This is a genomic window from Comamonas sp. MYb396 (assembly GCF_037479555.1).
Classification (GTDB): Bacteria; Pseudomonadota; Gammaproteobacteria; order Burkholderiales; family Burkholderiaceae_C; genus Comamonas.
In genome coordinates this window covers 115,344-172,889 of sequence record NZ_JBBGYU010000012.1, presented here as the reverse complement: position 1 = coordinate 172,889, position 57,546 = coordinate 115,344, and the positions used below count along the sequence as shown (strand labels likewise).

General features: G+C 65.8%; 48 protein-coding genes and 1 other RNA gene (2 of these 49 running past the window's edge). 30 read left to right on the top strand and 19 right to left on the bottom strand.

The window, feature by feature from the left end; translation table 11 throughout:
* The 6 genes from WH265_RS23090 to WH265_RS23065 form a co-directional block, all read left to right on the top strand.
* Positions 1-630, top strand: partial view of a GMC family oxidoreductase gene (locus WH265_RS23090; RefSeq protein WP_339559780.1) — the final stretch only. The gene continues 1,005 nt to the left of window position 1, outside the view; 630 of the gene's 1,635 nt are visible here — the last part of the coding sequence; its start codon lies off the left edge, out of view; it ends in the stop codon at positions 628-630.
* 141 nt (positions 631-771) lie between these two features.
* Positions 772-1,965 carry an ABC transporter substrate-binding protein gene (locus tag WH265_RS23085; protein WP_312988732.1) on the top strand — a complete coding sequence of 398 codons (1,194 nt, stop codon included), beginning with the start codon at positions 772-774 and terminating at the stop codon, positions 1,963-1,965.
* Between the two features lie 81 nt (positions 1,966-2,046).
* Complete coding sequence (locus WH265_RS23080) at positions 2,047-2,967, top strand: branched-chain amino acid ABC transporter permease (protein ID WP_312988734.1); 921 nt, start codon at positions 2,047-2,049, stop codon at positions 2,965-2,967.
* Positions 2,967-4,787 carry a branched-chain amino acid ABC transporter ATP-binding protein/permease gene (locus tag WH265_RS23075; protein WP_339559779.1) on the top strand — a complete coding sequence of 607 codons (1,821 nt, stop codon included), beginning with the start codon at positions 2,967-2,969 and terminating at the stop codon, positions 4,785-4,787. Before WH265_RS23080 ends, WH265_RS23075 begins: the two co-directional genes overlap by 1 nt.
* The gene (locus tag WH265_RS23070; protein WP_043338144.1) at positions 4,780-5,511 is read left to right on the top strand and encodes an ABC transporter ATP-binding protein; all 732 of its coding nucleotides are present in this window, start codon (positions 4,780-4,782) and stop codon (positions 5,509-5,511) included. The genes WH265_RS23075 and WH265_RS23070 overlap by 8 nt, the downstream gene beginning before the upstream one ends.
* A complete protein-coding gene (locus tag WH265_RS23065; RefSeq protein WP_339559778.1) occupies positions 5,508-7,124 on the top strand; it encodes a GMC family oxidoreductase in 1,617 nt (538 codons plus the stop codon). Before WH265_RS23070 ends, WH265_RS23065 begins: the two co-directional genes overlap by 4 nt.
* Positions 7,125-7,166: 42 nt before the next feature.
* Here the strand turns inward: WH265_RS23065 and WH265_RS23060 are convergent, their stop codons facing one another.
* From WH265_RS23060 to WH265_RS23050, 3 genes are all read right to left on the bottom strand, one after another.
* The gene (locus WH265_RS23060; RefSeq protein WP_339559777.1) at positions 7,167-8,795 is read right to left on the bottom strand and encodes an AMP-binding protein; all 1,629 of its coding nucleotides are present in this window, start codon (positions 8,793-8,795) and stop codon (positions 7,167-7,169) included.
* A gap of 22 nt (positions 8,796-8,817) precedes the next feature.
* Entirely contained in the window at positions 8,818-9,498 is a 681-nt protein-coding gene (locus WH265_RS23055) for a glutathione S-transferase family protein (protein WP_339559776.1), read from the bottom strand.
* A gap of 118 nt (positions 9,499-9,616) precedes the next feature.
* Complete coding sequence (locus tag WH265_RS23050; RefSeq protein ID WP_230770387.1) at positions 9,617-10,660, bottom strand: AraC family transcriptional regulator; 1,044 nt, start codon at positions 10,658-10,660, stop codon at positions 9,617-9,619.
* A 152-nt stretch (positions 10,661-10,812) separates the two neighbouring features.
* Here WH265_RS23050 and WH265_RS23045 point away from each other — a divergent pair, with 152 nt between their 5' ends.
* A complete protein-coding gene (locus WH265_RS23045; RefSeq protein ID WP_339559775.1) occupies positions 10,813-12,525 on the top strand; it encodes an AMP-binding protein in 1,713 nt (570 codons plus the stop codon).
* Between the two features lie 39 nt (positions 12,526-12,564).
* Here the strand turns inward: WH265_RS23045 and WH265_RS23040 are convergent, their stop codons facing one another.
* On the bottom strand, positions 12,565-14,292 hold the full coding sequence (locus tag WH265_RS23040; RefSeq protein WP_021024800.1) for a Na+/H+ antiporter: 1,728 nt from the start codon (positions 14,290-14,292) through the stop codon (positions 12,565-12,567).
* A gap of 82 nt (positions 14,293-14,374) precedes the next feature.
* On the opposite strand from WH265_RS23040, the gene WH265_RS23035 reads away from it, so the two are divergent.
* From WH265_RS23035 to WH265_RS22960, 16 genes are all read left to right on the top strand, one after another.
* Complete coding sequence (locus tag WH265_RS23035) at positions 14,375-15,982, top strand: carboxyl transferase domain-containing protein (RefSeq protein ID WP_230770391.1); 1,608 nt, start codon at positions 14,375-14,377, stop codon at positions 15,980-15,982.
* 23 nt (positions 15,983-16,005) lie between these two features.
* Positions 16,006-16,794, top strand: a complete 789-nt coding sequence (locus tag WH265_RS23030) for an enoyl-CoA hydratase/isomerase family protein (protein ID WP_021024798.1) — start codon at positions 16,006-16,008, stop codon at positions 16,792-16,794.
* 92 nt (positions 16,795-16,886) lie between these two features.
* The gene (locus tag WH265_RS23025; RefSeq protein ID WP_339559774.1) at positions 16,887-17,666 is read left to right on the top strand and encodes a DUF4126 domain-containing protein; all 780 of its coding nucleotides are present in this window, start codon (positions 16,887-16,889) and stop codon (positions 17,664-17,666) included.
* Between the two features lie 56 nt (positions 17,667-17,722).
* Positions 17,723-19,732, top strand: coding sequence for an acetyl/propionyl/methylcrotonyl-CoA carboxylase subunit alpha (locus tag WH265_RS23020; protein ID WP_339559773.1), 2,010 nt, complete (start codon positions 17,723-17,725; stop codon positions 19,730-19,732).
* Between the two features lie 59 nt (positions 19,733-19,791).
* On the top strand, positions 19,792-20,715 hold the full coding sequence (locus tag WH265_RS23015; RefSeq protein ID WP_339559772.1) for a 2-hydroxyacid dehydrogenase: 924 nt from the start codon (positions 19,792-19,794) through the stop codon (positions 20,713-20,715).
* A gap of 40 nt (positions 20,716-20,755) precedes the next feature.
* A complete protein-coding gene (locus tag WH265_RS23010; protein WP_339519658.1) occupies positions 20,756-21,667 on the top strand; it encodes a hydroxymethylglutaryl-CoA lyase in 912 nt (303 codons plus the stop codon).
* 86 nt (positions 21,668-21,753) lie between these two features.
* Positions 21,754-22,254, top strand: coding sequence for a YbaK/EbsC family protein (locus WH265_RS23005; RefSeq protein WP_339559771.1), 501 nt, complete (start codon positions 21,754-21,756; stop codon positions 22,252-22,254).
* Positions 22,251-22,559 (top strand): DUF1289 domain-containing protein, encoded by a 309-nt coding sequence (locus WH265_RS23000; protein WP_339559770.1) that lies wholly within the window; start codon positions 22,251-22,253, stop codon positions 22,557-22,559. The genes WH265_RS23005 and WH265_RS23000 overlap by 4 nt, the downstream gene beginning before the upstream one ends.
* A 12-nt stretch (positions 22,560-22,571) precedes the next feature.
* Positions 22,572-23,219 carry a DsbA family protein gene (locus WH265_RS22995; protein WP_339559769.1) on the top strand — a complete coding sequence of 216 codons (648 nt, stop codon included), beginning with the start codon at positions 22,572-22,574 and terminating at the stop codon, positions 23,217-23,219.
* A gap of 266 nt (positions 23,220-23,485) precedes the next feature.
* Positions 23,486-25,144, top strand: a complete 1,659-nt coding sequence (locus WH265_RS22990) for an MFS transporter (protein WP_339519665.1) — start codon at positions 23,486-23,488, stop codon at positions 25,142-25,144.
* 302 nt (positions 25,145-25,446) lie between these two features.
* Positions 25,447-26,424, top strand: a complete 978-nt coding sequence (locus WH265_RS22985; protein ID WP_027010383.1) for a porin — start codon at positions 25,447-25,449, stop codon at positions 26,422-26,424.
* Between the two features lie 318 nt (positions 26,425-26,742).
* Positions 26,743-32,706: an excinuclease ABC subunit UvrA gene (gene uvrA, locus WH265_RS22980; protein WP_339559768.1), complete on the top strand. Its 5,964-nt coding sequence runs from the start codon at positions 26,743-26,745 to the stop codon at positions 32,704-32,706.
* Between the two features lie 273 nt (positions 32,707-32,979).
* Positions 32,980-33,678: a response regulator gene (locus WH265_RS22975; RefSeq protein WP_021027624.1), complete on the top strand. Its 699-nt coding sequence runs from the start codon at positions 32,980-32,982 to the stop codon at positions 33,676-33,678.
* A gap of 5 nt (positions 33,679-33,683) precedes the next feature.
* A complete protein-coding gene (locus tag WH265_RS22970; protein WP_339559767.1) occupies positions 33,684-35,219 on the top strand; it encodes a sensor histidine kinase in 1,536 nt (511 codons plus the stop codon).
* Positions 35,220-35,417: 198 nt separating this feature from the next.
* On the top strand, positions 35,418-35,900 hold the full coding sequence (locus WH265_RS22965; protein ID WP_312988754.1) for a tripartite tricarboxylate transporter TctB family protein: 483 nt from the start codon (positions 35,418-35,420) through the stop codon (positions 35,898-35,900).
* 3 nt (positions 35,901-35,903) lie between these two features.
* Positions 35,904-37,457 carry a tripartite tricarboxylate transporter permease gene (locus WH265_RS22960; RefSeq protein WP_312988755.1) on the top strand — a complete coding sequence of 518 codons (1,554 nt, stop codon included), beginning with the start codon at positions 35,904-35,906 and terminating at the stop codon, positions 37,455-37,457.
* Between the two features lie 97 nt (positions 37,458-37,554).
* Here WH265_RS22960 and cysK read toward each other — a convergent pair whose 3' ends face one another.
* Positions 37,555-38,472, bottom strand: coding sequence for a cysteine synthase A (cysK, locus tag WH265_RS22955; RefSeq protein ID WP_021027531.1), 918 nt, complete (start codon positions 38,470-38,472; stop codon positions 37,555-37,557).
* A 221-nt stretch (positions 38,473-38,693) separates the two neighbouring features.
* Here cysK and WH265_RS22950 point away from each other — a divergent pair, with 221 nt between their 5' ends.
* Positions 38,694-38,864: a hypothetical protein gene (locus WH265_RS22950; RefSeq protein ID WP_239644993.1), complete on the top strand. Its 171-nt coding sequence runs from the start codon at positions 38,694-38,696 to the stop codon at positions 38,862-38,864.
* A 4-nt stretch (positions 38,865-38,868) separates the two neighbouring features.
* Here the strand turns inward: WH265_RS22950 and WH265_RS22945 are convergent, their stop codons facing one another.
* Positions 38,869-39,771 carry a DMT family transporter gene (locus tag WH265_RS22945; protein WP_339559766.1) on the bottom strand — a complete coding sequence of 301 codons (903 nt, stop codon included), beginning with the start codon at positions 39,769-39,771 and terminating at the stop codon, positions 38,869-38,871.
* Between the two features lie 128 nt (positions 39,772-39,899).
* On the opposite strand from WH265_RS22945, the gene WH265_RS22940 reads away from it, so the two are divergent.
* Both WH265_RS22940 and rnpB read left to right on the top strand, forming a co-directional pair.
* On the top strand, positions 39,900-40,697 hold the full coding sequence (locus tag WH265_RS22940; RefSeq protein WP_339559765.1) for an AraC family transcriptional regulator: 798 nt from the start codon (positions 39,900-39,902) through the stop codon (positions 40,695-40,697).
* 91 nt (positions 40,698-40,788) lie between these two features.
* Positions 40,789-41,128: RNase P RNA component class A (gene rnpB / locus WH265_RS22935), an RNA gene on the top strand.
* Between the two features lie 68 nt (positions 41,129-41,196).
* Here rnpB and WH265_RS22930 read toward each other — a convergent pair.
* The 3 genes from WH265_RS22930 to dapF form a co-directional block, all read right to left on the bottom strand.
* Positions 41,197-42,126 (bottom strand): tyrosine recombinase XerC, encoded by a 930-nt coding sequence (locus tag WH265_RS22930; protein WP_339559764.1) that lies wholly within the window; start codon positions 42,124-42,126, stop codon positions 41,197-41,199.
* A gap of 5 nt (positions 42,127-42,131) precedes the next feature.
* Complete coding sequence (locus WH265_RS22925; RefSeq protein ID WP_339559763.1) at positions 42,132-42,824, bottom strand: DUF484 family protein; 693 nt, start codon at positions 42,822-42,824, stop codon at positions 42,132-42,134.
* Between the two features lie 65 nt (positions 42,825-42,889).
* Positions 42,890-43,762, bottom strand: coding sequence for a diaminopimelate epimerase (gene dapF / locus WH265_RS22920; protein WP_312990132.1), 873 nt, complete (start codon positions 43,760-43,762; stop codon positions 42,890-42,892).
* 174 nt (positions 43,763-43,936) lie between these two features.
* Between dapF and WH265_RS22915 the strand changes: the two genes are divergently transcribed.
* On the top strand, positions 43,937-45,634 hold the full coding sequence (locus WH265_RS22915; protein WP_339559762.1) for an MBL fold metallo-hydrolase: 1,698 nt from the start codon (positions 43,937-43,939) through the stop codon (positions 45,632-45,634).
* 30 nt (positions 45,635-45,664) lie between these two features.
* Here WH265_RS22915 and pssA read toward each other — a convergent pair whose 3' ends face one another.
* Positions 45,665-46,288 carry a CDP-diacylglycerol--serine O-phosphatidyltransferase gene (pssA, locus tag WH265_RS22910; protein WP_027011044.1) on the bottom strand — a complete coding sequence of 208 codons (624 nt, stop codon included), beginning with the start codon at positions 46,286-46,288 and terminating at the stop codon, positions 45,665-45,667.
* 211 nt (positions 46,289-46,499) lie between these two features.
* Here pssA and WH265_RS22905 point away from each other — a divergent pair, with 211 nt between their 5' ends.
* Genes WH265_RS22905 through WH265_RS22895 form a run of 3 tightly spaced genes read left to right on the top strand, consistent with a single transcriptional unit; the run spans position 46,500 to position 49,869 of the window.
* Entirely contained in the window at positions 46,500-47,882 is a 1,383-nt protein-coding gene (locus WH265_RS22905) for an aspartate aminotransferase family protein (protein ID WP_339559761.1), read from the top strand.
* Positions 47,879-48,946, top strand: a complete 1,068-nt coding sequence (locus tag WH265_RS22900) for a GNAT family N-acetyltransferase (RefSeq protein ID WP_339559760.1) — start codon at positions 47,879-47,881, stop codon at positions 48,944-48,946. The genes WH265_RS22905 and WH265_RS22900 overlap by 4 nt, the downstream gene beginning before the upstream one ends.
* Positions 48,943-49,869 (top strand): hypothetical protein, encoded by a 927-nt coding sequence (locus WH265_RS22895; protein ID WP_339559759.1) that lies wholly within the window; start codon positions 48,943-48,945, stop codon positions 49,867-49,869. The genes WH265_RS22900 and WH265_RS22895 overlap by 4 nt, the downstream gene beginning before the upstream one ends.
* Here WH265_RS22895 and WH265_RS22890 read toward each other — a convergent pair.
* The 9 genes in view from WH265_RS22890 to WH265_RS22850 are tightly spaced (at most 28 nt apart) and all read right to left on the bottom strand, a layout consistent with a single transcriptional unit that may run on beyond the window.
* Positions 49,787-51,037 (bottom strand): DegT/DnrJ/EryC1/StrS family aminotransferase, encoded by a 1,251-nt coding sequence (locus WH265_RS22890; protein WP_339559758.1) that lies wholly within the window; start codon positions 51,035-51,037, stop codon positions 49,787-49,789. The two genes, WH265_RS22895 and WH265_RS22890, sit on opposite strands and share 83 nt — an antisense overlap.
* Before the next feature lie 28 nt (positions 51,038-51,065).
* Positions 51,066-51,515, bottom strand: a complete 450-nt coding sequence (locus WH265_RS22885; protein ID WP_339519689.1) for an EamA family transporter — start codon at positions 51,513-51,515, stop codon at positions 51,066-51,068.
* 4 nt (positions 51,516-51,519) lie between these two features.
* On the bottom strand, positions 51,520-51,894 hold the full coding sequence (locus WH265_RS22880) for an EamA family transporter (protein ID WP_339519690.1): 375 nt from the start codon (positions 51,892-51,894) through the stop codon (positions 51,520-51,522).
* Positions 51,884-52,819: an alpha/beta hydrolase gene (locus tag WH265_RS22875; protein ID WP_339534067.1), complete on the bottom strand. Its 936-nt coding sequence runs from the start codon at positions 52,817-52,819 to the stop codon at positions 51,884-51,886. Before WH265_RS22875 ends, WH265_RS22880 begins: the two co-directional genes overlap by 11 nt.
* A complete protein-coding gene (locus tag WH265_RS22870) occupies positions 52,816-53,526 on the bottom strand; it encodes an MtnX-like HAD-IB family phosphatase (RefSeq protein ID WP_339559757.1) in 711 nt (236 codons plus the stop codon). The genes WH265_RS22875 and WH265_RS22870 overlap by 4 nt, the downstream gene beginning before the upstream one ends.
* Positions 53,519-54,448, bottom strand: a complete 930-nt coding sequence (locus tag WH265_RS22865) for an HlyD family secretion protein (RefSeq protein WP_339559756.1) — start codon at positions 54,446-54,448, stop codon at positions 53,519-53,521. Before WH265_RS22865 ends, WH265_RS22870 begins: the two co-directional genes overlap by 8 nt.
* Positions 54,445-55,173, bottom strand: a complete 729-nt coding sequence (locus WH265_RS22860) for an ABC transporter ATP-binding protein (RefSeq protein WP_021025291.1) — start codon at positions 55,171-55,173, stop codon at positions 54,445-54,447. Before WH265_RS22860 ends, WH265_RS22865 begins: the two co-directional genes overlap by 4 nt.
* A gap of 11 nt (positions 55,174-55,184) precedes the next feature.
* Positions 55,185-56,330: an ABC transporter permease gene (locus WH265_RS22855; protein WP_339559755.1), complete on the bottom strand. Its 1,146-nt coding sequence runs from the start codon at positions 56,328-56,330 to the stop codon at positions 55,185-55,187.
* A protein-coding gene (locus WH265_RS22850; RefSeq protein WP_339559754.1) for a TolC family protein crosses the window boundary here: on the bottom strand, positions 56,327-57,546 show its 3' portion. It continues 142 nt past the right edge of the window; the window shows 1,220 of its 1,362 coding nt (coding positions 143-1,362); its start codon lies off the right edge, out of view; its stop codon occupies positions 56,327-56,329. The genes WH265_RS22855 and WH265_RS22850 overlap by 4 nt, the downstream gene beginning before the upstream one ends.

Below are 57,546 nucleotides of genomic sequence, written 5' to 3'. Positions count from 1 at the left end.
GCTGGCAAACCCAGCATTCTGGCCATCAGCCCTTCGGTGGCCTATGCGTTTTCATCGGCACAAACGGCTGGTGGCCGGGCCGATTTTCAGTTCCATTTCTCACCAGGCAGCTATGCCTCCGGCATTGCCGGCCAGCTCGATGATTTTCCCGGCATGACCCTGGGCTTTTACCAGCTGCGGCCGCAGAGCCGGGGCCATGTGCGCCTGGCATCGGCCCATGCCTGGGACAGCCCGGTGATCCAGCCGCACTACCTGCACCATGAGGCCGACCAGCGCCTGGTCGTCGAAGGCCTGCGCCAGGCCCGTCGCCTGCTGCACAGTGCGGCCTTGGCGCCCTATGTGGCCAGCGACGAGGCGCCGTCCGCCCAGCTGCAATCGGACGAGGAACTGCTGCAGTTTGCCCGTGAGCGGGGCAGCACGGCCTGGCACTTCATGGGTACCTGCCGCATGGGCGCAGCCGGCGATGGCCAGTCCGTGGTCGACCCCCAACTGCGCGTGCATGGCATCACCGGTTTGCGGGTGGCCGATGCCTCGGTGATGCCGGCCATGCCCTCGGGCAATACCGGCGCGCCGACGATGATGGTTGCCGAAAAGGCCGCTGATCTGCTGCTGGCCGAGCACCGCCACTAAGGGGTTGTAGTTACGAACTCTTACTTAGGAGAAACCCAGAAGAGCGTTTGCGGCATCCGCCGCTATATTGAAGAAGACAAGGGCCTCGTGCGTGCGGTGGAGGCTGACCAAGAGATTTGACAACAAAGCAAGGAGACAAACATGAACAAGCTCGTCTATCGTTTGACGAAGGCTGCGGCGCTGGTTGCCAGCACTTTGGCATTTTCGGCCCAGGCCCAGGACATCAAGATCGGCTACACCGCCGACCAATCGGCCAGCGGCGTGGCCGAGCTCGGCATCTCCGGCCGCTGGGGCTTTGAAGCCGCTATCGAGGACATCAACAAGGCCGGTGGCATCATGGGCCGCAAGCTGGTGGGCGTGGTGCGCGATGACCAGGGCACCCCTCCCAAGGCCATCCAGACGGTGCAGGAGCTGATCGACAGCGAAAAGGTCAGCGGTATCGTGGGCCCGGCCAACTCTGGCAATGCGCTGGCCTGGCTGCATATTCCGCAGCAAAAGAAGGTGCCGGTGATCGTGCCGATTGGTACCGCCACCGAGATCACCACGCGCTACGCCAAGGAGCCGCAGAACTACCTCTACCGCATCTCGATGGTGGACCGCGAGCAGGTCGCGCTGCTGGGCGCCTATGCCGTCAAGGCCTCGAAGGACAAGAAGATCGCCATCCTGGCGGACTCCACCGGCTACGGCCAGGGCGGCATCAAGGATGCGACCGAGATTCTGGCCTTGCACGGCATCAAGCCGGTGGCCGTTGAAAAGTACGGCCCCAAAGACACCGACATGACCTCGCAGCTCAACAAGATCAAGGCAGCGGGTGCGGACACCGTGATCATCTACGGCATTGCTGACGGCGCCGCCCAGGTGCTGCGCAGCATGGAGAAGATCAACTACATGCCCACGACCCTGGGCACCTGGGGCAACCTCAGCTCGCTGCTGCCCAAGATGGCGGGCACCAAGCTGGCCGAGCACCTGATCATGGCGGCTTCGACGACCGAAGACACCTCCGCCAAGACCAAGGCCCTGGGCCAGCGCGTGCGCGTGAACTTCCCGACCCTGACTACCTTCCCCTGTGCCGCCCAGGCCTATGACTCGGTGATGCTGCTGGCCGCTGCGATGAAGCAGGCCAACAGCACCGATGGCGAGAAGGTCGCTGCTGCGCTGGAAAACCTGAACAGCACCGAAGGCGTGATCAAGACCTATGACAAGCCCTTTAGCAAGACCAACCACGAAGGCCTGAGCGTGGGCGACTTCTACCTCGCCCGCTGGAAGGGCAGCGACGTGGTGCGCTTTGAAGACAGTGTCTACAAGTCGCTGACGCCAGCGGATCTGAAGAAGTAAGGCATCGACTCGTCAGGCCTGCGCCCGCCCCATGCGGTCCGCAGGCCTGGTTTTTTTAGCGGCAATGTGTCTGGGGTGCGTATGCTGGATTCGATACTGCAGGCGGTCTTTAGCGGGCTGGCCTTGGGAAGTATTTATGCCTTGGTGGCGGTGGGTTTCAACATCACCTTCAACACCACCAAGACCTTGAATTTTGGCCAGGGCGAGTTCTTGGTCGCGGGCGCGTTTGTCGCGGTCTCGGTGCTGCTGCTGCTCGCCGGCAAGAACATCACCGATAGCCTGCTGCCCGCCGATGTCAGCCTGTGGCGCTATGTGCTCAGTCTGGTGGGCACGATGGCCGTCCTGGCGCTGCTGGGCCTGCTGCTGTACTACGCCGCCGTGCGGCCCTTTGTGGGGCGCGGCGGCATGGCCTGGGTGATGAGCACCATCGGCTTTGGCATCATCATCCAGAACACGGCGCTGGCCATCTGGGGCCCGGCGCCGCTGGTCATGCCCTCGCCGCTGGGCAGCGAGGTGCTGCGCATCGGCAATGCCGGTGTGCTGCCCCAAGAGGTGCTGGTACTGGTCTGCAGCGTGGCCGTGTTGCTCGCGCTCGATTATGTGATGCGCCATACCCGCATCGGCAAGGCCGTGCGCGCCGTCGCGCAAAGCGGCAGTGCAGCCACCCTGATGGGCATCAATGTGACGGCCATCGTCGTACTGGCCTTTGTCATCAGTTCCAGCCTGGCGGGCCTGGCCGGTTTGCTGATTGCGCCCATCACCACCGCCTCGGTGTTCATGGGCATGACCTTGGCGCTCAAGGCCTTCTCCTCGGCCATTCTGGGTGGGCTGACCAGCCCACGCGGCTGCATGCTGGGCGGCTTTGTGCTGGGTTTGATTGAGGCCCTGGTGGGCCTGTGGCAGGCGGAGATGCGCGAGATCAGCATCTTCTTGCTGATCATCGTGGTGCTGGTGGTGCGGCCCCAGGGCCTCTTGGGCCAGAAGATCGTGGAGAAAGTCTGATGAACAGCGAGATCAAGCACTACGGCTGGCTGGCCCTGGTGGCGGCGCTGGTGGCCGCCATCCCGCTGATGACCAGCAACGACTTCTACCTGCGCATCGTCTTTCTGATCGGGGTCAACTACATCGCCGCCTCGGGGCTGAATGTGCTGGTGAACTACACCGGCCAGAAATCACTGGGCCATGCCGGCCTGTTTGCCGTGGGTGCCTATGCGGTGGCCCTGCTCACCACCCGTTGGGGCTGGAACCCCTGGGCCGCGTTTGCAATGGCCGGTGTGCTGGCCGGCCTGTTTGGCGTGGTGATCGCGCTGCCAGCGCTGCGCGTCAAGGGCCCGGCGCTGGCGATGGTCACCATCGGCTTTGGCATCGTGGTTGAGAAGGTGGTCTCGGAATGGCAGGATGTGTTTGCCGGCCAGCAGGGCATCTATGGCGTGGTGCCCTTGAAGCTCGGCGATCAGATGTTTGCCTCCTCGCACTGGGTCTGGTTTGTGCTGGCTCTGTGCCTGGTGCTGCATGTGATGTTCCGCCACCTGCTGGCGGGGCGCTTTGGCCGTGCCTTCATGGCCGTCAACACTGCCGAGGTGGCGGCCGAGAGCGTGGGCGTCAGCGTATACAAGTTCAAGGTGCTGGCCTTTGTCATCAGCGCCTTTACCTGCGGCATTGCCGGCGCGCTGATCACACAGCAGAACCAGTACATCAACTCCGACTTCATCACCTTCAACCTGTCGGTGTTCTTCCTGCTGGTGGTGCTGTTTGGTGGCAATTCCGTCTATGGGCCGCTGCTGGGCGCCGTGGTGCTGACCCTGCTCGATTCGCTGCTGTCGCGCTGGCCGGGTGTCCAGCATTTCACCTATGGTGCGCTGCTGCTGTTTGCGCTGTACGCCATGCCCAATGGCCTGGCCGGCACCTTGCGCAGCCTGGCGCGCAAATACGCACCGGGCCTGCTGCCCACGCCGCAGCTGCCGCAGGATCTGCCGGCCTGGCAGCTCAAGTCCGCCGCGCCGCTGGCCAGTACCGGCGCAGAAGGCTTGCTGGACGGCCGTGGCATCTACAAGGCCTATGGCGGCGTGGTGCCGACCAATGAGGTGGATCTGTGCATCAAGCCCGGCCATGTGCATTCGTTGATCGGGCCCAATGGCGCGGGCAAGACCACCTTGCTCAACATCCTGTCGGGCATTGTGGTGCCCGAGCGCGGCTCCATCCAGTTTGCGGGGCAGAGCATCGTTGGCGTGTCCCCCAACCGGATCGCCCGCATGGGCCTGGGCCGTACCTTCCAGAACCTGCGCCTGTTCAGCGACATGACGGTGCTCGACAACGTCAAGGTCGGCTTGCATGCGCATATCCAGGCGGGCTTCTTTGCCAGCCTGATAGGGGTGGGCAAGGCCCGGCGCGCCGAGCTCGCTGCGCGGGATGAGGCCTTGCAGATCCTCGACCGCCTGCAGCTGCGCGACAAGGCGCTGCACACCGCAGGCAGCCTGCCCTATGGCCTGCAGCGCCGGCTGGAGCTGGCGCGCGCGCTGGCCACCCACCCGCGCCTGCTGCTGCTCGATGAGCCGGCCGCCGGCCTCAACCCGCAGGAGACGCAGGAACTGATCCAGGTGATTGCACGCATCCGCGATCTGGGCATCACCGTGCTGCTGATCGAGCACCACATGGACCTGGTGATGGCCGTGTCCGACCATGTCATCGTGCTCGACTACGGCCAGAAGATTGCCGAGGGCACGCCCCAGCAGGTGCAAAGCAACCCGCGCGTGATTGCCGCCTACCTGGGCAGCGACGATGAAACCGAGGACAACGCGATGAACGGAGGCACCCATGCCTGAGCAAACACCATTGCTGCGTGTCGAGGCGCTGGAGCTGCACTACGGTGCCGTGCAGGCGCTCAAAGGGGTGTCGCTGCAGGTGCATGCCGGTGAGGTGGTCACCATCATCGGTGGCAATGGCGCGGGCAAGAGCACCCTGATGAAGGCGATCTCCGGCCTGGAGCCCACAGCGGCAGGCCGCATCGAGTTCCTGGGCCAGGACATCACCCGCATGCCCGGCCACCTGCGCGTGCCCTTTGGCATTGCCCAGTCGCCCGAAGGCCGCCAGGTGTTTGCCGACCAGAGCGTGCATGACAACCTGCTGCTGGGCGCCTACCACCGCAAGGATGGCGCCGCCGCGATTGCCGCCGATGTGGAACAGCAGTTCAACACCTTCCCCCGGCTGCGCGAGCGCCGCGCGCAGATGGCCGGCACCATGTCGGGCGGCGAGCAGCAGATGCTGGCGATTGCGCGTGCGCTGATGTCGCGGCCCAAGCTGCTGCTGCTCGATGAGCCCTCGCTGGGCCTGGCGCCGCTGATCGTCAAGGAGATCTTTGCGATCGTGCGCCAGCTCAAGGCGCAGGGCGTGACCATCTTGCTGGTCGAGCAGATGGCCAACCAGGCGCTGGCCGTGGCCGACCGCGCCTATGTGCTGGAGACCGGCCACTTCACCCTGCAGGGCGCCGCTGCCGATCTGCGGCGCGACCCCAAGGTACGTGCCGCGTACCTGGGAGCCCATGCATGAGCGGGCCGGCAGCCGACCATTTTGACTATGTGGTGGTCGGCAGCGGTGCGGCCGGCGCGATCGTGGCCGCCCGCTTGGGCGAGGACCCGGCGCTGCGCATCTGCGTGCTCGAAGCCGGCCCGCCCGACCACCGGCCCTACCTCAAGCTGCCGGCCGGCTTTATCAAGGTGATCTTCAACCCGGCGGTGGCCTGGCAGTTCAGCTCCGAACCGACCGAGCGCACCGGCGGCCGGCGCATTCCACTGCCCCAGGGCAAGACCTTGGGCGGATCCACCTCCATCAATGGCCTGGTCTACAACCGGGGCCAGCGCGAAGATTTTGACGGCTGGGCGGCGCAGGGCAATGCTGGGTGGTCCTATGACGAGGTGCTGCCGTATTTCCAGCGCAGCGAGCATTTTGTCGATGGTGGCGACCCTGCTCTGCGGGGGCACAACGGGCCGCTCAAGGTAAGCCTGCCGCACTGGCCGCATCCGATTTGCGAGGCCTTCCTGGACGGCGCTGCCGAGCAGGGCCTGGCGCGCAACCCGGACTACAACGGCGCCTACCAGCAAGGCGTGGGCTATTTCCAGCGCAGCATCCACAACGGCTGGCGCATGAGCACGGCGGGCTGCTTTCTGCGCCCGGCTGTGCGGCGCGGCAACCTGGATGTGCGGACCCACGCGCAGGCGCTGCGCATTCTGATCGAGGGCGGCCGCGCCTGCGGGGTGGAGTACCTGCAGGGCGGTGTGCGGCGCCAGGTGATGGCGCGGCGCGAGGTGGTCGTCAGCGCCGGCGCCATCAACACGCCTAAGCTGCTGCAGCTGTCGGGCATTGGTGACGGCGAGCGGCTGCGCGCGCTGGGCATTGCCACCCAGGTGCATTTGCCGGGCGTGGGCCAGCACCTCAAGGACCATTTCTCGGTGCGGCTGGTCGCCTCTGTGAAGAACGCCACCACGATCAATGAGCTGGCGCGTGTGCCGCGCCTCTGGGGCCAGGCCTGGCAATGGCTGCGTGGCAAGCCCAATATTCTGCAGCTCAGCCCGTCCGTCGTGCACTGGTTCGCGGCCTCGCAGCCGGGGCTCGCGCGACCCGATCTGCAAGGCGTGTTCTCCCCGGCCAGCTACCGCGAAGGCTATGTCGGCCAGCTCGATGTGTTTCCGGGCATGACCTGTGGCGTCTGGCAGCACCGGCCGCAGAGCATGGGCACGGTGCAGTTGGCATCAGCCGACCCACTGGCCGACCCGGTGGTGCAGCCGCGCTATCTGGCGGAAGAGGGCGACCGCCAGACCCTTATTCGTGGTGTGCGCCAGGCCCGGGCCTTGCTGCAGAGCCAGGCGCTCGCGCCCTACCGGGTGGACGAGGTCATGCCGGGCCCACAGGTGCAGTCCGATGACGAGATCCTGGACTTTATCTACCGCTACGGTGTCTCGTCCTACCACCTCAACGGCACGGCGCGCATGGGGCCCCGGCCCGAGGCAGGTGCCGTCGTTGATGCCCAATTGCGCGTGCATGGGCTGCAGGGCCTGCGCGTGATCGATGCCTCGGTGATGCCCGAAATCACCTCGGCCAACACCTGTGCGGCCACAATGATGATTGGCGAGAAGGGCGCGGATCTGCTGCGCCGCGCGGGCTAGGTACCTGGCCCGGCTTGCAGTGCAGCAGGCGGGCCAGCGCCGTCAGCGCTTTTTGTGCGCCCGCATGTCCAGCACCTGGGGCAGGCTGCGCACATCCTGGCCCGCCGCCAAGATCCGGTGCTTCTGGATCTTCTGCGTGCCGGTGGTGGGGATCTCGTTGGTGAACCACCACCAGCCTGGCACCTTGTAGTAGGCCATCTCCTGCTGGCAGAACGCAAACAGCTCCTGGCAGATGGCGGTGCCGGGCGCCACACCTTCGGTCAGCACAATGCTGGCCAGCACCTCTTCTTCGCGGATGTCATCGGGCGCGGCCAGCACGGCCACCTGGTGCACCTTGGGGTGGGACAGCAGCACGGCCTCGACCTCGGCGGCGGCAATGTTCTCGCCGGAGCGGCGGATGATGTTCTTGCGCCGGTCCATGAAGTGCAGCAGGCCATCGGGGTCCTGCACCACCACATCCCCGGTGTGGAACCAGCCGCCTTCCCAGGCCTTGGCGGTGGCCTCGGGGTTGTCCAGGTATTCGCTGAAAAAATGCTTGCGCGGGGTCTCGGCCGAGTAGCGCACCAGCATCTCGCCAGGCGTGCCAGGCGGCACCGGCTGGCCGCTCTCATCGGCCACCAGTACCTCGAGCCCCGGCGCACCCCGGCCGAAGGAGCGTGTGCCCACCTGGCGGTCGTCGCCATGGTCGGAGAGGGTGCGCACCACCTCGGTCATGCCCCAGAGCTCGATCAGCGGAAAGCCAAAACGCTGCTCGAAAGCGGCATGCAGCTGCGGCTCCACCCCCGCGCCATAGCCAAAGCGCACACAGTGCTGCTTTTCCCAATCGGATGGCGGCTGCTTGAGCAGCAGCGGAATGATCACGCCCAGGTAGTGGACGATGGTGGCGCGGCTGCGGGCCACCTCTTCCCACCAGCGGCTGGGCTGAAAGCGGTCGGTCTGGATCTGGCAGCCGCCAGTGAGCAGCATGCAGTAGAACGACAGGATGGACGCGTTGACATGGAACAGCGGCAGCGGGTTGAACAGGCGCTCGCGGCCCTCCTGGATCGACACGTGGCCGGGGTGAGACGCATACCACTTGCCAGCGGCCAGCTCATAGGCATGCGAGAGCACACAGCCCTTGGGCTGGCCGGTGGTGCCCGAGGTGTAGAGGATGCTCGCTGGCGTGTCGGCGCTCAGGCTGCCCGAGGGCTGCGAGCGTGCCGGCGGTAGCGTGATGGCGCTGCCATCTTGCGGATCGGTGCAGACCAGCGCTGGCTGGTTGCGCGTGTCCTGCAGGGACTGCTGCAGCGCCTCGAGCCGCTCGGGCAGGCAGATCACCAGGTCCAGCTGCGCATGGTCGATCAGGTAGTTCAGCTCGCGGCGCTTGTAGTCGGGGTTGATGGGCACACAGCAGATGCCCAGGCTGTTCATCGCCAGCTTGTGCCAAAGATGCTCGGGCCGGCTTTCCAGAAACAGCCCCACACGGTGGCCCACGCCATAGCCCGCTGCCTGGTAGTAGGCCTGCAGCCGCGCAATATGGGCGCCGGCCTGCGTGTAGCTGAACTCGCAGCCCTCGGGCAGGTAGCTGCGCTTGGGGTTGGCCGGCACCGCCAGCAGGCTGTGAGCGGGGTAGCGCGCAATGGCGGCCTGCAAGGCCTGGCCGATGGTGGTGTGGTCGGTGATGGCAATCATGTCGGTGGGCTTCCAGGCAGGGTCAGGGCCGGATCAAGGGCGATGGAATGGGGTCGATCTGCTGGTCCAGCGCGGCCTGCTTTTCGACCTCCAGGCTGCGCAAAAAGGCGGCGCGCTGCTGCAGGTGCATCCAGTAGTGCTGGGTGGCCGGCCCCCATTGCGAGGACATACCCAAGTAGTCCGACAGCATCAGCGCATAGCCCACGGCCACATCGGCAGCAGTGAAGCGGCCTGCGCAGAGGTAGGGTAGGTCGGCCGGCATCGCCTGGGCAGCGGTCTCCAGTGCGCGCAGCCGGCCCAGAAACCAGCGCTCGTAGTCTTGGGCGACCTGGGGCTGGCGCCGCACGGCGGGCTCGAAGAACTGGTAGCGCAGCACCAGGGTCTGCGGAAAGGTCAAGGTCGCATCGGACATGTACAGCCAGTTCAGGTAGCTGCCATAGGCGGGGTCGCTGGGCTGCACCTCCAGGCGCTGCGCGGGGTCGCGGCTGGCCAGGTACTGGCAGATGGCGGACGACTCGGTCATGCGCGTGTCGCCATCGACCAGAAAGGGCACGGTGCCCAGGGGGTTGAGTGCCAGGTAGTGCTTGGCCAGTGCGCGGGGTGGAAAGGGCAGCATCTGCAGCCGGTAGGGCAGGCCCAGCTCTTCCAGCATCCATAGCGCGCGGAACGAGCGCGCGCTCACACAGTGGTACAGCTCGATCACGGCAAGTCTCCATCCGATGTTGTGCCGCCATCTTGGCACGAATGGACGCCAGCGGCTGCCCTGCAGGTGTCAGCCAGGTTGCAAATCGGGCCGGTCTCAGGCCAACATCCGCTCCGCCTCAGGCCGGCGGCCGGGTGCTCTTGCGGTATTCGGCCGGGGACATGCCCATCCAGGTGCGAAAGGCCCGGATAAAGCTCTTGTCGTTGCTGAAGCCGGCCAGCTGCGCGATCTGCTTGATGGGGCGATTGCTGCGGTGCAGCAGGGTCAGCGAGCGTTCGCGCCGCACCTCGTCCTTCAGGGCCTGCAGCGATGCACCCTCGTCCTTGAGCTGGCGGTGCAGGGTGCGCAGCGACAGGTGCAGCTTGGCCGAGAGGCTGTCGGCGCTGTGCATCGCCGAGGGGTCGGCGGCCAGCAGCTGGCGCACGCGCTGCACCATCAGCCGGTCGCGCCGGTAGGGGCGCACGGTCAGCGGCAGCGCGCGCTGCAGCATGCGCTGCAAGGCGGCCTCATCGCGGGCAATTGGCAAGGCGAGATAACGCGCATCAAACTGCATGCGGGTGACTGGCGCGCCAAACTGCACATCGCCGGGGAAGAGCAGCGCATACACATCGGCATGGGCCGGCGCCTCGAACGGAAAACTCACCTTGAACAACGGCAGCGACGAGTCGACAAACCAGCTCGACAGCCCATGCATATTGCGCAGCATGGACACCAGGCAGAACTCGCGCAGCTCGCCCAGGCCCGTGTGCTCAATGATCTCGACCGTGGCCGTCTCGCCCTGCACCTGCAGGCTGAGCGCCAGGTCATCGGTGAGCAGGCCGTGGTGGCGGCACCAGCGCTTGAGCGCCACCCCCAGGTTGGGGCTGGTGAGCGAGGCGCGCGCCAGCATGCCATAGCTGCCCCAGGGCAGGCGCCGGCTGAACCAGCCCAGCGCCTCATCGTCCAGCTCCTGCATCGCCGCATCCGAGAGCGTTTCAAACTGCAGGGCGGTGATGCCGGGGCCGTCTTTTTCGACCGCCAAGGGATCGATTTGCGCCAATTGCAGCGCGCGGTCCGCACTCAGCCCCCGGTGCTGGTAGGCCCGCGCGATGGCCCGGACAAAGGCCATGGGCGTAACGGCGGGGTGGTGCACGACGGCAGAGGAGGGCAGCGGTTTGGGCATGGAGGGTGGGGTTTAAAAAGCGCCAAGCAGAGCCATTGTACTGGCGACATTTGCAACCATCCTGCCATCATTTGCGCGGCACGCTCGCGTATCCTGAAAGACAAGGAACAGGGCCGCCGACCCGGCTGGTTGGGCGGCGGACAGGAGACACCATGAGCGAGACCAGATTGACCAGCAGCTATGCACGGGGCGCCAGCGAGCCGCGCCTGCTCAACAAGACCATCGGCCAGCAGCTGAGCGAGACGGCAGCGCGCTTTGGCGCGCGCGATGCGCTCATCAGCCGCCACCAGGGCCTGCGCCTTACTTACCAGCAGCTGCTGGAGCAATCGCAGCAACTGGCCAGCGCCTTGCTGCGCGCTGGCATCGCCAAGGGCGACCGGGTGGGGATCTGGTCGCACAACAATGTGGAATGGGTGCTGCTGCAGCTGGCCACCGCCCATGTGGGCATCATCCTCGTCAACATCAACCCGGCCTACCGCACCTCGGAGTTGGCCTATGCGCTGAACAAGGTGCAGTGCAAGGCGCTGTTTGTGATGGAGCGCTTCAAGACCAGCGACTACCTGGGCATGGTGCGCGCACTGGCGCCTGAGCTGGAAACCCAGGCCAGCGCTGCGCTGCAGATTGAGGCCTTGCCCGATCTGCGCCTGGTGGTCTGGATCGATGTCGCAGGCCAGGGCCAGGAGCAGGCAGGCATGCAGCGCTTTTCGCGCTTTATCGCCAGCGGTGATGCGGCCGACCCGCAGGTCGCGCAGATCGGCGCCACTTTGACGCCCTACGACCCGATCAATATCCAGTTCACCAGTGGCACCACGGGCTTCCCCAAGGGCGCCACGCTGACCCACCGCAATATCGTCAACAACGGCTATTTCATTGGCGAGGCGATGAAGCTCTCGGAAGAAGACCGGCTCTGCATCCCCGTGCCGCTCTACCACTGCTTTGGCATGGTGCTGGGCAATATGGCCTGCATGACGCATGGCGCGGCCATGGTCTACCCCAATGACGGCTTTGATGCGCTGACCGTGCTGGAGACGGTGCAGGCCGAGCGCTGCACCGGCCTGCATGGCGTGCCCACGATGTTCATTGCCGAGCTGGACCACCCGCGCTTTGCCGAGTTCGACCTGTCGAGTCTGCGCACCGGCATCATGGCCGGCTCGCCTTGCCCGATCGAGGTGATGAAGCGCGTGGTCAGCCAGATGCATCTGTCCGAGATCACCATCGCCTACGGCATGACCGAGACCAGCCCGGTCAGCTGCCAAAGCTCGACCGACACGCCGCTGGACAGGCGCGTGTCCACCGTCGGCAAGGTGCATCCGCACCTGGAGGTCAAGATCGTCAGCCCCGAGACCGGCGAGACCGTGGCCCCGGGCCAATCCGGTGAGCTCTGCACGCGCGGCTACTCCGTCATGCATGGCTACTGGGGTGATGAGGCCAAGACGCGCGAGGCCATCGATGGCGATGGCTGGATGCACACCGGCGACCTGGCCACGATGGATGCCGACGGCTATGTGAACATCGTCGGCCGCATCAAGGACATGGTGATCCGGGGTGGTGAGAACATCTACCCGCGCGAGATCGAGGAGTTCCTCTACACCCACCCGCAGGTGCAGGATGTGCAGGTGGTGGGCGTGCCCGACAGCCGCTTTGGCGAGGAGCTCTGCGCCTGGGTCATCGTCAAGGCCGGCCAAAGCCTGGATGCCGAGGCGCTGCGCAGCTACTGCAAGGGCCGGGTGGCCCATTACAAGGTGCCGCGCTACATCGAGTTTGTCGAGGCCTTCCCGATGACGGTGACCGGCAAGATCCAGAAGTTCAAGATCCGCGAGGCGATGATCGAATCGCTGAAGCTGGATGTGAGCAAGACGGCCTGAACCGCGCAGAGCGCCGCCATGCAGCACCCGCCTGAACGATCAATGCCCTTCCAGCTTGGCAGCTTGCTTGGCGGCGGCGCGGCGGGCCACTTCCAGGCGCTTGCGCAAGGTGATCTCGCTCAGGTCCAGCTCCTGGACCAGGCTGCGCAGCGATTCGTCGTTGATGCGGTTGTTGTGCCGCTCGGCGTAGATGGTGTGGCGCTCGACCTTGATGCAGTTGAGCCGCATCTCCAGCTCAGCCACATAGCGCAGGCGGCGCTCCTGCACCGCGTCGGGCGTGGCCAGGTCTTGCACCTCGGCGGTTTCGGGCGTGCGCTCTTCATCCAGCAGGTCGATACGGTTGCGGTACTCGCGCGCAATGCGGCCTTCGATTTCATGCTGCTGGGCCTGCCATTCGGTGGGCTGCTGGGCGGCATCGTCGTCGCTCATCGCCAGGCTGTTGATCGCAGCGCGGCAGGCTGCAATGCGCGCCTGGCGCTCTTCGCGCACCGATTCGGGCTCGCTCACCGCCTGCACGCGGCGCAGCACCAGTGGCAGGCCGATGCTGCCGATCACCAGGGTGAACAAGATGGTGCCGGTGGCCAGAAAGATCAGCATGTCACGTGCCGGAAACGGCTGGCCGTTGTTCAAGAGCAGCGGCACCGACAGCGCACCGGCCAGCGTGACCGCACCACGGATGCCCGCCAGGGTCGTGGCCAGGTTCAGCCACAGGTCGGGTTTTTTGACCAGCTTGCCGGCCTGGTGGGCCTTGTGCAGGCTGCGGCTGACGCCCAGCATCAACCAGATCCAGCGCAGCGCCAAAAGCGCGATCGAGATGATGGCGACATAGCCCACCAGAATCCACCAGTCATGGCCGGCATCGCGCAAGGTCACGCCGATGATCGACGGCAGCTGCAGACCCAGCAGCAGGAAGATCGCGCCATTGAAGGCCGATTCGACCATCGCCCAGGTACCGGCGGTCTGCATGCGCTCGGAGATGTAGTCGGCCCGGTTCAGGTCGCCAAAATTGGTGGCCACGCCCGCAGCCACGGCCGCCAGAATGCCGGAGACGCCAATCTTTTCGCCCAGCAGGTAGGCCGCAAAGGGCAGCAGCACCAGCAGCAGCACCATCTGGGTGGCCGCCACATCGCCCAGGCGGCGGGTGACGGTATCGCGCAGGTAGCTGAAGCCCCAGCCCACCGCAGCGCCCACGCCCAGGCCGCCCAGTGCGATCCACAAAAACTCCTGCGTGACCTGGGTCCAGGAGAACAGGCCGGTCAAGGTGGCGGCGATGGCAAATTTCAGCGCCACCAGGCCCGAGGCATCATTGAGCAGCGATTCGCCTTCGAGCACATGCATGGTGTGGGCCGGCATGCCCAGGTTGCGCGTGATGGCCGATACGGCCACCGCATCGGTGGGCGATATCACGGCGGCCAGCGCAAAGGCAACGGTCAGCGGGATCTCCGGAATCATCCAGTGGATCAGGTAGCCCAGGCCAATCACGGTAAACAGCACCAGGCCGAAGGCCAGCCGCAAAATAGGGCGGTACAGCGCAAAGAACTCGCGCTTGGGAATGCGCCAACCGTCGGCAAACAGCAGCGGCGGAATGAACAGCAGCATGAACAGGCCGGGGTCGAAATCGATATGCAGGCCTTTTTGTGGCCAGGACAGCGCCGCGCCCAGCATGATCTGGATCAGCGGCAGCGGAATGGCCCGGATGTAGCGCGCAATGATGCCGGTGACGGCACCGATCATCAGGACGAGCAGGACGGTTTCGACGGTGTGCATGGTGCGGATTCGTTTGGCAGCAGACTATTTTTAAAGAAAACGCGTTTCTGAACGGAACGCTAGAACATTGAAGAGGACAAGCATGAGCAAACTCGCAACCCAGCTGAATGCCCGGTCGGCAGATTTTCAGACCAATGCGCAAGCCATGCGCAGCATTGTGGAGGACCTGCGGGCCCAGTCTGCCAAGGTGGCGCAAGGCGGTGGTGAAGCCGCCCGTGCCAAGCACCTGGGCCGGGGCAAACTGCTGCCGCGTGACCGCGTGCAGATGCTGCTGGACCCCGGCACGCCCTTCTTGGAGCTGGCGCCGCTGGCTGCGCTGAACATGTACAACAACGATGCACCGGGTGCGGGCTTGATCGCCGGCGTGGGCCGGGTCAGTGGCGTGGACTGCATGATCGTGTGCAATGATGCCACGGTCAAAGGCGGTACCTACTACCCGATGACGGTAAAAAAACATTTGCGCGCCCAGGAAGTGGCCGCGCAAAACCGCCTGCCCTGCATCTACCTGGTCGATTCGGGCGGCGCCAACCTGCCCAACCAGGACGAGGTCTTCCCCGACCGCGAGCACTTTGGCCGCATCTTCTACAACCAGGCCAATATGTCGGCCCAGGGCATTGCGCAGATCGCTGTGGTCATGGGCTCCTGCACCGCTGGCGGCGCCTATGTGCCGGCGATGAGCGACGAGTCCATCATCGTGAAGAACCAGGGCACGATCTTTTTGGGTGGCCCGCCGCTGGTGAAGGCTGCGACCGGCGAGGTGGTGAGTGCCGAAGACCTGGGCGGCGGCGATGTGCACACGCGCCTGTCGGGCGTGGCTGACCACCTGGCCGACAACGACACCCATGCGCTGGCGCTGGCCCGCAAGGCCGTGAGCCACCTGAACAAGGCCAAGCAGCCCAATGCGGCTGACAAGGCACCGCAGGCACCGGCCTACCCGGCCGATGAGCTGTATGGCGTGATCCCGGTCGATACGCGCAAGCCCTTTGATGTGCGCGAAATCATTGCCCGCATTGTCGATGGCAGCGATTTTGACGAGTTCAAGGCCCGTTTTGGCGCCACCCTGGTCTGCGGCTTTGCCCGGGTCGAGGGCATGGAAGTGGGCATCATCGCCAACAACGGCATTCTGTTCAGCGAGTCGGCCGTCAAGGGCGCGCACTTCATCGAGCTGTGCTGCCAGCGCAAGATTCCGCTGGTCTTCCTGCAGAACATCACCGGCTTCATGGTCGGTCGCAAGTACGAGAACGAGGGCATTGCCCGCCATGGCGCCAAGCTGGTGACGGCGGTGGCCACGGCCAGCGTGCCCAAGTTCACCATCATCATCGGCGGCAGCTTTGGTGCCGGCAACTACGGCATGTGTGGCCGCGCCTACAGCCCGCGCTTCCTGTGGATGTGGCCGAACGCGCGCATCAGCGTGATGGGCGGCGAGCAGGCGGCCAGCGTGCTGGCCACGGTCAAGCGCGATGGCATCGAGGGCCGGGGCGGCGCCTGGACGGCGGAGGAGGAAGAGGCCTTCAAGGCGCCCATCCGCCAGCAGTACGAGGACCAGGGCCACCCCTACTACGCCTCGGCACGCCTGTGGGATGACGGCGTCATCGACCCGGCAGACACCCGCCGCGTGCTGGCGCTGGGCCTGGCCGCCACCCGCAATGCACCGATCGAGGACACCAAGTTCGGCGTCTTCCGCATGTAAGGCCCTGAGACAGAGAGGACACCATGAAAAGCACATTTCTGACCGTCGAAGCCGCTGGACCGGTGGCCACCATCACCCTGACCCAGCCCGATGTGCGCAATGCCTTCAGCGATGAGGTGATTGCCGACATCACCCGCGCCTTCAGCTGGGTGGGTGCGCAGGCCCAGGTCCGCGCCGTGGTGCTGGCCGCCGAAGGCCCGGCCTTCTGCGCTGGCGCCAACCTGAACTGGATGCGCGCCATGGCCGACTACACCCGTGAGGAGAACCTGGTCGATGCCGGCAAGCTCGCCGAGATGCTGCGCGTGATCTACACCTGCCCCAAGCCGACGATTGCGCGGGTGCAGGGCGATGTCTATGCCGGCGGCATGGGCCTGGTGGCCTGCTGCGACATGGCCGTGGCGGCCAGCCACGCCGGTTTTTGCCTCAGCGAGGTGAAGATCGGCCTGATCCCGGCCACGATCAGCCCCTATGTGATCCGCGCGATGGGCCCGCGTGCGGCGCACCGCTACTTTCTGACCGGTGAGCGCTTTGACGCCGCCGAAGCGCTGCGCAGCGGCTTTGTGCACCAGGTGGTGGAGGCCGAGGCGCTGGACAGCGCCGTCGACGGCCTGCTCAAGCACTTGCTGAGCGCCAGCCCGGCCGCGGTGCAGGCCTGCAAAAAGCTGGTGCTCGATGTGGCCGGCCGCGAGGTGGACGAGGCACTGATCGCAGAGACGGTGGCCGGCATTGCCGACATCCGCGCCAGCGCCGAAGGCAAGGAAGGCGTGCAGGCCTTCTTGAACAAACGCAAACCCAGCTGGCTGGGAGGCTGATGCAGCCCTAACGCGGCCTTGGATGGCAGACAGCAAGCGGGCATTGGCGCTATAAACAGCGCGTTTGCTGACTGGCACTGAGGAGCACCACCATGGATATCTGGAACACCATCGTCAACTGGCTGCACGGCATCGGCCTGCATCTGGACAAGGACACCGCGCACACGGTGGGGCAGGCGGCCGACCAGGTCGGCCAGGTGGCCGGCCAGATGGGCCAGGCCATGGCGCAGTGGGACTGGGGCCAGCTGATGGCCTTGGCGGCTGCGCTCGGTTGGGCCAGTGGCTTTCGGCTCTACGCGGTGGTGTTTGTGACGGGCATGCTGGGCGCCACCGGCGTGCTGCAGCTGCCCGGTGGGCTGACGGTGCTGCAGCAGCCGGTGATCCTGTTCATCAGCGGCGCGCTGCTGTTTGTCGAGTTCTTTGCCGACAAGATCCCCGGCGTGGATTCGGTCTGGGATGCGGTGCAAAGCGTGGTGCGGGTGCCAGCGGGTGCGGCATTGGCGGCCAGCGTGTTTGGCACCGACAACGCGACGATGGCCACGGCGGCAGCCCTGATGGGCGGCACCTTGGCGCTGAGCAGCCAGGTGGCCAAGACCACGACGCGCGCGGCCATCAACACCAGCCCGGAGCCTTTCTCCAACTGGGGCGCCAGCCTGGTCGAAGACGGGATCTCGATCGGTGCGGTGTGGCTGGCCATCAACCACCCGCTGGTGTTTGCGCTGGCGCTGGCCGTGGTGCTGGTGCTGATGTGGGTGATGACCTGGGTGTTGTGGAAGTTTTTGCGGGCCGTGGTGCGCCGGATTCGCCGGTGGCTGGGCCATGAAGAGCCGGTGGCCTTGGCCGCCACGGGCGCGGATCACCAACGATATTGACCGGGGGCTTGCAAAGGCGGGCCGGGGTCAGGGAAGAAGACTGAGGAGATTGTTCTATGTTCTCGAAAATTTTGATCGCCAACCGTGGTGAGATTGCCTGCCGCGTCGCCGCTACCGCCCGCCGCATGGGCGTCAAGACTGTGGCCGTCTATTCCGATGCTGACGCCCATGCCAAGCATGTGGCCGCCTGCGATGAGTCCGTGCACATCGGTGGCAGCGCCCCTAAGGACAGCTACCTGCGCTGGGAGCGCATCATCGAAGCTGCCAAGGCCACCGGCGCCCAGGCCATCCACCCCGGCTACGGTTTCTTGAGCGAGAACGAAGACTTTGCCGTGGCCTGCGCCGCTGCGGGCCTGGTGTTCATCGGACCGCCTGCCAATGCCATCCGTGCGATGGGCCTGAAGGCCGAATCCAAGCAGCTGATGGAAAAGGCCGGCGTGCCGCTGGTGCCTGGCTACCATGGCGCCGGCCAGGACCCGGCCATGCTGCACGCGGAGGCCGACCGCATCGGCTACCCGGTGCTGATCAAGGCCAGCGCTGGCGGCGGTGGTAAGGGCATGCGCCTGGTGGAAAAGAGCGAGGACTTTGCGGCCGCGCTGGAGTCCTGCAAGCGCGAGGCCATCAACAGCTTCAGCAATGATGCGGTGCTGATTGAGAAATACGTATTGCGCCCCCGCCATATCGAGATCCAGGTGTTTGGTGACACCCAGGGCAATTGCGTCTACCTGTTCGAGCGCGACTGCTCGGTGCAGCGCCGCCACCAGAAGGTGCTGGAAGAAGCCCCTGCGCCCGGCATGACCGCTGCGCTGCGCCAGCAGATGGGCGAGGCGGCGGTCGCCGCTGCCAAGGCCGTGGGCTATGTGGGCGCGGGCACGGTGGAATTCATCGTCGAGCAGCCCGGCGGCTACGACCAACCCGAGGCGATGAAGTTCTACTTCATGGAGATGAACACGCGCCTGCAGGTCGAGCACCCGGTGACCGAGGCCATCACCGGCGAAGACCTGGTGCAGTGGCAACTGCTGGTGGCCAATGGCCAGCCGCTGCCCAAGCAGCAGGCGGAGCTCAAGATCAGCGGCCACGCGATCGAAGCGCGCATCTGCGCCGAGAACCCGGACAACAACTTCCTGCCCGCCACCGGCACCTTGCATGTCTACCGCAAGCCCGACTGCAGCAGTTTTGCAATCAGCGATGTGCGCATTGACGATGGCGTGCGCGAAGGCGATGCCATCAGCCCCTTCTACGACAGCATGATCGCCAAGCTTATCGTCCACGGCGCAGACCGCGCCCAGGCGCTGGCGCGGCTGGATGCGGCGCTGGCTGCGGTGCGCATTGTCGGCCTGCAGACCAATGTGCAGTTCCTGCGCCATATCCTGGCCACGCCCTCGTTTGGCCAGGCCAAGCTCGATACGGCGCTGATCCAGCGCGAAGAGACCCTGCTGTTCAAACAACGCGGCCTGGGCCTGGATACCGCTGCGGCCGCTGCCGTGGTGGCCGAGCTGCTGCAGGAGCGCGCTACCGAGAGCCACGACCCCTTCAGCCGCCGCGATGGCTGGCAATCGCATGGCGTGACCGAGCGCCGCTTTGACTTCGAGTTTGGCGGCGACAAGCTGCAGGCGGCGCTGCGCTACGAGGCCGCTGGCCTGGTGCTGACGGTGGGCGATGCCACGGGCCCGCTGCAGTTCAGCCCCAACGGCGAGCTCGTGGAGCTGCAGTTCAACGGCCAGCGTGACCAGGTGCAGACCTGGCAGCAGGGCGAGGTGGTGCATGTGTTCGCCCCGCGCGGCGCGGCCGAGATCACCGCAATCGATGCGCTGGCCCATGCCGGTGAGGCCGGCAGCGAAGGCGGGCGCCTGACGGCCCCGATGCCGGGCAAGGTGGTGTCGTTTGCAGTCAAGGCCGGTGACAAGGTCAGCAAGGGCCAGCCGCTGGCGGTGATGGAGGCGATGAAGATGGAGCACACGATTGCCGCCCCGGCCGATGGCGAGGTGCTGGAGCTGCTGTTTGCGCCGGGTGACCAGGTGACTGAGGGCGCCGAACTGCTCAAGCTGCAGGTCGCTGCCGCCTGACAGGGCCGCTGCGCTGTCTGTGACGGCGCAGCACCCTTTTCTGTGCTGAAATGCCGGCCATGAAAATTCTCGTCTACACCGACAGCGATGAGCTGCAGCCCTGGCTGGATGCGATTCGCCTGCACCTTCCCCAGGCCCAAGCCTGCGGCTGGACACCCGGCATGGCCCAGGCCGATTACGCGCTGGTCTGGAAGCCGCCGCAGCAGCTGTTCGACGAGCAAGGCGCGGGCCTCAAGGCGATCTTCAACATGGGCGCTGGCGTCGATGCGCTGTTTGCGCGCCAGCTGCCCCCCGGCGTGCCGGTGCTGCGGCTCGAAGACGCCGGCATGGCCGTGCAGATGGCCGAGTATGTCTGCCATGCGGTCGTCGACCATTTCCGCGATCTGGCGCCGTACCGGGCGCAGCAAAGCGCCGGCATCTGGGCCCAGCAGCCCTTGCGTTTGCGCAGCGATTTTCCCGTCGGCGTGATGGGCCTGGGTGTGCTGGGCGAGCGCGTGGCCCAGGCGGTGGCGCAGTTTGCGTTTCCGGTGCGCGGCTGGAGCCGCTCGCCCAAGCAGATCGCCGGTGTGCAGTGCTTTGAGGGCATGGCGCAGCTGCCGGACTTTCTGCGTGCTACGCGTATCCTCGTCAACCTGCTGCCGCTGACCGCGCAGACCGAGAACATCATCGATGCCGGCCTGCTGGCACAGTTGCAGCCGGGCGCCTATGTGGTCAATGTGGCGCGCGGCGCGCACCTGGTCGACGCCGACCTGCTGGCCGCGCTGGACAGTGGGCAGGTGGCTGGTGCCACCTTGGATGTGTTCCGCACCGAGCCCCTGCCCGCCGAGCACCCGTTCTGGCAGCAGCCGCAGATCCGCATCACGCCGCACAGCTCCGCCCGCACCTTGCCCGAAGAGACTCTGCAGCAGATCCTGCACAAGCTCCAGGCCTTTGCCGCCGGAGAGAAGCCTGGCGGTATGGTCTATGCCGATCGCGGATACTGATTCCGCCCCCGTTTTTAAGAAATACCCCAGGAGACACCCCATGGCCCGCTACCCCCAACGAGTCCAATTGATTGATGTCGGCCCGCGCGACGGCCTGCAGAACGAGAAATCGCCGGTGCCGGCGGCCGTCAAGATCGAGCTGACCCAGCGCCTGCAGGATGCGGGCCTGACCGAGATTGAGGTCACCAGCTTTGTCAGCCCCAAATGGGTGCCGCAGATGGGTGACAACGCCGAGGTGATGGCGGGGCTGGCGCGTAAGGCCGGTGTGCGCTATTCGGTGCTGACCCCGAACATGAAAGGCTATGAAGCGGCCGTGGCCTCCCAGCCCGATGAGATCGTGGTGTTTGGCGCGGCCAGCGAAGCCTTCAGCCAGCGCAATATCAACTGCTCGATTGCCGAGAGCATCGAGCGCTTTGCGCCGGTGGTGGAAGCGGCCAAGGCCGCCGGCATTGCGGTGCGCGGCGCGATGAGCTGCACCGTGGGCTGCCCGTATGAGGGCGAGATTGCGCCTTCGCGCGTGGCCTACCTGGCCGAGCTGATGAAGGGCATTGGCGTCGAGCGCGTCGATGTGGCCGACACCATCGGCGTGGGCACACCGATCAAGGTGCAAAAGGCGCTGGAAGCGACCTTGCAGTATTTCAATCTGGACCAAGTGAGCGGGCATTTCCACGACACCTATGGCCAGGCGCTGCCCAACACCTTGGCGTCGCTGGAGCTGGGTATCTGGAACTTCCAGTCGTCCATCGCCGGCCTGGGCGGATGCCCCTATGCCAAGGGCGCGACCGGCAATGTCGCCACCGAAGACCTGGTCTACATGCTGCATGGCATGGGCATCGAGACCGGCATTGACCTGGACAAGCTCGTCGATGCGGGCATCTACATCAGCGACTTTTTGCAGCGCAAGCCCAACTCGCGCGTGGCCGTGGCGCTGATGAACAAGCGCGCGGGTTGATCGCCCAGCGCGGGCTCGCGAATGCCCGCTGCGCTGCAGCGGAGCCTGCTAAACGGCACAATCGTCGCTTAACAAGGAGTTGAACCATGTGTGGAGCGGAGTTGCTGAGCCTGCCCGAAGGGGTGCAGCGGGTAGCCAGGGTGCTGCAGGACAAGGGCCATCCGCATGGGCCGCAGATGCTGGAAGTCTCAGCGCGCACGGCCCAGGAGGCCGCCGATGCGCTGGGCATTGCGCTGGGCCAGATCGCCAAGAGCATTATTTTTCGCCGCAAGATCGATGATGCCTGCGTGCTGGTCATCACCTCGGGTGACTGCCGCGTGGACGAGACCAAGGTGGCGGCGCTGGTCGGCTCGGTAGGGCGCGCGGATGCGGATTTTGTCAAAGCCCGCACCGGCTTTGCGATTGGCGGTGTCTCGCCGGTTGGCCATGTGACCAAGCCCGTTACCCTGATCGACCGCGAGCTGTTCCGCTTTGAACAGATTTGGGCCGCTGCAGGCCACCCGAGCGGCGTATTTGCGCTGGCGCCGGCCGATCTGGAAGCGCTGACCGGCGCGCCGGTGGCCGATGTGGTCAAGGAGGCGGCATGACAGAACAAGTGGACAAGCCGGTGGAGTTGCCCGTGGCCTCGCCCGCACCGCTGGCAGCCCGCACCAAGCAGGTGCGCGTCACCGGTGCCTTTGCGGCCGATTACGCCGATATCGTGCCATCGCCCTGTGTGTCGCTGTGCAAGATGAATGCCGACCGCAGCCACTGCATCGGCTGCTACCGCTCGATCGACGAGATCCGCGCCTGGTCCAAGGCCGATACCGCCGAACGCCAGCAGATCTGGCTGCAGGCGCTGGGCCGTGCGGGCCTGGGCACCAATGGCCGGCCGCTGGTGCCGGCGGTCTAAGAGGAGCCGGGTATGAAAAGCATCGATTTCTACCTGGACTTTGTCTCTCCCTACGCCTGGCTGGCCTTCCATGCGCTGCCGCAGGCGCTGCAAGGCCATAGCGTGCATGTGCGCTACCGGCCCGTCTTGCTGGGTGCGCTGCTGCAGCAGCATGCCAACCCCGGCCCGGCCGGCATTGCCGGCAAGCGCGAATGGACCTACCGCCATGCCAGCTGGCTAGGCCACAGCCTGGGCTGCGGTCTGCAAATGCCTGCGCAGCACCCCTTCAACCCCTTGCCCTTGCTGCGCCTGGCCTTGCGCACCGGCCAGGGCGGCTGCATCAACCGTTTCACCGCCGATGCCATCTTTCGCCATGTCTGGCTGGGTGGCGCCGATGCGCTGGATGCGCAGCGCCTGCAGGCCTTGGAGCAAACCTTGGCCGAGCAGCTGCGCCATGGCGATGCGGTCGAACAGGCAGCCAAGCAGGCCTTGCGCAGCAATACCGATGCGGCGGCGGCCGCCGGCGTGTTTGGCGTGCCCAGCATGGTGCTGGACGACAAGCTGTTCTGGGGCCTGGATGGGCTGCCGATGCTGAGCGCTTACCTGAACGGCGATGCCTGGTTTGCCGATGGCCAATGGGATGCGGCAGCAGACCGTCCCTCCGGCTTGGCCAAGCGCTGATAAGCGCTGATTTCCGGCTTCAGCGCCGCTGAAAACACCTTTCCCAGCGGTTTTGCCAGCCCTGGGACTTTCCCTTGGTTGCTGCTGCAGTGCAGCGATATTCCGCATCGCAAAACGCTTTGTGCGGGTTGCGCTGGATTTTGTCAGCGAATTGTCAGCAGATTGCAAGCTTGTGTTGGAAAACCGTCAGACTTGGGTCAGCGCTTGCTTGAAGAATGCAGTGTCCGCCAAACAAAAGAGCGGCAACACTACAAGGAGACAACAGCATGGCAACCAGTGCAGCAGCACGGCCGATGACCAAGGAGGAGCGCAAGGTCATCTTCGCCTCGTCACTCGGCACCGTTTTTGAGTGGTACGACTTCTATCTCTACGGCTCGCTGGCGGCCATCATCGCCAAACAGTTCTTCTCCGGACTGGACCCAACTTCCGCCTTCATCTTTGCGTTGCTGGCCTTTGCGGCCGGCTTTATCGTGCGCCCCTTTGGCGCGCTGGTGTTCGGCCGCCTGGGCGACATGATCGGGCGCAAGTACACGTTCCTGGTCACCATCTTGCTGATGGGCGCATCGACCTTCATCGTCGGTATCTTGCCCAACTACGCCAGCATTGGCGTGGCAGCGCCCATCATCCTGATCGTGCTGCGCATGCTGCAAGGTCTGGCCTTGGGTGGTGAATACGGTGGTGCGGCCACCTATGTGGCCGAGCATGCACCGCACGGCAAGCGCGGGGCCTACACCTCCTGGATCCAGACCACGGCGACCTTGGGCCTGTTCCTGTCTTTGCTGGTGATTCTGGGCACGCGTACCGTGATGGGCGAGCCTGCCTTCAATGACTGGGGCTGGCGCATTCCGTTCCTAGTGTCGATTCTGCTGCTGGGTGTGTCGGTGTGGATCCGCATGACCTTGTCCGAATCGCCTGCGTTCCAGCGCATGAAGGCCGAAGGCAAGACCTCCAAGGCACCGCTGCGTGAATCGTTTGGCCAGTGGAAGAACCTGAAGATCGTGATCCTGGCGCTGATCGGCCTGACTGCCGGCCAGGCCGTGGTCTGGTACACCGGCCAGTTCTATGCGCTGTTCTTCCTGACGCAGCAGCTCAAGGTCGATGCCGTCAGTGCCAATCTGATGATCGCCGTGGCCCTGCTGATCGCAACGCCGTTCTTCGTGATCTTTGGTGCGCTGTCCGACAAGATCGGCCGCAAGCCCATCATCATGGCGGGCTGCCTGCTGGCCGTGCTGACCTACTTCCCCGTGTTCAAGATGCTGACCGAAGCGGCCAACCCCGATCTGGCAGCGGCGCAAGCCAAGAACAAGGTGGTGGTCGTGGCCAACCCGGCCGAGTGCTCCTTCCAGTTCAACCCGACGGGTACCTCCAAGTTCACCAGCTCCTGCGATGTGGCCAAGCAACTGCTGGCCGCCAACTCAGTGAGCTATGAAACCGAGGCCGCACCTGCCGGCACGACGGCGGTCATCAAGATCGGCAACGACACCATCCCCAGCTATGCCGCTGCGGGCCTGAGTGGCGACGATCTGAAGGCCAAGGATGGTGCGTTCAAGAAGGCAGTGGCCGAAACCCTGGCCAAGGACGGCTACCCAGCCAAGGCCGACCCCGCCAAGACGAACAAGGTCTTGACCGTGGTGCTGCTGACCTACCTGGTGCTGCTGGTGACCATGGTCTACGGGCCGATTGCCGCGATGCTGGTGGAAATGTTCCCGACCCGCATCCGCTACACCTCCATGTCGCTGCCCTACCACATCGGCAATGGCTGGTTCGGTGGTCTGCTGCCGACGACGGCCTTCGCGATCGTCGCCCAGACCGGCAATATGTACAACGGCCTCTGGTACCCGATCATCATCGCCGGCATCACCTTCGTGATCGGAACCTTGTTTGTGCGTGAAACCAAGGATGTGGATATCTACGCGAACGACTGAACCTCAGCACTGCGAGCTGGCCCCGGGTACGCGGATGACCTGATACCCGTGGCCTTCACCTCCCAACAGCACCTTCGGGTGCTGTTTTTTTCTGCGCGGTTTGGTATCTCATGGTTAATACCAGGGTGTGTCACATAAGTGTGGTAGCGATGCGTCACTCTCGCAAAAACTGCAAGATATTCAGCGCGTTTTTCGGGGACTGCCGCCTAAAATTAACATTATGTGACGGGCTGAAACCTGCCCTGTGCGGACCCCAGCAGCACCGTCCAACCATTTTTAATGACTACATCCCCGAGGACACTATGCGTTCACTGAATCGTTTGATGATTGCCACCTTGGCCATTGCTGGCTCTACCGCTGCACTGGCTCAAAGCAGCGTGCAGGTTTATGGCCGTGTGAACACCTCGGTGGAACGCCAAAAGGTGGGCGATGTGTCCACCACCGGCCTGTTCAACAACGCATCGCGTATCGGTTTCCGTGGCACGGAAGACCTGGGTGGCGGCCTGAAGGCTGGCTTCGTGCTGGAATCGGGTTTCAACTCGGATGACGGCTCGGGCACCGGTTCCGCTGGTGGTCTGACCTTCCGCCGCCAAAGCGAAGTGAACCTGGCTGGCAACTTCGGTATGCTGCGTCTGGGTACCTTCACCGCTGAGTCCTACTACGCAGTGGCTGACTACGGCGTGCTGGACCAGCCTAACCACGACACCGGTTCGCTGTCGGATGCGCTGTACAGCTACGTGATGCGCGACTCCAACAAGATCGCCTACCGCACCCCCGTGTTCCTGGGCGGCCTGACCATTGAAGGCGCTGCTTCGTTCCACGAAAAGGCTGCTGGCACCAACGACAAGAACGGCTACGACCTGGCTGCCAACTGGGAAAGCGGTCCTCTGGCCCTGGGTGCAGGCTTCACCAAGGTCGGTGGCGACAAGCAACTGGGCCTGCGCGCGCACTACACCATCAATGCCTTCCAACTGGGCGCTTACTACCAACGCTCTGACGAAGAGCTGCGCGGCAAGCGCAACGCTGCCCGCGTGACCGGTATGTACACCATGGGTGCTTCCGAGTTTGTCGCTGGCTTCGGCTGGGCTGGCAAGTGGGACGACGTCAGCAACAGCGGCGCACGCCAGCTGATCCTGGGCTACAACTACAACCTGAGCAAGCGCTCCAAGCTGTACGCTGGCTACACCAAGGTCGACAACAAGGCCAACGCCAGCTACGCCACCGGTATCTCCGGCGCCGACTTCAGCACCTTCGCTGCTGGTATCCGCCACAACTTCTAAGCAAGCCTTGGGCGCCCAGCGCGCCTTCCGCTTCACAACCCGCATTCGAGAGGATGCGGGTTTTTTTATGCCGAAAAGTGTGTGGCCAGGATACATCGCCGATTTGCTGATATCTGTAAATATGTACAGTGTTTTGCAGGGCTTTGCCGCGCGCTGATTCAGCCGAGGAATGAACTCCCTAGAATGGTTGCTCACGATCATTTTGCCCCCACGCAGTCGTGTCGGCCTTCCGAGTTTGGGCATCCCTGGCACTGCGCATGGGGGCTTGCTTATCCGGCGGCTGGACTGCGCCAACGAATTACTGGATAGCTCATCGGTATGTCTCAGGAAAACATTCGCATCCGTGGTGCACGTCAGCACAACCTCAAGAATCTGGATCTGGATATCCGCACCGGGGAGTTGACGGTGGTGACGGGGCCCAGCGGTTCGGGCAAGTCCAGCCTGGTGTTCGATACCTTGTATGCTGAGGGGCAGCGCCGCTACGTTGAAACCTTCAGCGCCTATGCGCGCCAGTTCCTCGACCGCATGGACAAGCCGGCCGTGGACAAGGTCGAAGGTGTGCCGCCCGCGATTGCGATTGACCAGACCAACCCGGTGCGCAGCTCGCGCTCGACGGTGGGCACGATGACCGAGCTCAACGACCACCTGAAGCTGCTGGTGGCGCGCGCCGGCCATCTGTTCGACCAGCAGACCGCCTTGCCGGTGCAGCATGACACGCCCGAGAGCATTTACGAGCAGCTGCTGCAGCGCAGCCAGGCGGATGACCCGCGCATCGTGATCACCTTTCCGGTCGAGCTGCCGGCCAACACCAGTGCCGAGCAGGTCGAGCAGTGGCTGTCGGCCAGCGGCTTTACCAAGGTGCAGGCCGAGCGCGAGGTCGATGTGGTGCGCCATGCCGCTGCCGTGGACAGCAGCAAGAAAAAGCCCAAGGCCGGCAAGCAGGCTGCGGCAGAGGCGCCCCAGCGGGTCAAGCTGCTCGATGTGGTGGCGGATCGCTTTCGCCTCAGCAAGGCCGAGAAGGCGCGCGTGATCGAGGCCATCGAGGTGGCCTTGAAGCGCGGCAGCGGCCAGATGACGGTGTATGCCATCGCCGAGGCCGATGCGGACGGCAACGTCGCCGATCCCGCGCTGTGGAAGTTCTCTGCCGGTCTGCACTGCCCGGAAAGCGGCCTGCGCTACCGCGAGCCGACGCCGTCGATGTTCTCGTTCAACTCGGCCGTGGGCGCCTGCGATGCCTGCCGAGGCTTTGGCCGGGTCATTGGCGTGGACTGGGGCCTGGTGATTCCCAACGACAAGCTGACCTTGCGCACCGGCGTGATCAAGCCGATCCAGACGCCGGCCTGGAAAGAGATCCAGGACGATCTGATGCGCCATGCCGAGGCGCAGGGCATTCCCCGCGATACCGCCTGGGCCAAGCTGACCGAGGCGCAGAAGGACTGGGTCATCCATGGCGAAGAGGGCTACAAGGACGGCAACTGGAGCCGCCAGTGGTATGGCATCCGCCGCTATTTCGAGTACCTGGAAACCAAGTCCTACAAGATGCATATCCGCGTCTTGCTGTCCAAGTACCGCAGCTACACGCCTTGTCCGGTCTGTGGCGGTGCACGCCTCAAGACCGAGAGCCTGCTGTGGCGCGTGGGATCGAAGGCCGACGCCGATGCGGCCCTGCCGCCGGCCCAGCGCTTCATGCCGCGCGGTGTGGCCTGGAGCCGCGAGCAGCTCGAAGCCTTGCCAGGCCTGAGCCTGCACGACCTGATGCTGCTGCCGATTGTGCGGCTGCGCCAGTTCTTTGCCAGCATGGATATCCGCCGCAGCAACGATGGCGACGCGCAGGCGCTGCGCCTGCTGCATGAAGAAATCAGCAACCGCCTACTCTACCTCTGCGATGTCGGCATTGGTTACCTGACCCTGGACCGCCAGAGCCGCACCTTGAGTGGTGGCGAGGTGCAGCGCATCAACCTGACCACGGCGCTGGGCACCTCGCTGGTCAACACCTTGTTTGTGCTCGATGAGCCTTCGATCGGCCTGCACCCGCGTGATATGGAACGGATCATCGTGGCGATGAAGCGCTTGCGCGATGCGGGCAATACCCTGGTGGTGGTGGAGCACGACCCGGCGGTGATGTTTGCCGCCGACCGCATGATCGACATGGGCCCGGGCCCGGGCGAGAAGGGGGGCCAGATTGTGTTTGATGGCAGCCCTCTTGAACTGCGCCATGCCGATACCTTGACTGGCGCCTATCTGGGCGGCCGCAAGCAGGTGGGCATGGGTGCCAAGCGCATGGTGACCGAGAGCACGCCACGCCTGATTCTGGAAGGTGCCACCGAGCACAACCTGCAAAACGTGTCGGTGGATTTTCCGCTCCAGCGCATGGTGGTGGTCACCGGCGTGTCGGGCTCGGGCAAGTCCACCCTGATCCAGGATGTGCTGGCCCCCGCCTTGATGCGCCATTTTGGCAAGCCCACCGAGCTGGCTGGCGCGCACCAGCGCCTGCTGGGGGCCGACCATCTGTCCGACATCGTCTTTGTCGACCAGTCACCGATTGGCAAGACCGCGCGCTCCAACCCGGTCAGCTATGTGGGCGCCTGGGATGCGGTGCGCGAGCTGTTTGCGACTGCGCCGCTGTCCTTGCAGCGCGGCTATACCGCCGGCAAGTTCAGCTTCAACAGCGGCGATGGCCGCTGCCCGACCTGCGGCGGCTCGGGCTTTGAGCATGTGGAGATGCAGTTCCTCTCCGACGTCTACCTGCGCTGCCCCGATTGCGACGGCAAGCGCTACCGCGCCGAGATTCTGGAAGTGCGCATCGAGCGCGATGGCCGTTTGATGAACGTTGCCGATGTGCTGGAGCTGACTGTCAGCGAGGCGGCTGCGCTGTTCGCCAAGGACCGCGAGGTGATCCGTGCGCTGCAGCCCATCGTCGATGTGGGCCTGGAGTATGTGAAGCTCGGCCAGCCGGTGCCGACCTTGTCGGGTGGCGAGGCCCAGCGCCTCAAGCTCGCCGGTTTTCTGGCCGAGGCCGCCAAGAGCGCCTCCAAATCCAAGCAAACGCTGGCGCGCAAGGGCACCTTGTTCCTGTTTGACGAGCCCACCACCGGCCTGCATTTTGAAGACATTGCCAAGCTGATGCGCGCACTGCGCAAGCTGCTCGAAGCCGGCCATTCGCTGATCGTCATCGAGCACAACTTGGATGTGATCCGTGCCAGCGACTGGTTGATCGACCTGGGCCCCGATGCTGGCGAAGACGGCGGCAAGGTCGTGGAAGAGGGCACGCCCGAGGAGGTGCGCAAGTCCGGCCGCTCCTACACCGCACAGGCGCTGCGTGATTACGAGCTGGCCATGCTGGGTGAGCGCGGCGACGGCCAGCCCCACGAGGTGCGCGAGCAGCGGCCGGCCTATGCGCTGGCGCCTGCAGCGCAAGCTGCGGCGCTGCCCGGGCCGGGCAACAGCATCCAGATCATCAATGCCAAGGAGCACAACCTGAAGAACCTGAGCGTGGACATTCCGCGCGGCAAGTTCAACGTCGTCACCGGCGTGTCGGGCTCGGGCAAATCGACCCTGGCGTTTGACATCCTGTTCAACGAAGGCCAGCGCCGCTACCTGGAGTCGCTCAACGCCTATGCGCGCTCCATCGTGCAACCGGCGGGCCGCCCCGAGGTCGATGCGGTCTACGGCATCCCGCCCACGGTAGCGATCGAGCAGCGCCTCTCGCGCGGCGGGCGCAAATCCACGGTGGGCACCACGACCGAGGTCTGGCATTTTCTGCGCCTGCTCTACGTGAAGCTGGGCGTGCAGCACTGCACCAAGGACGGTGCAGCGGTGCAGCCGCAAACCCCCGAGAGCATTGCCGCGCAGCTGATGACGCAGTACCGGGGCCAGCTCATTGGCTTGATGGCCCCGTTGGTGGTCGCCCGCAAGGGCGTGTACACCGAATTGGCGGACTGGGCGCGGCCGCGTGGCTACACCCATCTGCGCGTCGATGGCCAGTTCCTGCCGACCACCGGCTTTCCGCGCCTGGACCGCTTCAAGGAGCACACGGTCGAGCTGCCGGTGGCCAGCATCGAGATCAGGCCCGAGAACGAGGCTCTGCTGCGCGACAAGCTCGCCACGGCGCTGGAGCTGGGCAAGGGCGTGCTGCATGTGCTCTCGGCCATCGGCACCCTGGAAGCGGCGATGCAGGCGGGCAGCGACACGGCGGCCATTGGCCAGCTGCAGGTGTTCTCCACCAAGCGCGCCTGCCCGGTCTGCGCCACCAGCTATGCCGAGCTGGACCCGCGTTTGTTCTCCTACAACAGCAAGCATGGCTGGTGCCCCGACTGCGTGGGCACCGGCGTCAAGCTGACCAAGGACCAGCGCAAGGTCTATGACGACTCGGTGATGGGCCAGGACAACCGGGGCCGCGAGCAGAGCTTTGAAGAGCCCGAGGCCGAGGACGTGGGTGAAACCACCTGCCCGACCTGCCAGGGCACGCGCCTCAATGCCACCGCCCGCGCGGTGCTGTTCCACGGCCAGTCGATCTCGTCGATCGCCCGCCTGTCGGTCACCGATGTGCGGCTCTGGATCGAGGGCCTGGTGCTGTCGGGCCGCGAAAGCGATATCGCCCGCGACCTGGTGCCTGAGATCCACAGCCGCCTGGCCTTTCTGGAAGAGGTCGGCCTGGGCTATTTGACCTTGGACCGGGGCGCGCCCACCTTGTCGGGCGGCGAGGCGCAGCGCATTCGCCTGGCCGCGCAGCTGGGCAGCAATCTGCAAGGCGTCTGCTATGTGCTCGACGAGCCCACGATTGGCCTGCATGCGCGCGACAACCATATCCTGCTCAATGCGCTGCACAAGCTGGGCGCCAAGGGCAATACGCTGGTGGTGGTGGAGCATGACGAGGACACGATCCGCCGCGCCGACCATGTGATCGACATCGGCCCCAGCGCCGGCAAGCGCGGCGGCCGCCTGGTGGCCCAGGGTACGACGCAGGATGTGATGGATGCGGCCGATTCGCAGACCGGCCGCTACCTGCTGCATGCGATGCGCCACCCCTTCCAGCCGCGCCGCCTGGTGCATGGCGTGGCCGATGCGGTGTTGTCATCGCCTGCAGACGAGGCAGCGCCCGTCGCAAAAAAGCGCACCAAAAAGCAGATCGCCGCCGACGCTGCTGCCGCCCTGGCCGCCGACAGCGCCCAGGCCAATGCCGCGCTGGCCGCACCGGCCCGTGCCGATGCAATGGCGCCGCTGCACTGGCTGTCGGTGCTGGGTGCCCATCTGCACAACCTGCAGAACGTGGATGTGCGGGTACCGCTCAAGCGCCTGGTCGCCGTGACGGGGGTGTCGGGCTCGGGCAAATCCACGCTGGCGCGTGATGTGCTTCTCACCAATGTGGCCGCCTGGGTCGGCCAGCGCGCCACCAAGGCCGGGCGCGATGACATGGATGCCGGCAAGGCCCCGGCGCTCCTGGGCTGCAAGGGCCTGCAGGGCTTTGAGGGCATCGACCGGGTGCTGGAAGTGGACCAGACGCCGATTGGCAAGACGCCGCGCTCCTGCCCGGCGACCTATATCGGCTTTTGGGACACGATCCGCAAGCTGTTTGCCGAAACGCTGGAGGCCAAGGCGCGCGGCTATGCGGCCGGGCGTTTCTCCTTCAACACCGGCGAAGGCCGCTGCCCGGCCTGCGAGGGCCAGGGCATGCGCACCATCGAGATGAGCTTTCTGCCCGATGTGAAAGTGCCTTGCGAAGTCTGCCATGGCGCCCGCTTCAGCCCCGAAACGCTGGCGGTCACCTGGCGCGGCAAAAGCATTGGCGAGGTGCTGCAGATGGAGGTCGACGAGGCGGTGCTGTTCTTTGCCAGCATGCCCAGCATCGCCCATCCGCTGCAGCTGCTGCAGGATGTGGGCCTGGGCTACCTGACCCTGGGCCAGCCGTCGCCCACCTTGTCGGGTGGCGAGGCGCAGCGCATCAAGCTGGTGACCGAGCTGACCAAGGTGCGCGATGACATCACGCGCCGGGGCAACAAGGCGCCCCACACCTTGTATGTGCTCGATGAGCCCACCGTGGGCCTGCACATGGCCGATGTGGACAAGCTGATCCATGTGCTGCACCGCCTGGTCGATGCCGGCCACAGCGTGGTCGTGATCGAGCATGACCTGGATGTGATTGCCGAGGCCGACTGGGTGATCGACCTGGGGCCCGAGGGCGGCAATGCCGGTGGTCGCATTGTGGCCACCGGTACGCCCGAGGACCTGGTGCAGGCGGGCACGCATACCGGCAAGGCGCTGGCGCCAGTGCTGGCGCGTTGACTGCGGCGTGACGGCAGGGCGTTTGCTGACAGCGCGCCCTGCCAGGCCTGGGCACAATCGCAGAACCATCTGCAAGGAGCCCTTGATGCATATTGACCCCCGGCACCCGGAAGCCCCGCCTGTCAAAGACCCCGCCCCGGTGCAACCACCACCGGTGCCCACGCCCGGCATTCCATCGCCCATCCAGGAGTAGTGATCAAGGGGCGCTGGATACCGCTGCCCAGCGGCGTATGATCGCGGTTTTCCGAGCCCCCTGAATTCTGGCGAGCAAGCATGCGCATATTGCTGATTGAAGACGAGCTGGAGATGGCCGCCTGGCTGGTGCGCGCCCTCAAGCAATCGAACATCGAAGCGGTGCATGCCGCACATGCGGCGATGGCCACGCGCCTGCTGCCCGATGGCCGCTTTGATGTGGTGGTGCTCGATCTGCAGCTGCCCGACCAGCATGGCTTTGACTGGCTGTCAGCCATGCGCGGCCAGGGCCAGCGTGAGCCGGTGCTGGTGCTGACCGCGCAAGGGGCGGTGCAGGACCGGGTTGAAGGCCTGCACCGGGGGGCCGATGACTACCTGACCAAGCCTTTCGATGTGGCCGAGCTGGAGGCGCGCCTGGCGGCGCTGCACCGGCGCAGCCAGGGCCGGGTGCAGGCCATGCAGCAATGCGGTTCGCTGCGCTACGACAGCAACCACCGCACCTTCTGGCTGGCCGAGCAGATGCTGGCGCTGACCCCGCGTGAGCATGCGGCGCTGGAGGCCCTGATGGCGCGCACCGGCGCGCCGGTGGGCAAGTCCAAGCTGACGGCCAAGGTCTTCCCGCAGGACAGCAGCGTCAGCCCCGATGCCATCGAGCAGGTGCTGCACCGGGTGCGGCGCAAACTGGCTGGCGGCGATGTGCACATCGTGACCGTGCGCGGCCTGGGCTATATGCTCGAAACCCTGGCGCCCAAGGGCCCGGGCCATACGCTCTCCTCCTGACTGCCATGCGCTGGCGTCTGCGCTCTTCCAAAGGCTTGCGTCTGCGCCTGCTGTGGGTGCTGGTGCCTGTGCTGATGGGCCTGCTGGTGCTCGACAGCTGGCGCGACAGCGTCAGCCTGGCACGCGAGTTGGAGCGCGCCTATGACCAGAGCCTGCTGGAGCCGGCCCAGGCGCTGTCGGACAACCTGCGCTGGGACAGTGAAGGCCAGCTGAGCCTGGACGAGCCGCTGCACATCATCTCGATGTTCGAGGTGCTGAGCAGCCGGCGCAAGTTTTTGCGCGTGCAGCTGCAGACCCCCGATGGCACGCAGCAGCGCCTGCTGCTGGGCGCCGCGCAGTTCCCCGAGCCCGCGCATGACCCGGCCGACCCCAGCCGCCCTTTTCGCGCCGCAGAGGATGGCACGCGGGTGTCGTACGCCGCCGAGGTGGAGCACCAGCCGGTGCGGGTGCTGGCGCTGCTGCGGGTGCTGCATGACCAGTCGGGCCAGGAATGGCGCGTGCTGATCCAGACCGCGCAAACCAGCGCCGGCATTGAGCGCACGGTGCGCAGCCTGATGTGGGACAGCCTGCTGCGCGACGGCCGCACCTTGCTGGTCCTGGTGCTGGTGGTGTGGCTGGGTGTGGCCTGGGGCCTGCGGCCGCTCCAGGCCTTGCGCCGGGCCGTTCAGCAGCGCCGCAGCGATGACCTGCAGCCGCTGGCCACCGAGGCCGTGCCCGGCGAGGTGCGGCCCCTGGTCGATGCGATGAACCTGCACCTGGCGCAGCAGCGCGATGCGCTGGCCCAGCAACGCCAGTTTCTGGCCGATGCCTCGCACCAGCTGCGCACGCCGCTGGCCATTCTGAGCACGCAGGCCGCCTATGCGCTGCGCGAGACCGATCCCGAGGCGGTGCAGGCCAGCTTGCGCAGCATGCTCCAGCAGCTGCAGCGCGGCCGCCGCGTGTCCGAGCAACTGCTGGCGCTGGCCCATGCCAGCCAGCCTGCCGCCCAGCTGGCGCGGGAGGGCGAGGTCTGCGACGCCAATGCGGTGGCGCGCGAGGTGGTGCTGGCCTACCTGCCGCTGGCGCTGGACAAGCAGCAGGACCTGGGCTGGATCGATGTGCGCGGCCAGGATTTTGAGGGCGATGCCGAGGGCGAGGCCGACCCGGGCGCCGCGATGGCCGCAGCAGTACAGGCCCCCGCCACCGCGGTCTATGAGCTGCTGGCCAACCTGGTACACAACGCGATTGCCTACACGCCAGCCCAGGGCCGGATCAATGTGTCGGTGCAGCGTGATGGGGCCTGGGTGCAGATCCGCGTGCAGGACAACGGACCCGGCATTGCACCCGAGGACCGCGAGCGTGCCTTTGCGCGCTTTAGCCGCTTGCAGCCTGATGCCGCACTGGCGCCAGACGGATCGGGCCTGGGCCTGGCCATTGCCCGGGCCTATGTGCAGCGCTTCCACGGCGAGCTGCTGCTGGACGATGGCGAGGCCCGCGAGGGCGTTGCCGGCCGGGGGCTGAGCGCCCTCGTGCGCCTGCCCGTGGCCCGCGATCCCGCCTGAGCGCACTGTCCTTTGCGGGACTGTTTTCGCTAAGTAGATTTACGTATTTTGCGGCGCCATCCGACATTTGGCAGCTGTTTGGCAGCTTCGTTTTCTAGACTTTCCGCGCAAGTTGTAAGAAAAGGAGACGAGCATGAGTCAATACAGGTCCACCCTTGCGGGTGTGCAGGGGCGCCGGGCGCCCGCCAAGGAGCGGCCATGAGCGCCGGCGGCAAGAGCTACAACAAGGATTACTACGGCGGCGCGCTGATGATCCTGCTCGGTGGCAGCGCGGCCTACGCGGCGCAAAGCTACAACATCGGCTCGCTGGCCCACATGGGGCCTGGCTACTTTCCGTTTGCGGTCGGCATTCTGCTGGCGCTGACGGGCGTGCTGATCGCGCTGAACGCCAAGAAATCAGGCCCCGGCGACGAGGCGGCGCTGGTGGGACACAAGCATGAGATTCCCGATTTCCGGGGCGCCGCTTGCATCATCTTGGGCACCATTGCCTTTTACTTCTGTGGCGAATACCTGGGCCTGCTGCCAGCGACCTTTGCCATCGTCTTCATCTGCGCGTTGGGTGACCGCAGCAACAGCGTGATGGCCTGCTTTGTGCTGGCCATGTCGATGATGATTGTCGCCGTGGTGATTTTCTGGTGGGCGCTGCAGGTGCAGATGCCGCTGGTCAGGTGGGGGATGTAAGCCATGGGACAAGCACTGCAAGACCTTTGGTACGGCTTTGGTATCGCCTTCCAGGGCCATAACCTGATGTGGTCGTTTTTCGGCGTGCTGGTGGGCAACCTGATCGGCGTGCTGCCGGGCATGGGCGCGCTGTCGGCGATCTCCATTCTGCTGCCACTGACCTACACCATGCATCCGGTGCCTGCCATCCTGATGCTGGCCGGTATCTTCTACGGCTCCCAGTACGGCGGCGCCATTGGCGCCATCTTGCTGAACCTGCCATCGCACCCGCCCCATGCCGTGACCTGCCTGGACGGCTACCCGATGACCAAGAAGGGCAAGGGCGGAACGGCGCTCGGGATCACGATGATCTGCTCGTTCTTTGCGGCCTCGGTCGGCATCATCGTGATGATCTTTGCCTCGCCACTGCTGACCACGATCGCGTTCAAGTTTGGCCCGGCCGAGCTGTTCTCCATCATGCTGCTGGGCCTGCTCGCGGGCTCGACCATGTCACGTGGCTCGCCGCTCAAGGGCGTGGCGATGACCTTGTTTGGTCTGCTCTGCGGCATTGTCGGCACCGACGTGAACAGCGGCACCTTCCGCTTTGCCTTCGACATTCCGGACCTGAGCGATGGGCTGGAGATGGTGGCGGTGGCGATGGGCCTGTTCGGTATCGCCGACTTCCTGCTCAACGTCAACAAGATGAAGGCGATCACCAGCAACACCAAGATGCGCATCCGTGACATGCGTCCCTCGATGGCTGAGCTCAAGGAAGCCTTCTGGCCGATGGTGCGCGGCACGGCCGTGGGCACCCTGTTTGGCGCCATGCCCGGCACGGGCCCGACCATCACCACCTTCATCGCCTATGCGCTGGAGCAAAAGGTGGCCAAGGACCCAAGCCGTTTTGGTACCGGCATGATCGCTGGCGTGGCAGCCCCCGAGGCCTCCGCGCACTCGAAGACCCAGGTGGACTTCATCCCGACCATGAGTCTGGGCATCCCCGGTGACGCCGTGATGGCGCTGCTGCTGGGCGCGCTGCTGATCCAGGGCATTCAGCCTGGTCCTCAGCTGATCACCGAGCATCCGGACATTTTCTGGGGCCTGATCGCCAGCTTCTGGATCGGTAACGTGATCCTGATGATTCTGAACGTGCCGCTGATCGGCGTCTGGGTCAAGATGCTGGCCGTGCCTTACAAGTACCTGTTCCCCTCGGCGATGTTCTTCATTGCGGTCGGTGTGTTCACCACGCAAAACAGCCTGTTCCACATCTGGGAGGTGCTGGCCTTCGGCATCATCGGTGCCATCTTGATGGTGCTGGATTTCTCGGTCGCGCCGATCATGCTGGGCTTTGTGCTGGGGCCCATGATGGAGGAGAACTTCCGCCGTGCGCTGCTGCTGTCCCGCGGCGACATGATGGTCTTCATGCAGCGCCCCATCAGCGCGACCTTTGTCTGCATCAGCCTGTTCCTGCTCGCTGCCGTGACCTGGTCGGCCTGGCGCAAGCGCTCGGGCGTGAGCAAGGTGGCGCAAGCCATCGCGCAAGAGACCTCGGACGCTGGCGTGGTGGTGGCCAAGTAAGGCTCGCTGCCCCAAGCAAAAGCCGCTCCTCGGAGCGGCTTTTTTTCTTGGGGCTTGGCGCAGGCACCATGGCCTGCAGACCGCCATCAGAGGGGGATCAGGCGGGCAGAAAGCCCTCTACCGACAGGTAGCGCTCACCGGTGTCATAGGCAAAGCCCAGCACCTTGGCGTTCGGTGGCAGCTCGGGCAGCTTTTGCGCAATGGCGGCCAGCGTGGCGCCGGACGAGATGCCGACCAGCAGGCCTTCCTCACGCGCGGCGCGGCGGGCGTATTCACGGGCGGGTTCGGCATCGACCTGGATCACGCCGTCAAGCACGCTGGTGTCCAGGTTGCGCGGGATAAAGCCGGCACCAATGCCCTGGATCGGGTGGGGAGCTGGCTGGCCGCCCGAGATAACGGGCGAGGCGGTGGGCTCGACCGCATAGACCTTGAGCTGCGGGAACTTGGCCTTGAGCACATGGGCCACGCCCGAGAGGTGGCCGCCGGTGCCCACGCCGGTGATCAGTACATCGAGGCCATCGGGGAAATCGGCCAGCACTTCCTGCGCGGTGGTGCGCTCATGCACGGCGGTGTTGGCGGGGTTTTCGAACTGCTGCGGAATCCACGAACCCGGGGTCTGCGCGGCCAGCTCTTCGGCGCGGGCGATCGCGCCCTTCATGCCCTTTTCCTTGGGCGTTAGGTCAAAGCTGGCGCCATAGGCCAGCATCAGGCGGCGGCGCTCGATGGACATGCTCTCGGGCATCACCAGGATGAGCTTGTAGCCCTTGACCGCGGCGACCAGCGCCAGGCCCACACCGGTGTTGCCGCTGGTGGGCTCGATGATGGTGCCGCCGGGCTTGAGCGCGCCGGTCTTTTCGGCATCTTCGATCATCGCCAGCGCGATGCGGTCCTTGATGGAGCCGCCCGGGTTGCTGCGCTCGGACTTGATCCAGACCTGGGCACCTGCGCCAAACAGGCGGTTGATATGGACCACCGGCGTGTTGCCAATGGTGTGCAGAATATTCTCAACTTTCATGGAGCCTCCAGCGGATCGGGATGAACAAGGGGGTGGAAATAGCCGAACCATTGTGACGCAGTTGATCATTCCGGCTGGAATATCAATATGCCCAGGATGTTCTTAACGACATGGGACTACAGCCACCCGCCCACCGGCCTTTCCTTGATGGCCGTCAATACCGCCTGCAGCCCATCGGCCCAAGATGGGCACTGAACGTTATTGCTGTGCAAGGAGGCCGTTTGCTGAGTTTCAACACCACCCTGGTTCTGCTGGGCGTCTGCTGCGTCAGCCTGCTGCTGGGCTTTTCCTGGCGCGACAAGGTCTGGGCGCCCTGGCTGATGCTGGTATCGGTCGCTGGCCTGCTGGCGCTGATGGCCAGGATCATCTACGACCTTTTGTCGATGGGCTGACAGATCAGGCGGCTCTGCTGGCCGCGTCCCTGGCGCGGCGCAGTGGCGTTTTCCACAGCTCGGCCAGCAGCACGCCCAAGATGGTCATCGCCCCGCCGATCCACAGGTAGCTGTGCAGCTGCTCCTTGGCCCAGGCCGAGGCGATCAGCGCCGTCAGCAGCGGGGTCAGGTTGAAGAACATGATCGAGCGGCTGGGCCCGAGCTTGGCGACAGCGGTCATCCACATCCAGGTGGCGACGATGGAGGCCATGGTGCCAGCATAGGCAACCAGGTACCAGTTGTCCGCATTGAGGCCGACCTTGGGCGAGGCCAGGTAGAACGGCAGCTGCGCGAACATGGCCACCACCATCTGCAGGTACAGCAGCTGCCAGCTGGGCACGCGCGGCATGGCCCAGCGCTTGAGCAGGATGTTGTAGGCCGCATAGGCCAGGCAGGCCAGCAGCATCAGCAGATCGCCCCGGTTGATGCCCTGGGCCAGCAGCGATGCCGGATGCCCCTCGCTGATCACCAGCACCACCCCGGCAAAGGCCAGCACCGAGCCGATGGCGCCGCCCGCCGTCAGCACCTGGCCGAGCAGGCCCACGCAGATGCCCAGCACCACCAGTGGCGACAGGGTCAGGATGATGCCCATGTGCGTGGCCGTCGTGTAGGCGGCGGCAAAGTAGGCACAGCTTTGGTAGACCACCATGCCCAGCACGCCCAGCACCAGGATCTGGCCGGCATGGCCCCGGATGGCCTCGCGGTTGCGCCAGACCGCCGGCAGCAGCACGGGGGTGACCAGCAGCACCGCCAGCACCCAGCGCAGAAAGCCGATTTCAATGGGGGCGATGGCGCCAGCGGCTTGTTTGCTGACGACGGTGTTGCCCGACCAGATCAAGACCGCGAGCAGCGGATACAGGTATTGCATGGGAGTAGAACTTAAAAACGTCTGGCTGCTATCATCGCCGTGGCAGGTTTAAAGCCTATAGCTGTAATCAGACATTTGATGCACCAAGCCAGACATGTTGCGCTGGCCGGATGCTGCAAGGAGCCACGATGGCGACAGGCCAAGCACTGAAGATCTACGACGTTGACAAGGAGACCGCACCCTATTTGGTGCGCTACGACGAGTTTGCCGCCGGCAGTTTTGCCGATGCGCACCGCCACCGGCTGGGCCACCTGAACTACACCTCGCATGGCACGATGACCATCGTCACCCAGGGTCGGCAGCTGGTGGCGCCGCCGCAGTACGGCATCTGGATACCGCCGGCCGTCGAGCACAACTGCTATGTGCCGCAGGCCGCCGTTTACCGCTCGTTTTATGTGCAGCCAGCGCTGTGCACGGGCCTGCCCCAGCAGGCCTGCATTCTGCGCATCAGCGCCATCGTGCGCAGCATCCTGGCCGATCTGGCCCAGCGCGACATACGCCGGCCCGCGACACCCGAGGACCTGCGCCTGGCCGAAGTGATGGTGGACCAGCTGCGGCTCGTCCCCTCGGAGCACAGTTTTCTACCGGCCGCCCAGACCCGCGCGCTGCTGAGCGTGCTCGATGCCCTCAAGGCCGAGCCCGGCAGCCGCCGCACGATGGCCGAGTGGGCGGCCTCGGTGCATATGACCGAGCGCACCCTGGCGCGCCACTGCCACCAGGAGCTGGGCATGGGCCTGGCCGAATGGCGCCAGCGCCTGCGCCACCTTTGCGCGGTGGATGCGCTGGGCCAGGGCCGGACGGTGCAGGAGATTGCCTTTGACCTGGGCTACAGCACGGCCTCGGCCTTTATCGCGATGTTCCAGCGTGCAGCAGGCATGCCGCCCGAGCAGTTCCGGCGCGAGTTCAGCAGCGCGGTGGCGGAATAGGGGATCGATGCGCGGTTTACCCCGGCAGCGGCCTGCAGTTTTTGCGCGGCTCGCGCGGGCGCACCCCATTCGGTGGAATAATCACGCCTGTGAAGCCTGCCAGACCGCCGCTGGTGCAAGTGCCGAAAGGCCGCACTGGAGGAACGTCCGGACTGCACAGGACAGCGTAGCAGCTAACGGCTGCCCACCGTGAGGTGAGGATCAGAGCAACAGAGACGAGTCCGGGGGGCGTACCGCAAGGTAAACCACCCGGGGTGAAACGGGCAATCTCTACGCGCAGCAATACCAAGTAGGCCAGCGTTGATGTGGTTCCGCAGAGTTGGCGGGTAGGTAGCGTCGAGCCGTGGTGGCGACACCCGGCCCAGAGTAATGGCGGTCACGCCTGGGGCAACCCAGGTGCACAGAATCCGGCTTATCGGCAGACTTCACACTTTGATAATGGATAAAACGGCCACCGATGTAGATCGGTGGCCGTTTTGTCTTTTTGAACTCGGCGGACTCAGTCCTTTTTGCGGGCGCGCGGATGGGCCTGGTCGTAGACCTGGGCCAGGTGCTGAAAATCCAGCCGGGTGTAGACCTGGGTGGTGGTGATGCTGGCATGGCCCAACAGCTCCTGCACGGCGCGCAAATCCTGGCTGGACTGCAGCACATGGCTGGCAAAGGAGTGGCGCAGCATGTGCGGGTGCACGGGGGTGGTCATGCCGGCGACCAGGCTGCGCTCGCGCAGGCGCTGCCAGACGCTGGCGGCCGACAGGCGGGCGCCGCGCACGCCGATGAACAAGGCCGCATCACAGGGCGCCACCTGGTCGCGCACGGCCAGCCAGGCCTGCAGCGCCACCAGCGCGGCCTTGCCCACCGGCACCACACGGCGCTTGCTGCCCTTGCCCAGCACATGGGCCTCGGCTGCGTCCCTATCGATCCAGCCCAGCGCCTGCACGCTGGCAGCGGTATCGAGGCCCACGAGCTCGCCCACGCGCAGGCCGCTGCCATAGAGCAGCTCGACCATCGCGCTGTCACGCGCCTGCACCCAGGGGTCTCCCTGGGCCTGGCTGGTTTCGGCAAAGCGCACCGCATCGTCGACCGACAAGGCCTTGGGCAGTGGCTTGGGGGATTTGGGCGCGCGCACATCCTGCACCGGGTTGCGCTCGACCAGGCCTTCGCGGCCGGCCCAGGTAAAAAAGCCGCGCCAGCCGCTCAGGATCAGCGCAATGCCCCGGCCGCTGCGGCCTGCGGCATGCATCTGCGCAACAAAGCGGCGGATATGCTGGGGGCCCAGTTGCAGCACCTCGGTCTGGGCCTCGGCGGCCATGGCCGACAGGCGCTGCAAATCCAGCGTGTAGAGCGTGTGGGTGCGTGGCGCCAGCCGCTTTTGCACGCGCACATGCTCCAGGTACTGGAGCATGGGGGCGCTGAGCGCGGCGGTGTCCATGGGAACTAGCGCAGGCGGCAGAGCACGCTGGCGGCGATCTCGCCAATGCGCTCGAGCAGATCGGTGTCCATGTCGGCCTGGAAGCGGGCCGGATCGGGCGAGCCCAGCACCAGCAGGCCCCAGGCGGGGGTGTCGCCCAAAATGGCGCCATCGCGCAGCGGCAGCAGCACCACCGACTGCACCTGGGCGCTGTCGGGCAGCCAGCCGGCCGGCTCGACGCCAACATTGGGGCCGCAGTAGGGCGTGGACAGCGAGCTGGCAAAGCTGCGGGCATCGGCGCTGACGCCCTGGGAAAAGGGCTCGTTCAGGTAGGTCTCGGCCACATCCCACAGGCGCAGCGCCACCTGGGGCACCTCGAAGTGCTGCATCAGGCTCTCGGCAATCACCTCGGGCAGCTGCAGCGGGTTGCGGGTCTTGACCACATCGCAGGTCCAGTGGTGGATGCGGTCGATGGTGTGGTGGTTCTGGCTGCCGTTGCGCATCATGTCCATGATGCGGTGCTCCAGGCCCTTGATCTTGTCGCGCAGCATCTCGGCCTGGCGCTCTTGCAGGCTGACGGTGCGGTTGCCGTAGGGGCTGACCATGTGCACGCCGGTCAGCACCTGGGCCTGGCGCTCGAAGAAATCCGGTGTCTGCACCAGGAACTCGGCGATGTCTTCTTCGGTAATGGGGGGAACCTGGTTGTTGTTTGCGCTCATCGGTCTCTCTCGTATCGGCTGTTCGCCGTCTCCTCGTTCGGTCACCGCAGTATGCCGCGCTGTGTCTAGTCCGGAATGCTGATCTCGCCTTCGAACACGGTCGTGGCCGGGCCGGTCATCATCACCGGGTCGGCGGCCTGGCCGCTCCAGGCAATGGTCAGCAGGCCGCCCCGGGTCTGCACATCGACCGGGCTTTGCAGCAGTCCCAGCGTGATGCCGGCCACCACAGCCGCGCAGGCGCCGGTGCCGCAGGCCAGGGTCTCGCCGGTGCCGCGCTCGAACACCCGCAGCCGCACCTGCTGCGCTGTTTGCACCTGCAAAAAGCCGACATTCACGCGCTCGGGAAAGCGGGGGTGGGACTCCAGCACGGGGCCCTGGGATTCGACCGGCGCGGTATCCACATCGTCGACCAGCATCACCGCATGCGGGTTGCCCATGGACACGGGCACGATGAACACGGTAGTTGGATCAACCGGCACCTGCAGCGCCAACGGCCATTTCTGCGTGTGGTGCTGGGCCACCGGCGTGAGGCCGCTGGTGTTGAAGGGGACGTCTTCGGGCACCAGACGGGGCTGGCCCATGTTCACGGTGACCCGGCCATCGGCCATCAGCTCGGGGGCGATCACGCCTTTTTGGGTCTGGACCCGGATGGCGCGCTTGTCGGTCAGGCCCTTGTCATACACAAAACGGGCAAAACAGCGCGCGCCATTGCCGCATTGCTCCACCTCGCCGCCATCGGCGTTATGGATCAGGTATTCGAAATCGATCCCAGGGGCGGGCGAGGGCCGCACCGTCAGGATCTGGTCGGCACCCACGCCAAAATGGCGGTCGGCCAGAAAGCGGTACTGGTCGGCACGCAAACCCAGCGGGCCAGCGGTCTCGTCGAGCACGACAAAATCATTGCCGGCGCCTTGCATCTTGGTAAAACGGATGTCCATCCGCCCATTATCGCTTTTTGGGCCCGCCTGGATGCGCAACGGGGCAGAGGGCGTAAGATCCTGTTACTCGTAGCCCGCCCCGAGGTTGCAGATGCGGACAGTCTGGGGCCTGCGCCATCCCCACCCGCCCTGCGGGTGACACAGCCCGGCCATGCAAGTGTTGATAATGGCCCCATGACCCGTACCAGCCAGCTCCTCCATGCGCAACGCGAGCCCGCTCCGGCCCGCGCAGCCGCCACGGCCTTGTTTCTGCGCGATGCGCCAGACCCCCAGGCCGGGCCGGGTGCGACGCGGCTGGAGGTGTTGATGTCGCGCCGCTCGGACCAGGCCCGTTTTGCGGCAGGGCACTATGTGTTCCCCGGTGGCGCGGTGGATGCCAGCGATGCCCTGCACCACGACCTGCTGGCGCGCCGCACGGCACAGACCACCGAGGAGCTGACCTATGCGCAGGCTGCGATCCGCGAGAGCCTGGAGGAGATGGGCGTGCTGCTGGCCCGCCATGCCGATGGCCGCTGGGCCAGCCAGGCCGAGGTGGCGGGCATGGACCGCAGCCAGCCGCTGCTGCCGCAATGCGCAGCGCTGGGCCTGACCTTGGCGGCCGATATGCTGTGGCCGCTGGCGCGCTGGACGGCCGCGCAGGAGATACCGATCCGCTTTGATGTGCCTTTCTTCGTGGCGCGCATGCCCGAGGGCCAGGAGCCGGTCACCGACGACACCGAACAGTTCGAGGCGCTGTGGGTGCACCCCGCGCAGGCCTTGCAGCGCGCAGCTGATGGGCAGATGACGGTGATGTTCCCCACCCGGGTCACGCTGGAGCGCCTGGCCGCCTACCCCACGGTGCAGGCGCTGCTCGATGTGCTGCAGGCGCTGCAGCAGGTGCAGCCGGGCCAGTGGCTGTGGCAATCGATGCCGCGTGGCGCGATGGTCAACGGCGAGGTGCGGCGCTTTATGGAGCACGAGACCGCCTATGGCGAGCTGGCCCTGGTCTGCCCCGATGGCCAGCTGCACCATGCGCTGGGCTGGCAGAGCGCACAGCCAGTGCCACTATTGAAGAACGTGCAGCGCCTGACGGCCGACAACGGCGGCACGATGACCGGGCCAGGCACCAACACCTACCTGGTCGGTGATGCCGAGACCGGCTACATCGTGGTCGACCCCGGCCCCAAGCCGCAGCCGCAGGACGACCCGCACCTGGCGCGCATCCTCGCCGCCACCGGGGGCGATATCCGCGCCATCGTCTGCACCCATTCACATGCCGACCATTCACCGGGCGCGGCGCCGCTGCAGGCGCTGGTGGCCCAGGCAGGGCGCAGCAAACCGGTGATCTGGGGACTGGCTTCTGCCTGCACTGCGCGCGCCGGCAGCCAGTTCACGCCCGACCAGGCGCTGCAGGACGGCCAGGTACTGCAACTGGCCCACCCCAGCGACCCGGCGCGCAGCCACAGCCTGCGCGTGCTGCATACGCCCGGCCATGCGGCCAACCATGTCTGCCTGGTGCTGGAAGAAGACGGCCTGCTGTTCAGCGGCGACCATATCCTGAACGGCAGCACGACGGTGGTGGACCCGCCCGACGGCAATATGCGCCTCTACCTGGCGTCGCTCGCCAAGCTGGCCCAGGCCTGCGAGCAAGGGCAGATCGGCTTTATCCTGCCGGCCCATGGCTATGTGCTGGCCCAGCCGCTGCAGGTGATTGCCAAGCTGCATGCGCACCGCATGGCGCGCGAAGAGAAGGTACGCGATGCGATGGCCCAGGCGCCCGATGGCACGCCGGAAGACTGGGTGGCGATCGCCTATGCCGACACGCCCGAGCGGCTGTGGCCAGTGGCCAAGCGCTCACTGCTGGCCCACGTGGAGCATATTCGCGGGATGTGAGGCAGGCTTGGGCCTTGCGCCCAAGCTCGCTCAGAGCTTAGGGATCTTGATGCGGCTGATCATCAGCGAGCCCGAGACCGCAAACAGCAGCACCAGCGGGTGCAAGGTGAAGCCGCCAATCAGCAGCTTGCCAAACCACAGATCGGCGCGCACCGCGTTCATCGCGGCGGCCAGCGCGAGCAGCGCGACCAGTACGATGGAGGTGGGGATGGGGGTGCCTTCGAAGTACTTCACCTTGCCCGATGGCCCCTCTGACAGTGATTCTGCGGTCACGTTGTAGCGCGCCAGGCGCGAGACGCCGCAGGCCACAAAGTAGCCCAGCACAATGCGGTCCCACAGGCCTTGCATGCCGCAGGCATAGGCAATGATGGCTGGCGCCACACCGAACGAGATCACATCGGCGAGCGAATCGAGCTCGCGGCCCATCGCCGATGACTTTTGCCGCCAGCGCGCAATGCGGCCATCAAAGATATCGAAGACCAGCGCGGCGAGCACCAGCGCGGCGGCAAAGTAGATGTGCCGGCGGTCCGAGGTCTCCAGAAAGGTCATCGCCGAGAACAGCGCGCCCACGCCGCAGACGGCATTGCCCAAGGTGAACCAGTCAGCGAGGTGGAACTCGCGAATCATCGAAAAACGTTTGTGAGGACTATTCATGAAGAAGGGGCCAGGGGCCAAAGTGCAGCGGCTGCCCGTGCGGCGGCCATGGTTGGCAATCATGGTACACCGTGCGCCAGCCAGCACCAAACCCGGAGCCGGCCGCGCTCCATCAAGCGGGCAAGATCTCCATCAATCCTACAAATAACGTAGGCGGAGCCACAACATTGCAGGGCCAGACTGGCGGCACTCAAAACTGGAGCCCTTTGCCGTGACTTTCAATACCGAACAACTGCTGGCTGACGAAGCCCAATACTGCTCTTTTGGCGACACCGTTCACTACGTCAATCCCCCCAAGATCTTCAGCGGCTGCGAGGGCAGCTACATGTTTGACCAGGCCGGCACGCCTTACCTGGACTTGCAGATGTGGTACTCGGCCGTCAACTTCGGCTACAAGAACAAGCGCCTGGAAGACAAGATGATCGAGCAGCTGCGCGAGCTGCCCCAGGTGGCCAGCCAGTACCTGCACCCCACGAAGATCGAGCTGGCCAAGTTCATCGCGCAGGATGCCGAGAAGAAATGGGGCATGCCAGGCCGCGTGCACTTCAACGTGGGCGGTGCCCAGGCGATTGAGGATTCGCTCAAGGTGGTGCGCAATGCCACCCATGGCAAAAGCCTGATGTTCGCGTTTGAAGGCGGCTACCATGGCCGCACCCTGGGTGCATCGAGCATCACCTCCAGCTACCGCTACCGCCGCCGCTTTGGCCACTTCAGCGACCGCGCACAGTTCATTCCCTTCCCCTATCCCTTCCGCCGCCCCAAGGGCATGACCTCGGAAGAGTATGCGGACTCCATCGTGCAGGAGTTTGCGCGCAAGTTCGAGAACGAATACCACGCCGTCTGGGACCCCAAGACCCAGCAGTGCGAGTACGCGGCTTTCTATATTGAGCCAATCCAGGGCACTGGCGGCTATGTGGTGCCACCGCCCAATTTCTTCAAGGGCCTCAAGAAGGTGCTCGACGACCATGGCGTGCTGATGGTGGTCGACGAAATCCAGATGGGCTTCTGGCGCACCGGCACGCTGTGGTCGGTGGAGAACTTTGGCGTCAAACCCGATGTGCTGGTGTTTGCCAAGGCGCTGACCAATGGCTTGAACGCGCTGTCGGGCCTGTGGGCCCGTGAAGAGTTGATCAACCCCACGGTGTTCCCACCAGGCTCGACCCATTCGACCTTTGCCTCCAACCCGCTGGGCACGGCGCTGGGCCTGGAAGTGATGAAGATGACCCACGAGATGGACTTTGGCCGCCAGGTGCGCGAGTCGGGTGCCTATTTCCTCGATGGCCTGCAACAGCTGCAAAAGCGCCATCCGGAGATCGGCGATGTCGACGGCATGGGCCTGGCACTGCGCGCCGAGATCTGCACGGCAGACGGCTTTACCCCCAACAAGGCGCTGCTCGACAAGATGGTGGATCTGGGCCTCGAGGGCAAGCTCGAATACCAGGGCCAACAACGCGGCCTGGTGCTGGACGTGGGCGGCTACTACAAGAACGTGATCACCTTCGCGCCGTCGCTGATGATCAGCCGCAGCGAGATCGATGAAGCGCTGGTGCTGCTCGACCAGCTGATCACCCTGGCCAAGCGGTCCTGCGCTTGAGCGAGTCTTTGCGCCCTTCGCGCAACCAGTTGGAGCCCTCGGCGCTGATCCGGCAGTTTGCCGCGCATCCGCCCGAGGGCTTTGCGGTGTTCTCGGACCGGCCGTTTCCGGCCTTTCGCGCGCCCTTTGACCTGCTGACCACGGCCGACGCGGCCGTCAAGCGCTGGGTGCTGCAGCTGCCCGGCGGGGCCTGGCTGGCGCAGCGCTTGCGGCTGCGCACCGATTTTGTCGGCTCGACCTTGAGCGAGTACCTGGTGCTGCCCCCGGATGTGGAGATGGACAAGCTGGCCCGCCAGCTGTGCAGCTACGCGGGGCGCTGCATGCTGACCATCGTCAAGGACCTGCCGCAGGACTCGCCGCTGCTGCCCCCGGCCGACAATGCCGATGCCCGCCGGCTGGCCCAGGCGCTCCAGCACCAGGGCTTCATCCTGGTCGAAGGCCAGGCGCTGGCCTATGTGCCTATCGATTTCGACAGCATCGATGCTTACCTGGCGCGGCTGTCGAAGAACCGGCGCTCCGACCTGCGCCGCAAGCTCAGGAGCCGCAGCCAGCTGCAGATTCGCCGCATTCCCACCGGCCCGGCCTTTGCCGACGAGGCCCTGGTCGATGCCTACTATGCGCTGTTCGAGGCCGTGTATGCGCAAAGCGCGCTGCACTTTGACAAGCTCAGCCGCAGCTTTTTTGCCGCAGTGCTGCGTGATGCCAGCAACCAGGGTCTGGTGTTCGAGTACCGCGATCTGCAGGACGGCGCCTTGCTGGGCTGGAACCTGTGCTTTGCCCATGACGGGCGCCTGGTCGACAAATACATCGGCCTGTCCTACCCGCGTGCGCGCCAGACCAACCTGTACTTTGTCAGCTGGATGCTGAACCTCGAATATGCGCTCGAATGCGGCCTGTCACACTATGTGGCAGGCTGGACCGATCCCGAGGTCAAGGCGCAATTGGGCGCCAGTTTCACGTTTACCCAGCATGCGGTCTACATCCGCAACCCGCTGCTGCGGGCTTTGGGGCGGCGGTTTTCCCGGCATTTTGAAAGTGACCGCGCATGGCAGGAACAGCGATGACCCCCTTGGTGCTCGATGTCGATGGCTCCGTTGGCCCCTTGGCCGGCGAGCTGCGCCTGCCGCTGGGCGACTGGCAGGAGGCGATCCGCTTTGGATCATCGCTGGGCCGCTACCAGCAGTTCCGCCGCCATGTGCAGGCCCGGCTGCCCGCGCAGCATGGCACGGCCTGGATGGGCAGTGGCGATTTTCACCACCTCTCCTGGCTGCTGATCGAGCACTGCATTGCGCGCCAGGGCTACACCGCTGCGCGCCCGCTGCGCGTGGTGGTGCTGGACAACCACCCCGACAACATGCGCTTTCCCTGGGGTGTGCACTGCGGCTCCTGGGTGCGGCGCATTGCCATGCACCCGGCAGTTGCGCATGTGCATGTGGCGGGCATCACCTCCGCTGACATTGGCGCCGGCCATGCCTGGGAGAACTACCTGGGCCCGCTGCGTGCCGGCAAGCTCAGCTACTGGAGCTGCGGCGTGGACACCGGCTGGGCGCGGCGCCTGGGCCTGTCTGCCGCGTTTCGCGCATTTCCCAGCCTCGATGCCCTGACCGATGCCTTGGCGGCGACCCTGGCGCGCGAGCGCCAAAGCACTTACCTCAGCATCGACAAGGATGTGTTTGCCACCGACGTGGTCACCACGAACTGGGACCAGGGTCAGATGCGCGAGGCGCAGGCGCTGGGCATCATTGCAGCGCTCGACGGCCAGCTCGTGGGCAGCGATATCACCGGCGATGTCTCATCCTGGCAATACAGCACCTGGTGGAAGCGCTGGCTGAGTGCTGGCGATGGCCAGGACACCGCCATTGATGCACAGGCGCTGGCGGCAGCCCAGGCGGGCCAGCATGCGCTCAACCAGCGGCTGCTGGCGGCCTTGTCTGCGTCAGCGTCCGCGTCAGCGCATCCAGCAGCTGGGCAAACTGCGCATCGCTGAGCCAGGTGCTGTTGCTGATGGCCAGCAGGCGCTGCGCCCAGTCACGGGCCTGCGGCACCGGGTCGTGCAGGGCCTCGCCCAGCAGGGGCGCGTAGCGCGCGTAGTCGGGCAGCACCTGGCTGAAGGGCAGCGACAGGCCCCAGCCGCTCGCCCAGTGCGCCTGCATCAGCGCATCGCGCTGGGCGGCGCTGGGCAGGCGCAGCAAAATCACCGGCCAGATGCCCTGCGCCTGGGGCGCGGCATCGTCCACCACCTCTACACCGGGCAGGGCGCGCAGCTGGGCCACGCGCCGCTGCGCCTGCTGCTGGGCCTGCTCCCAGTGCGGGCGCAGCCGCGCCAGTGCGCGCAGGCCAACGCGCCGGCGCCAGGCGCCCAGGCGGTGCTGCGGGATCTGGCTGTCAAAATCATCGCCAGCCGCTTCTACCCAATCGCCGCGCGCCAGGCTGCGCCGCAACGCTGCGCCATAGACGGCGTCCAGCAGCGCCGGCCGATAGGCTGCGGCATAGCCCAGCAGCGCCAGGCTGCGGCGCAGCTCCCAGACCAAGCTGGGCCGTATCGATTGCTGGTGCTGCGCGCGCAGCGCTGCCATCAGCGCCGGCTCGCGGGCCAGCAGCACGCCGCCTTCATAGGTGCTCAGGCCTTTGCCCACCGCCAGGCTGAACAGCGCGATATCGCCCTGCAGGCCCACGCTGCGGCCCGCTACCCGGGCACCCAGGGCCTGGGCGGCGTCTTCGATCACATAGGCGCCGCAGGCCTGGGCGCGGGGCAGCAGGCGGGCAACATCGGCCACCCTGCCGCCCAGGTGGGTGGGCACCACGGCCAGGGTGCGGTGGCTGAGCACGGCATCCAGCGCTTGGCCATCCATGTCCAGGCGGTCGGGCGACAAATCACAGAGCCGCAGCTGCAGACCGCACTGCGCGACGGCCATGGCCACCAGCGGGCAGGTGTAGGCGGGCACCACTACCTCGCAGCGCTCGGGGGCGAGCTGCTGCAGCGTACGCAGCGCCAGCATCAGCGCAGAGGTACCGGAGCATTCCAGCAGCACCTCGTCTACCCCCAGCCAGGCGGCCAGCGCCCGGTCCAGATGCTTGTCTCCCCAGGGGCGCAGATCGGCTAAGCGCAGCGCCAGGCCGGCGGTGGGCGGTACCGTGATGCGGTGCGCAGTCATCGCTGGGGGCCCTGGCAGTTGCCTGCCATCAGCGGGCGGCCGCGCTGGCGCCTGCTGCGCCGTCCGCCGGGCCCTGTGCCAACTTCTCTGCCGGCTCGGCGGCGCCATGGTCCTGGGCTTCGCTCACCGCCAGGCAGGCAATGCCGGCGATGATGAACCCGCAGCCCAGAATCTGGGGCAGGCCGATGCTCTCCTGGAACAGGTAGTGCGACAGCAGCAGCACCGAGATGATCTCCAGGTGCGAGGCGGCAAACGCCGGGCCCACGGGCGCGCGCCGCAGCAGATGCATCCAGGTGAAAAAGGCGCCGATGTAGCCGATCAAGGCGCCGTAGATCCAGGGCTGGGCAAACACGCGCCAGAGCCAGGACGGGCTGAACTCCAGCGGCAGTGCGGCGTCGCCGGCCTTCTTGAAGCTCAGCTGGGCCAGGGTGTCGAAGGCCATCAGCACCATAAAGCCGACCAGGTAAAAGCGTTTCATGCCATCACCCCTTGAGACCCACGACGGCCACGCCAATGGAGACGAGCACGATGCCTGCGACCCGCATCGGGGCGAGCTTTTCCTTGAACAGAATGCGCCCGGCCACCATGATGGCCACGATGTTGATGCTGCCCAGCAGCACGCCATCGGACAGGGGCACCAGCGACAAAAAGGCCAGCCAGGCGACAAACTCGATCACATAGCAGGCGCCGCCGATCCAGATCCAGGGGCGCGCGAGCATGAAGCGCCAGTGCGCCATGCCGGTCGCCGTGCCCGGGGTCTGGCTGGCAGCGGCCTTGAAAGCCAGCTGCCCGCCGCTGTCGACCAGCACATTGATCAGCCACAGGCTGATGACCAGGGGGGTGATCTCAGTGCCCATGGGAGGCGGCCTGTGTTGGTATGCCACCAAGGCGGGCCACAAAGTCATGCACCTTGGCGATCACCGTGCGGCGCTCGCGGTCGATGGTGATCATGTGGTAGCAGTTGTCGAGCAGCACGACCTCGACCTGCGCATGGACGGCGCCAGCGGCGATGTCCTCGGCATTGGAGCGGTGGGAGATGTCGTCTTCCTTGGCATGGATGGCCAGGCATGGCGCGCGCAAATCCCGCAGATGGCTGCGGACATGGGCCGAGAGCCGGCGCAGCTCGATGATGGACCACCAGGGATTGCCGGGCAGTCCCGCTGCAGCGCTGTCGCCGCCATGCATTTGCGCGACCACCCTGGCGCGCAAGGCCTCGTCCTTGATGCCGTAGGGCGGTGCTTCCATGAACACGCTGTGGCGGCCAATGCCCAGCAGGCGGAACAGCGGCAGCAAAAAGGCCAGCTTGGTGTAGCTGGGAATGCTCCAGCCGTCATAGCGGAACGTGGTGGACAGCGCCGCCACGCCCGCCACCTGGCGCGGGTGCGAGGTGGCCACCGCCAGCGACAGCAAGGCGCCCATCGACAGGCCGCCGACCACCACGCGGTCGACATGGGGGGCAAAGCGCAGCAGCGCCGATTGCACGCTGGCGAGCCAGTCGGTCCAGCGCGTCTGCACCAGGTCCTGCATGCTGCCGCAGTGGCCCGCCAGTTGCACCGCATAGACGGTAAAGCCTTCGCGGTTGAGGCCCTTGGCCAGCAGGCGCATCTCGGCGGGGGTGCCGGTCAGGCCATGCACCAGCAGCACGCCGGTGCGCGCGGCAGCGCCGGAGCCGGGCATGACGAATTCATGGGGCGTCAGGCACAGCGTCTGCAAGGCCGCTTCTGCCGCTCTTTCCTGGGGTTGGCCTGCCAGATGGCGGGCGAGTGCGTCATTGGCCTTCATGCGAGGGCCTCCTGCTGCTGCATGAACTGCAGGAGCCAGGGCGTGGCATCGCTGAAACCCTGGAACGGGGCATGGGCGATGCCATGGCGCTCGCAGTGACCGATCAGCCGGTACTTGGCCAGCACATAGTCGGCCTCGTGCGAGACGCAGAAGTCCGAGCTGCTGTCGCCCACATACAGAACCCGGCCGGCCAGCGTTTTCTGCGTGGCCAGGCGCTCGCATTTGCAGTTGCCACTGGCACGCTTGCAGTGCGGGCTGGCCCAGGGGGATTCCAGCGACCAGCGGCGTGTGTCCTGCTGTACCAGGCGGTTGGCGATCACCTCCAGATGGCCCAGGCCGTGGCGTGCCAGCACATGTTCGATGGCGTAGTCGATGCCGTCGCTGACCACCTGCACGCGCAGGCCCAGCGCCTGCGCCGCCTGTACAAAGCCGGGGAAGCCGGGGTCGATCGCAATGCTGTCCAGGTGCGCGTCCAGCTCCTGCTGGCTCATGTCCAGCAGCGCGACCTGGCCTTGCATGCAGGCGCGCGAGCCGATCTCGCCGCGCTCCCAGGCTTCTTCCAGGTCAGTCCAGCCGGGCCGGCCAAAGCGCTGCAGCAGGCTGTCGGTGACATCGACCAGGCTGATCGTGCCGTCAAAGTCGGACTGGACCATCCAGCCCGTGGTGTTGTGGCAAGCGGGCGCCTGTGCAAGCATGTATTTATTCATGGAAGCTCACTCTCACGTTCTGGCCCACGCGCACATGGATGGGGGCGGTCTCGAATTCAAGCACGCACTCGACCACGCGCAGCGGGCCGCGCTGGGCGTCGTCCTGCAAGGTCGACGGCCCGTACATGGGGTTGATGCGCAGCACCCGGGCCTCGGGCAGCGCGGTGGCGCTGTCGTTGTCCAGCACCACACTGGCGCGCATGCCCTTTTGCACCGTGCCGGCAAAGCTCTCGTTGAGCTCGGCGCGGATGCGCAGCGGGCGCAGCGGCAGCAGACGCACCGCCGCCTGGCTGGTGTGTACCTGGCTGCCGACCTGGGCGCGCAGATGCACCACGGTGGCCGCTTCCGGCGCATGCAGCGCATAGAGGCGCTGGCGCTCACGCAGCTGCTGGGTCTTGGTCTGCGTCAGCTGCACCTCGGCCTGTGCCACCTCGGTCTCGGACTGCGCATTGCGCAGCGCGGCCTGGGCGTTGTCCACTTCCTGCAGATCGGCAGCGCCATCGCGGGCGGCAGCCTGCAGGCGCTTGAGCTGGGTCTGCAGCAGCGGCAGCTTGGCGGCCAGGGCCTTGTGCTTGGCCTGGGCCAGCCGGTAGGAGGACTGGGCCACGGCCAGCTCGGCGCGCAGGTCCTCGTCATGGACCTTGAGCAGCAGCTGGCCGGCCTGCACCTGCTGGCCTTCGCGCACGGCGATCTGCTGCACGGTGCCATCGACGGCGGTGGCCAGCTCCAGCAGACCGCCATCGACTTCGATCTTGCCCCGGGCCACGGCCACCGGGCTTTGGTGCTGCTGGCTGGTGCTGGGGGCGGGGGGGCTGTCCGCTGCCGGTGTGCAGCCTGCGAGCCCGCCTGCTGCCAGGCAGAGCAGACCCAGCACCTGCCAGGCATGCGGCAAGGGCCAGGGGGTTGCGGGGATCTTGGTCACGCGGGGTTCTCCATCAGGGTGTTTTGGCGCCGGTCGCTGTAGACGGCGCCGTCTTCCATATTCAGTACGCGGTCGGCATGCCCCACCAGGCGCGGGTCGTGGCTCACGCACAGCACCGTGGTGCCATGGCTGCGCGCGACGCGGTGCAGGATGTCGATCACCCGTTGTCCGCTTTCGGCATCCAGCGCGCTGGTGGGCTCATCGGCAAACAGCAGCTGGGGGGCCTTGGCCAGCGCGCGGGCAATGGCCACGCGCTGCTTTTCGCCGCCTGACAGCTCGGCCGGGCGCATGTGCGCGCGGTGGGACAGGCCGACTTCGTCGAGCGCATCCTGGGCGCGCTTCAAGGTCTCGGCGCGCCGTATGCCCAGGTAGCCCAGCGGCAGCTGCACCTGCTCGAGCGCCGTCAGCGCCGGGAACAGGTTGAAGCCCTGGAACACAAAGCCGGTATGCAGCAGCCGAAAGCGCTCCATCTCGCGGGCGGGCATGGTCGTCAGGTTCTGGCCGAGTGCAAAGGTCTGGCCGTCATCGGGGGTGAGCAGGCCCGACATCAGCGACAGCAAGGTGCTTTTGCCGCAGCCCGAGGGGCCGGAGATCAGGGTCAGCTCGCCGGCGTACAAATCGACCGACAGATCTTGCAGGACCTGGATGCGGATGGCGCCCGAGACATAGGTCTTGCGCAATCCGACGGCCTGCAGGCTGGGTGTTGGAGGGGTGGTGGTGGGCATGGCGATGTCCTTCAGCGCAGCAAGGTGGCCGGGTCGGTGCGCAGCAGCACGCGCATCGCGCCCAGGCCGGACAGCAGCGCCAAGGTGGCCACCAGGGCGGCGCAGGCCAGCGCGGCTTGCAGGTTGAGCGCAACGGGCACCCGGTAGACCTGGGCGAGCGAGACCAGGGCCACGCTGGCGATGCTGGTGAGCAGCAGGCCGGCAGCGCCGATCCAGCAGGCCTGCTCCACCACCACCCGGCCCAGCGCCGCGCGGCTGACGCCCAGCGCGTTGAGCACCGCGTATTCGCGCACCGAGCCCGCCACCACGCTCTTGAGCGACTGGCTGGTGACGACCGCGCCGACCAGGCACACCACGATGGCCATGAACAGCACGCCAGCGCCCGCGCCGGTATCGAGCATCCAGTAGCGCTGGGAGCGGTGCGCAAAGCTGTCGGCGGTCCAGACCTCGTGCGGGCCAAAGCTGCGCGCTTCGCTGCCCAGGCGCCGTTGCACGGCATGGCGGTCGGCGCCCTTGCGCACCCGGGCCAGCAAGTAGGTGCTGCCCTGGCTGGGCGAGCTGCCAGCGATCTGGTGTGCGCTCTCCAGCGAGGCCAGCACGTTGACGCCGCCCAGGCCGCGCAAGCCGTCGACGGCGGCCACCACGCGCACGCGGTGGTTGTTGATCCAGGCGGTGCCGCCTTCCCGGGTGGCCAGGCTGTCCAGATCGGCGCGGTCGACGATGACGGCGCCGGGCTCGCGCAGCAGCTTGCGCTGCCAGGGGGCAATGACCCGGTCGAACACCATGGCCGTGCCGGCAGTGGAAATGCCCGACAGGTAGACCGACACCGCACCGGCGGCCTGGGCCGCGCCCTGGCTGGAGCGCCAGTCGCCATCGACCCAGACATAGGGCTCGACGGCACGGATGTCCGGATCCATGCGCAGGCGCATTTCCACATCGGGGCCGATGTTGCGGCCAAAGTTCACGCTCTGCGTGCCGGGGTAGCCCACCCAGAGGTCGGCCGAGCTGGCGGTGATGTAGATGGCGGCCGAGCTGAAAATGCCCAGCACCAGTGCGGCCTGCATCACCAGCAGCACACCGGCAAAGCCCACCGCGAAGACCGAGGGCACAAAGCGGCGCCATTCGTAGACCAGGGTTTTGCGTGCCAGCGCAATCATGGCGTGGCCCCCGGGGTGGTGGGCGGCGATTGCGGCGGCAGCGGGGCGCCGCCCAGCGCCTGGAACAGTGCCACCCAGGCCAGTGTCTGTGCGGCTTGCGCCACGCTTTGCTGGCTTTCGTGCAGCAGCAGCTGGCGGCGGGGCTCCAGCGTGTCGAGCTCGCTGGCCAGGCCCAGCTGCTGGCGGCGCTGCAGCTGTTGGGCGCGGCTGCGCAGCAGCGGCGTTTGGGCATCGAGCGATTGCCAGCGCTGTTGCTGGGCGCCCAGGCCGGCCAGCGCGGTCTCGACATCGGCAATGCCGTCAAGCACGCTTTGCCGGTAGGCCTTGACGGCATTGTTCATCTGCAGTTCGTCGGCATCGGCCTGCGCGCGCCGGCGGCCCCAGTCGAACAGCGGAATGTCGATCACCGGGCCCAGCGAGGGCACATGGTCGGAGCTGGAGCGGCGGTTCTGCGTCAGGTTGAACGAATAGAGCAGCGAGCCGCCCAGCGCAAAGCGCGGGTAGAGCGCCGCGTTCGACAGGCCCGCGGCGGCTGCAGCGCGCTGCACCGCGGCCTCGGCCGCCAGGATGGCCGGGCGGCTGCGCAGCAGCTCGGCGGGCAGTACTTGCAGGCTCAGTGCGCTGGCGCTGGGGATATGCGGGGCGCTGGAGGCGGCCAGCCAGGCGGCCTCGGGCTCGCTGCGGCCCAGCAGTGCGGCCAGCGCATGCGCGGCGCGTGCCTGGTGCTGCAGCAGCTCGGCCTCCTGGGCGCGGCTGCGGTTGAGCTCCAGATGGGCTTGCTGCACCTGCTCTGCGCTGCCCAAGCGTTGCTGCACCCGCAGCTGCTGCAGCTGCAGCCTGCGCGCATCGAGCTGCAGCTGCTGGTCCAGCCCAAAGCGTTGCTGTTGCGCGACGCAAATGTCCAGATAGCGCTGCACCACATGGGCGATCAACTGGACCCTGGCGGCCTGCAGCTGCGCCTGGGCATCGAGCAGCTGCGCCTGGCCGTCGAGCGCGCTCGATTCCTGGGCGCCAAAGAGACCCAGGTTCCAGCCCATGTCCAGGCTGGCGTGGAAGTAGGAGTCGAGCGCGGCCACATCCTGCAAGGTGCGCACGCCAGCGGTGATTTCCGGCTTGTAGGCGGCCGTGGCCGTGCCCAGCAAAATGCGCTGCGCCTGGAGCCTGCCCCGTGCCTGGGCCAGATCCAGGTTCTGGGCAAGTGCCTGCTCCACCAGCG

What these genes read in the sequence shown, in the direction of transcription:
- WH265_RS23000 (WP_339559770.1), top strand. Translation starts at nt 22,251, where the DNA reads ATGACAGAACAAGTGGACAAGCCGGTGGAGTTGCCCGTGGCCTCGCCC.
- WH265_RS23010 (WP_339519658.1), top strand. Translation starts at nt 20,756, where the DNA reads ATGGCCCGCTACCCCCAACGAGTCCAATTGATTGATGTCGGCCCGCGC.
- WH265_RS23030 (WP_021024798.1), top strand. Translation starts at nt 16,006, where the DNA reads ATGAAAAGCACATTTCTGACCGTCGAAGCCGCTGGACCGGTGGCCACC.
- WH265_RS23020 (WP_339559773.1), top strand. Translation starts at nt 17,723, where the DNA reads ATGTTCTCGAAAATTTTGATCGCCAACCGTGGTGAGATTGCCTGCCGC.
- WH265_RS22965 (WP_312988754.1), top strand. Translation starts at nt 35,418, where the DNA reads ATGAGCGCCGGCGGCAAGAGCTACAACAAGGATTACTACGGCGGCGCG.
- WH265_RS22945 (WP_339559766.1), bottom strand. Translation starts at nt 39,771, where the DNA reads ATGCAATACCTGTATCCGCTGCTCGCGGTCTTGATCTGGTCGGGCAAC.
- WH265_RS23050 (WP_230770387.1), bottom strand. Translation starts at nt 10,660, where the DNA reads ATGCCCAAACCGCTGCCCTCCTCTGCCGTCGTGCACCACCCCGCCGTT.
- WH265_RS22890 (WP_339559758.1), bottom strand. Translation starts at nt 51,037, where the DNA reads ATGACTGCGCACCGCATCACGGTACCGCCCACCGCCGGCCTGGCGCTG.
- WH265_RS23070 (WP_043338144.1), top strand. Translation starts at nt 4,780, where the DNA reads ATGCCTGAGCAAACACCATTGCTGCGTGTCGAGGCGCTGGAGCTGCAC.
- WH265_RS23085 (WP_312988732.1), top strand. Translation starts at nt 772, where the DNA reads ATGAACAAGCTCGTCTATCGTTTGACGAAGGCTGCGGCGCTGGTTGCC.
- WH265_RS22880 (WP_339519690.1), bottom strand. Translation starts at nt 51,894, where the DNA reads ATGGGCACTGAGATCACCCCCCTGGTCATCAGCCTGTGGCTGATCAAT.
- WH265_RS22915 (WP_339559762.1), top strand. Translation starts at nt 43,937, where the DNA reads ATGACCCGTACCAGCCAGCTCCTCCATGCGCAACGCGAGCCCGCTCCG.
- uvrA (WP_339559768.1), top strand. Translation starts at nt 26,743, where the DNA reads ATGTCTCAGGAAAACATTCGCATCCGTGGTGCACGTCAGCACAACCTC.
- WH265_RS23045 (WP_339559775.1), top strand. Translation starts at nt 10,813, where the DNA reads ATGAGCGAGACCAGATTGACCAGCAGCTATGCACGGGGCGCCAGCGAG.
- WH265_RS22895 (WP_339559759.1), top strand. Translation starts at nt 48,943, where the DNA reads ATGACCCCCTTGGTGCTCGATGTCGATGGCTCCGTTGGCCCCTTGGCC.
- WH265_RS22875 (WP_339534067.1), bottom strand. Translation starts at nt 52,819, where the DNA reads ATGAAGGCCAATGACGCACTCGCCCGCCATCTGGCAGGCCAACCCCAG.
- WH265_RS23035 (WP_230770391.1), top strand. Translation starts at nt 14,375, where the DNA reads ATGAGCAAACTCGCAACCCAGCTGAATGCCCGGTCGGCAGATTTTCAG.
- WH265_RS22930 (WP_339559764.1), bottom strand. Translation starts at nt 42,126, where the DNA reads ATGGACACCGCCGCGCTCAGCGCCCCCATGCTCCAGTACCTGGAGCAT.
- cysK (WP_021027531.1), bottom strand. Translation starts at nt 38,472, where the DNA reads ATGAAAGTTGAGAATATTCTGCACACCATTGGCAACACGCCGGTGGTC.
- WH265_RS22975 (WP_021027624.1), top strand. Translation starts at nt 32,980, where the DNA reads ATGCGCATATTGCTGATTGAAGACGAGCTGGAGATGGCCGCCTGGCTG.
- WH265_RS23065 (WP_339559778.1), top strand. Translation starts at nt 5,508, where the DNA reads ATGAGCGGGCCGGCAGCCGACCATTTTGACTATGTGGTGGTCGGCAGC.
- WH265_RS23060 (WP_339559777.1), bottom strand. Translation starts at nt 8,795, where the DNA reads ATGATTGCCATCACCGACCACACCACCATCGGCCAGGCCTTGCAGGCC.
- WH265_RS23005 (WP_339559771.1), top strand. Translation starts at nt 21,754, where the DNA reads ATGTGTGGAGCGGAGTTGCTGAGCCTGCCCGAAGGGGTGCAGCGGGTA.
- WH265_RS23015 (WP_339559772.1), top strand. Translation starts at nt 19,792, where the DNA reads ATGAAAATTCTCGTCTACACCGACAGCGATGAGCTGCAGCCCTGGCTG.
- pssA (WP_027011044.1), bottom strand. Translation starts at nt 46,288, where the DNA reads ATGAATAGTCCTCACAAACGTTTTTCGATGATTCGCGAGTTCCACCTC.
- WH265_RS22985 (WP_027010383.1), top strand. Translation starts at nt 25,447, where the DNA reads ATGCGTTCACTGAATCGTTTGATGATTGCCACCTTGGCCATTGCTGGC.
- WH265_RS22855 (WP_339559755.1), bottom strand. Translation starts at nt 56,330, where the DNA reads ATGATTGCGCTGGCACGCAAAACCCTGGTCTACGAATGGCGCCGCTTT.
- WH265_RS23075 (WP_339559779.1), top strand. Translation starts at nt 2,967, where the DNA reads ATGAACAGCGAGATCAAGCACTACGGCTGGCTGGCCCTGGTGGCGGCG.
- WH265_RS23080 (WP_312988734.1), top strand. Translation starts at nt 2,047, where the DNA reads ATGCTGGATTCGATACTGCAGGCGGTCTTTAGCGGGCTGGCCTTGGGA.
- WH265_RS22990 (WP_339519665.1), top strand. Translation starts at nt 23,486, where the DNA reads ATGGCAACCAGTGCAGCAGCACGGCCGATGACCAAGGAGGAGCGCAAG.
- WH265_RS22925 (WP_339559763.1), bottom strand. Translation starts at nt 42,824, where the DNA reads ATGAGCGCAAACAACAACCAGGTTCCCCCCATTACCGAAGAAGACATC.
- WH265_RS22995 (WP_339559769.1), top strand. Translation starts at nt 22,572, where the DNA reads ATGAAAAGCATCGATTTCTACCTGGACTTTGTCTCTCCCTACGCCTGG.
- WH265_RS22940 (WP_339559765.1), top strand. Translation starts at nt 39,900, where the DNA reads ATGGCGACAGGCCAAGCACTGAAGATCTACGACGTTGACAAGGAGACC.
- WH265_RS22960 (WP_312988755.1), top strand. Translation starts at nt 35,904, where the DNA reads ATGGGACAAGCACTGCAAGACCTTTGGTACGGCTTTGGTATCGCCTTC.
- WH265_RS22970 (WP_339559767.1), top strand. Translation starts at nt 33,684, where the DNA reads ATGCGCTGGCGTCTGCGCTCTTCCAAAGGCTTGCGTCTGCGCCTGCTG.
- WH265_RS22870 (WP_339559757.1), bottom strand. Translation starts at nt 53,526, where the DNA reads ATGAATAAATACATGCTTGCACAGGCGCCCGCTTGCCACAACACCACG.
- WH265_RS22860 (WP_021025291.1), bottom strand. Translation starts at nt 55,173, where the DNA reads ATGCCCACCACCACCCCTCCAACACCCAGCCTGCAGGCCGTCGGATTG.
- WH265_RS23040 (WP_021024800.1), bottom strand. Translation starts at nt 14,292, where the DNA reads ATGCACACCGTCGAAACCGTCCTGCTCGTCCTGATGATCGGTGCCGTC.
- WH265_RS22885 (WP_339519689.1), bottom strand. Translation starts at nt 51,515, where the DNA reads ATGAAACGCTTTTACCTGGTCGGCTTTATGGTGCTGATGGCCTTCGAC.
- WH265_RS23025 (WP_339559774.1), top strand. Translation starts at nt 16,887, where the DNA reads ATGGATATCTGGAACACCATCGTCAACTGGCTGCACGGCATCGGCCTG.
- dapF (WP_312990132.1), bottom strand. Translation starts at nt 43,762, where the DNA reads ATGGACATCCGTTTTACCAAGATGCAAGGCGCCGGCAATGATTTTGTC.